The 53,941-nt window shown below is 67.9% G+C and carries 37 protein-coding genes and 4 pseudogenes; 20 read left to right on the plus strand and 21 right to left on the minus strand.

The annotated features are described in order from the left end of the window. Window positions 1-723 precede the first annotated feature (723 nt). The 4 genes from ABEA77_RS24825 to ABEA77_RS24840 all read right to left on the minus strand — a co-directional run bounded on the left by ABEA77_RS24825 (window position 724) and on the right by ABEA77_RS24840 (window position 6,570). Window positions 724-1,308, minus strand: coding sequence for a hypothetical protein (locus ABEA77_RS24825; protein ID WP_345651751.1), 585 nt, complete (start codon window positions 1,306-1,308; stop codon window positions 724-726). Further along, the gene (locus ABEA77_RS24830) at window positions 1,305-2,687 is read right to left on the minus strand and encodes an acyltransferase (RefSeq protein ID WP_345651754.1); all 1,383 of its coding nucleotides are present in this window, start codon (window positions 2,685-2,687) and stop codon (window positions 1,305-1,307) included. Before ABEA77_RS24830 ends, ABEA77_RS24825 begins: the two co-directional genes overlap by 4 nt. Window positions 2,688-2,883: 196 nt before the next feature. Further along, window positions 2,884-3,453 (minus strand): ATP/GTP-binding protein, encoded by a 570-nt coding sequence (locus ABEA77_RS24835; RefSeq protein ID WP_345651757.1) that lies wholly within the window; start codon window positions 3,451-3,453, stop codon window positions 2,884-2,886. A 2,097-nt stretch (window positions 3,454-5,550) separates the two neighbouring features. Continuing rightward, a complete protein-coding gene (locus ABEA77_RS24840; protein WP_345651760.1) occupies window positions 5,551-6,570 on the minus strand; it encodes a peptidoglycan DD-metalloendopeptidase family protein in 1,020 nt (339 codons plus the stop codon). 455 nt (window positions 6,571-7,025) lie between these two features. Here ABEA77_RS24840 and ABEA77_RS24845 point away from each other — a divergent pair. After that, window positions 7,026-7,202: pseudogene (locus ABEA77_RS24845) on the plus strand (HNH endonuclease); the annotation flags it as partial. A gap of 194 nt (window positions 7,203-7,396) precedes the next feature. On the opposite strand, the gene ABEA77_RS24850 reads toward ABEA77_RS24845, so the two are convergent. Both ABEA77_RS24850 and ABEA77_RS24855 read right to left on the minus strand, forming a co-directional pair. Further along, window positions 7,397-9,451, minus strand: a complete 2,055-nt coding sequence (locus ABEA77_RS24850) for an outer membrane protein assembly factor BamB family protein (RefSeq protein WP_345651762.1) — start codon at window positions 9,449-9,451, stop codon at window positions 7,397-7,399. Between the two features lie 119 nt (window positions 9,452-9,570). Next, entirely contained in the window at window positions 9,571-10,953 is a 1,383-nt protein-coding gene (locus tag ABEA77_RS24855) for a hypothetical protein (RefSeq protein WP_345651764.1), read from the minus strand. A gap of 886 nt (window positions 10,954-11,839) precedes the next feature. Between ABEA77_RS24855 and ABEA77_RS24860 the strand changes: the two genes are divergently transcribed. Continuing rightward, complete coding sequence (locus ABEA77_RS24860; RefSeq protein WP_345651767.1) at window positions 11,840-12,760, plus strand: hypothetical protein; 921 nt, start codon at window positions 11,840-11,842, stop codon at window positions 12,758-12,760. A gap of 261 nt (window positions 12,761-13,021) precedes the next feature. Beyond that, entirely contained in the window at window positions 13,022-13,591 is a 570-nt protein-coding gene (locus ABEA77_RS24865; RefSeq protein ID WP_345651770.1) for a hypothetical protein, read from the plus strand. 437 nt (window positions 13,592-14,028) lie between these two features. On the opposite strand, the gene ABEA77_RS24870 is transcribed toward ABEA77_RS24865, so the two are convergent. Next, window positions 14,029-15,303: a protein kinase domain-containing protein gene (locus tag ABEA77_RS24870; RefSeq protein ID WP_345651773.1), complete on the minus strand. Its 1,275-nt coding sequence runs from the start codon at window positions 15,301-15,303 to the stop codon at window positions 14,029-14,031. Window positions 15,304-16,900: 1,597 nt separating this feature from the next. Between ABEA77_RS24870 and ABEA77_RS24875 the strand changes: the two genes are divergently transcribed. The 4 genes from ABEA77_RS24875 (at window position 16,901) to ABEA77_RS24890 (ending at window position 19,675) form a co-directional block, all read left to right on the plus strand. Continuing rightward, the gene (locus ABEA77_RS24875; protein WP_345651776.1) at window positions 16,901-17,755 is read left to right on the plus strand and encodes an IS5 family transposase; all 855 of its coding nucleotides are present in this window, start codon (window positions 16,901-16,903) and stop codon (window positions 17,753-17,755) included. Next, complete coding sequence (locus tag ABEA77_RS24880) at window positions 17,752-18,153, plus strand: hypothetical protein (RefSeq protein ID WP_185393903.1); 402 nt, start codon at window positions 17,752-17,754, stop codon at window positions 18,151-18,153. Before ABEA77_RS24875 ends, ABEA77_RS24880 begins: the two co-directional genes overlap by 4 nt. 131 nt (window positions 18,154-18,284) lie before the next feature. After that, window positions 18,285-18,428, plus strand: a complete 144-nt coding sequence (locus ABEA77_RS24885; protein ID WP_164991926.1) for a hypothetical protein — start codon at window positions 18,285-18,287, stop codon at window positions 18,426-18,428. 464 nt (window positions 18,429-18,892) lie between these two features. After that, window positions 18,893-19,675, plus strand: coding sequence for an SAM-dependent methyltransferase (locus ABEA77_RS24890; protein WP_345651785.1), 783 nt, complete (start codon window positions 18,893-18,895; stop codon window positions 19,673-19,675). Between the two features lie 2 nt (window positions 19,676-19,677). Here the strand turns inward: ABEA77_RS24890 and ABEA77_RS24895 are convergent, their stop codons facing one another. Together ABEA77_RS24895 and ABEA77_RS24900 are read right to left on the minus strand one after the other, a co-directional pair. Continuing rightward, a complete protein-coding gene (locus ABEA77_RS24895; protein ID WP_345651788.1) occupies window positions 19,678-20,586 on the minus strand; it encodes a helix-turn-helix domain-containing protein in 909 nt (302 codons plus the stop codon). A gap of 88 nt (window positions 20,587-20,674) precedes the next feature. Next, entirely contained in the window at window positions 20,675-20,917 is a 243-nt protein-coding gene (locus ABEA77_RS24900; RefSeq protein WP_345651840.1) for a DUF397 domain-containing protein, read from the minus strand. 472 nt (window positions 20,918-21,389) lie between these two features. Between ABEA77_RS24900 and ABEA77_RS24905 the strand changes: the two genes are divergently transcribed. Next, window positions 21,390-22,490: a DUF3800 domain-containing protein gene (locus tag ABEA77_RS24905; protein WP_345651791.1), complete on the plus strand. Its 1,101-nt coding sequence runs from the start codon at window positions 21,390-21,392 to the stop codon at window positions 22,488-22,490. A gap of 235 nt (window positions 22,491-22,725) precedes the next feature. On the opposite strand, the pseudogene ABEA77_RS24910 reads toward ABEA77_RS24905, so the two are convergent. Further along, window positions 22,726-23,068 (minus strand): annotated as a pseudogene (locus tag ABEA77_RS24910) (molybdopterin cofactor-binding domain-containing protein); the annotation flags it as partial. 498 nt (window positions 23,069-23,566) lie between these two features. Here ABEA77_RS24910 and ABEA77_RS24915 point away from each other — a divergent pair. Then, window positions 23,567-23,983, plus strand: coding sequence for a YxiG-like protein (locus ABEA77_RS24915; RefSeq protein WP_425588383.1), 417 nt, complete (start codon window positions 23,567-23,569; stop codon window positions 23,981-23,983). A gap of 176 nt (window positions 23,984-24,159) precedes the next feature. Here the strand turns inward: ABEA77_RS24915 and ABEA77_RS24920 are convergent, their stop codons facing one another. Continuing rightward, window positions 24,160-24,597 carry a DUF488 domain-containing protein gene (locus ABEA77_RS24920; protein WP_345651795.1) on the minus strand — a complete coding sequence of 146 codons (438 nt, stop codon included), beginning with the start codon at window positions 24,595-24,597 and terminating at the stop codon, window positions 24,160-24,162. A 960-nt stretch (window positions 24,598-25,557) separates the two neighbouring features. On the opposite strand from ABEA77_RS24920, the gene ABEA77_RS24925 reads away from it, so the two are divergent. Continuing rightward, window positions 25,558-27,462, plus strand: a complete 1,905-nt coding sequence (locus tag ABEA77_RS24925; RefSeq protein WP_345651798.1) for a Na+/H+ antiporter NhaA — start codon at window positions 25,558-25,560, stop codon at window positions 27,460-27,462. A 1,010-nt stretch (window positions 27,463-28,472) separates the two neighbouring features. On the opposite strand, the gene ABEA77_RS24930 is transcribed toward ABEA77_RS24925, so the two are convergent. Both ABEA77_RS24930 and ABEA77_RS24935 read right to left on the minus strand, forming a co-directional pair. Next, window positions 28,473-28,625, minus strand: a complete 153-nt coding sequence (locus ABEA77_RS24930; protein WP_345651799.1) for a hypothetical protein — start codon at window positions 28,623-28,625, stop codon at window positions 28,473-28,475. 28 nt (window positions 28,626-28,653) lie between these two features. Next, window positions 28,654-28,839, minus strand: a pseudogene (locus ABEA77_RS24935) (hypothetical protein); the annotation flags it as partial. Between the two features lie 236 nt (window positions 28,840-29,075). Here ABEA77_RS24935 and uvrB point away from each other — a divergent pair. Further along, complete coding sequence (uvrB, locus tag ABEA77_RS24940; protein WP_345651801.1) at window positions 29,076-31,205, plus strand: excinuclease ABC subunit UvrB; 2,130 nt, start codon at window positions 29,076-29,078, stop codon at window positions 31,203-31,205. Between the two features lie 143 nt (window positions 31,206-31,348). Then, complete coding sequence (uvrA, locus tag ABEA77_RS24945; RefSeq protein ID WP_345651803.1) at window positions 31,349-34,279, plus strand: excinuclease ABC subunit UvrA; 2,931 nt, start codon at window positions 31,349-31,351, stop codon at window positions 34,277-34,279. 55 nt (window positions 34,280-34,334) lie between these two features. Here uvrA and ABEA77_RS24950 read toward each other — a convergent pair whose 3' ends face one another. After that, window positions 34,335-35,078 (minus strand): aquaporin, encoded by a 744-nt coding sequence (locus ABEA77_RS24950; protein WP_345651805.1) that lies wholly within the window; start codon window positions 35,076-35,078, stop codon window positions 34,335-34,337. A gap of 683 nt (window positions 35,079-35,761) precedes the next feature. Between ABEA77_RS24950 and ABEA77_RS24955 the strand changes: the two genes are divergently transcribed. The 6 genes from ABEA77_RS24955 to ABEA77_RS24980 all read left to right on the plus strand — a co-directional run bounded on the left by ABEA77_RS24955 (window position 35,762) and on the right by ABEA77_RS24980 (window position 42,477). Further along, window positions 35,762-37,234, plus strand: coding sequence for a Y4yA family PLP-dependent enzyme (locus ABEA77_RS24955; RefSeq protein WP_425588382.1), 1,473 nt, complete (start codon window positions 35,762-35,764; stop codon window positions 37,232-37,234). After that, a complete protein-coding gene (locus ABEA77_RS24960) occupies window positions 37,224-38,543 on the plus strand; it encodes a pyridoxal-phosphate dependent enzyme (protein ID WP_345651810.1) in 1,320 nt (439 codons plus the stop codon). Before ABEA77_RS24955 ends, ABEA77_RS24960 begins: the two co-directional genes overlap by 11 nt. A 5-nt stretch (window positions 38,544-38,548) precedes the next feature. Beyond that, complete coding sequence (locus tag ABEA77_RS24965; RefSeq protein ID WP_345651812.1) at window positions 38,549-39,754, plus strand: aminotransferase class V-fold PLP-dependent enzyme; 1,206 nt, start codon at window positions 38,549-38,551, stop codon at window positions 39,752-39,754. Window positions 39,755-39,822: 68 nt separating this feature from the next. Then, window positions 39,823-40,578, plus strand: a complete 756-nt coding sequence (locus ABEA77_RS24970; protein WP_345651814.1) for a class I SAM-dependent methyltransferase — start codon at window positions 39,823-39,825, stop codon at window positions 40,576-40,578. A 723-nt stretch (window positions 40,579-41,301) separates the two neighbouring features. Next, window positions 41,302-41,550 carry a hypothetical protein gene (locus ABEA77_RS24975; RefSeq protein WP_345651816.1) on the plus strand — a complete coding sequence of 83 codons (249 nt, stop codon included), beginning with the start codon at window positions 41,302-41,304 and terminating at the stop codon, window positions 41,548-41,550. A gap of 81 nt (window positions 41,551-41,631) precedes the next feature. Continuing rightward, window positions 41,632-42,477 carry a helix-turn-helix domain-containing protein gene (locus ABEA77_RS24980; protein ID WP_345651818.1) on the plus strand — a complete coding sequence of 282 codons (846 nt, stop codon included), beginning with the start codon at window positions 41,632-41,634 and terminating at the stop codon, window positions 42,475-42,477. A gap of 833 nt (window positions 42,478-43,310) precedes the next feature. Here the strand turns inward: ABEA77_RS24980 and ABEA77_RS24985 are convergent. Both ABEA77_RS24985 and ABEA77_RS24990 read right to left on the minus strand, forming a co-directional pair. Then, window positions 43,311-46,118, minus strand: coding sequence for an LPXTG cell wall anchor domain-containing protein (locus ABEA77_RS24985; protein WP_345651820.1), 2,808 nt, complete (start codon window positions 46,116-46,118; stop codon window positions 43,311-43,313). A 485-nt stretch (window positions 46,119-46,603) separates the two neighbouring features. Next, on the minus strand, window positions 46,604-47,902 hold the full coding sequence (locus tag ABEA77_RS24990; protein ID WP_345651822.1) for a LuxR C-terminal-related transcriptional regulator: 1,299 nt from the start codon (window positions 47,900-47,902) through the stop codon (window positions 46,604-46,606). Between the two features lie 264 nt (window positions 47,903-48,166). Here ABEA77_RS24990 and ABEA77_RS24995 point away from each other — a divergent pair, with 264 nt between their 5' ends. Continuing rightward, the gene (locus tag ABEA77_RS24995; protein WP_345651824.1) at window positions 48,167-49,249 is read left to right on the plus strand and encodes an S-(hydroxymethyl)mycothiol dehydrogenase; all 1,083 of its coding nucleotides are present in this window, start codon (window positions 48,167-48,169) and stop codon (window positions 49,247-49,249) included. Then, on the plus strand, window positions 49,250-49,876 hold the full coding sequence (locus ABEA77_RS25000) for an MBL fold metallo-hydrolase (protein WP_345651827.1): 627 nt from the start codon (window positions 49,250-49,252) through the stop codon (window positions 49,874-49,876). Between the two features lie 125 nt (window positions 49,877-50,001). Here ABEA77_RS25000 and ABEA77_RS25005 read toward each other — a convergent pair whose 3' ends face one another. The 5 genes and pseudogenes from ABEA77_RS25005 to ABEA77_RS25025 form a co-directional block, all read right to left on the minus strand. Next, window positions 50,002-50,457: a GNAT family N-acetyltransferase gene (locus tag ABEA77_RS25005; RefSeq protein WP_345651829.1), complete on the minus strand. Its 456-nt coding sequence runs from the start codon at window positions 50,455-50,457 to the stop codon at window positions 50,002-50,004. Window positions 50,458-50,645: 188 nt separating this feature from the next. Further along, entirely contained in the window at window positions 50,646-51,425 is a 780-nt protein-coding gene (locus ABEA77_RS25010) for an AAA family ATPase (protein ID WP_164837480.1), read from the minus strand. After that, window positions 51,422-53,059, minus strand: a complete 1,638-nt coding sequence (locus ABEA77_RS25015; protein WP_345651835.1) for a Mu transposase C-terminal domain-containing protein — start codon at window positions 53,057-53,059, stop codon at window positions 51,422-51,424. Before ABEA77_RS25015 ends, ABEA77_RS25010 begins: the two co-directional genes overlap by 4 nt. Before the next feature lie 23 nt (window positions 53,060-53,082). Further along, on the minus strand, window positions 53,083-53,739 hold the full coding sequence (gene cas6e, locus ABEA77_RS25020; protein ID WP_345651837.1) for a type I-E CRISPR-associated protein Cas6/Cse3/CasE: 657 nt from the start codon (window positions 53,737-53,739) through the stop codon (window positions 53,083-53,085). After that, a pseudogene (locus ABEA77_RS25025) lies at window positions 53,718-53,941 on the minus strand (hypothetical protein); the annotation flags it as partial. The gene cas6e and the pseudogene ABEA77_RS25025, both read right to left, overlap by 22 nt.

The following is a 53,941-nucleotide window of genomic DNA, read 5'->3' on the forward strand; positions in this document are numbered from 1 at the left end:
CTCCTCCGGAGACACGACGCGCGTTCCTACGGAACGCCAACCGATGCCGTCCGCCTTCGGCGGACCGGGCCTACGGCCCTCGGCGAGTGGTCACCTTCGGTGACCACTCCGGGCCTTCGGCCCGGGGCCGGCCTCCGGCCGTCCCTGGGCTGGCTACGAGGTGGGGAGGTGCGGTTTCTGGTGAAATCGCTGGTCGTAGGGGGTTTCTGAGGGGTGGTGTGATGGTCTTGGTGCTCGATGAGCTTTAGGCCGGCCACCCCGGGCCCTCCCGGTGCCTGGGGGTTCCTTACAGTATGCATCCATCCGGACCCCGGTGACAAGAAGGCGGTGACTGATGCTTCGTCAGTACAACAGCCTCAGAGGCCCGCCAGATTGGTCTACACCACAGGTATGAGAGTTAGGGCTTGAAGCCCTCTATCTGCTTCTCGATCAGCAAGCGCGTTACATTTGCGGCCTCCTTCGGAATATCCGCCAGAACGATGACCGGGTATGAGGCTATGGTTCCCCACATCCACCCCATAAACGCAGCTGTTAGCAGACTCCCCACCGCTGCGCAGAAAGACAGGCGAACCAGCGGTCCACGTCTTCCCTCAGCCCCGCGAGGAGAGCAATTCTGCTGTTCAGTTGGGTTCATTCCTCGAATTTCTCCACTCCTGAAGTGCATCGCCGTCACGAAATGGGAGTGGCCCGGCAGAAATGCCGGTCCACTCCCATTTCGTCGCGCTATGCGTTGATGCCGATGGACCCGACGTATGCGTAAGCCGCATATTCGGAGTCGAGGTCTGAGATCACGTCATCCCAGATCTCATCAAGAGTAGCCAGGTCTCCTGATGCCCATGCGTTAACCGCATCATCCCAGATGTAGCGGGCGGTGACCGTCCTCTGAGAGATGACGCGCTTCCGCTTTTCCGGCACCGCTGACTGGTCGACCGGGTGGATTTCGATACGCCGGCCCCGGCCCTCGTTGTCGAGGAGCCGCTTGAGTGCTCCCGACCGGATCAGGTTCGCCCGACGCCGCTCCCAGTACGCGGCGTCGACCGCCGCCAGCTTGGCCCGGCTGGGAGCGCGTCCGGTAGCCCAGGCACGGCGCAGGCGGTCGGAGACGCCCTGCTCGGCGAGGGCGCGGTGGCCGGCTGGGCTGTCGAGGTAGCGCAGGCGTGCGCACAGGCCGCGCGAGCTGGTCACGGGTGAGGCGATGCCGCCCTCGCGGGCGATGCGTTCGATCTCCTCCCCGAGTGCCTGTGCGCCTTTCCGGCCCTGTGCGTGGTACTTGCCGAAGTCTGTCCACAGGTCGCTTGCGCCGCTCACTCATTCCCTCCCAGCGTGTAAATGTTCTTCGCCTTTACCTGACTGAGTCCGCGGCCCTCGGGAAAGACCTCCCGCCAGTTGCCGGACACGTGCAGTTCGTCGGTACCACTCATCTGCACGACGGTGAGACCAGCCTTATGCGCCTTGTGTGCTTTCAGCCACAGGTTCACAAATGCCTGACTGCGGATGATGTGCATCCAGTCCGGCCGCCGGATTTCCCGGTTCGCTGCGCTCTCACCAATGGTGGAGACGAACTTAGAATACATCGACTTGACGTATTCCGTGGTCACTTCGTCGTTATTAGCGATTGCCTCATCCCTGACCGTGACAAGGGCGCGACGCATCTTCTCCAGAAGCCCTTCGGAGGCTCCGGAAGTCCATGACTCCATGATCTTCGGCGGGGTGCAGAGGCCCATTTCGGCGCACCGAATCAGGGCCCTAAGGGTGGGTTCGGTGATCCAGAGGGGACCTGGCTCCTGTCGCGACCCCAGCGGGGAGGGCAGGTCCGGGGTGGTCCACTCGCCCGGGTCGACCAGGTGCACGCCGGACCGCTTCGGGTCGTGGTGGTCGCCCTCGGAGTGCGCGGAGTGCGTCAGCTTCCCGATCGGCAGCCAGGTCTTCAACGCCGCCAGGTACGCCGCGTTCATGTCCAGGGCGGTCACGTCCACGGTGATGTGGCCTGCGCGGGCGGCGCGGTGCAGGTCGGCCGAGCGCCACTTCGGCCGGCCCTCCCAGACCGCATCGGACCCTTTCTGACGGCGCTTCTGAAGGATGTCGGCGGTGGGAGGGAACTCGCTGTGCTCGTACCGGCCGCCGACGCGGGAGGCGGCGAACAGTTCCATCACGTCGGGGACGGCGCGCTTGATCAGCGCGGCCTGTGCGGCGTCGGCGTCGCCCCTCGCCTCGGTGAGGGCGGCGGCGACGCGGTCGCGGATGAGGTCGGGCAGCGGCCCGGCCGGGGCAGCACGGCGGGGGGTGCGTGGCGCCGAGCTGGGCGCGGCGGCGGCCGGGGCGGGCGCGGGGGCGGTCTCGGCCGGTGCGGGGGTGGCAGTGGGGGCCGCACGGCGGGGCGCCGGTGGCGCGGGGGGCGGTGGTGCCAGGGGCATGACGGTCTGGGTGTCGACGGTGGGGCGGCGGGTGGCGGGCAAGCAGCCTGCGGCGTGGGTGGGGCCGGCCAGGAGGTCGAGGGTGGGCATGCCCCAGTGGGCGGCGAGCCGGTCACAGTCGGTCAGGGTCCAGGCGGATTTGCCGGACTGACGGCGGCTGAGCTGAGGCTGTGTAAGGCCGATGGCGGCGGCTACGTCGGGCTGTCGCTGGCGGGTGAGCTGCATGAGGGCGGCGACAGTGAGGCGCAAGGTCTCCTCGGTACTCATGGTCATGGGTACACTCTAGCCTGCGCATGCATTATTCGCATGAAGAATGCATGCATGTCGCTTTCTTGTCTCCATCACCCCCGCCCCCGCACGTCAGCTCGGCGGTGGGAGCGGCACAGTCGCCGCGTACGGGCCTAACGGAGCGCACCCTCTCGATCCGGGCGCTCGCCAGAGGGGCCGTCAGGCGCTGTGCCGTGCCTCGTCATTGGCACGGGCGGCGGCCTAAGCGGCACGACGGTGTTGGGTCAGGGGTGTCGAGGACCTGCGCCTCTCGCAGCTCCTCACCAGCTCGGTCGTGCGGGTCTCCGCGAGGGTGCCGCCGTCGCCGCCCGTCGCCATCCACTCCACGGTCCCAGTGGACGGTCACGGTCACCTGGTGCTCGCCGGGCCGCTCGTACCGGTGCCCGCAGTCCGGGTACATCGCCTTGCCATGATCGGCGGCGTACCGGGGGCCGGGGCCGTGGCAAGTGACCGTGATGCCGTCGCTCATGTCCCAGACGAGGCGCTCCACGCGGGCCGTTGCGGTCACCGTCACCGACCCGGCCGACGCGGACGCCGACACCGGACCCATCCGGGATTGGCCCCGCTCCACCCACAACCACATCGGCATCCCGACCACGTACGTCCCCTCAGACCGGGGCGAGGCCACCTTGGGCGGGCGCAGCGTCATCGAGTCGACCGCCTGGCGGGCCAGGATCTCCGGGTCGATGGTGACGACGTCGTCAGCGCCGTCAGCGCGCCATACGACGCTGACACGCGAGGACTCGAACATCCGCGCCCCCTCTGATCACGACCACGCCACCCTATCCACCCCTGCACGCCAGGTGACCAGGCCTCTCCCCCGCTTACGCGGAGAGAGATGCCGCCGCCGGGGACCGACTTGCCCATGAGGACTCACCTGAACCGACAGGCGATGCCTGGGTCGAGGCCGTCCCACCTCCGGCCCCCCGCCGGGCCCCCGACCTGCTAATGGCTCCAGACCCAGCAACGCGGCTGGCCGCTCCTACACCCTCACCAACAAAGCCTCACCACCAGCGGACCTCGTCAGCATGTCTCCAAGCCTGTGCCGGCCCCACAGTCGCTCGTCCAACCAGCCTCGGTCGAAACTTCGGCACCGATCGGGCCGAACAGCCCCTGCTCGGCGCTGCGATGAGTGATACTGATGGGAAGGTCCGACGTGCCCGCACTAGGTTGCACGGAGGCCAACGAGCAAAGAAAGGCGGAACGGAAAAGGTTAATGAACCGGCTTAAGGGTTTCATTTGCAGCCTTTTTGTTAGCTGCGCTACATAGCTGGAGCCTGCCCAAAAAGCCGGAAGAACCTTTTCCGCAGAATCCGCCACACGAAACATCGAAAGCACCCCACGAGACCAAAGAACTGGTCTTCCCGGGGTCTGACAGGCCTGCCGTAAAACACCACCGGCCCGCCCTACGGCGACGCCGGCCCTCGGCATGCCCTCACGCCACGGCACACCTGTGCCGCCTCTCCTCGTCCCAGCCGTCCCCGCACGGCTCGTTCAGGCATGAGGCGGCCCAGCCGTCACGTGCTGGAAGGGCATCCACGCGATGAACTCGTCCTCCGTCACCGGCCTTCTGGCCGGACTCCCCGCCGTCCTCGCCGGCGCCCTGGGTGGTGCACCCTGGTGGGCCATCGGAGTGATCGTCATGGCGGCATACCTCGCCGTCCCCCTCACCAGCCTGATCCTCGAACATTCACGACAACGGAAAGGGACACTCGTCGACGAAAAATTCGCAGCCACTCTCGACCAGATAAACGATCCAGAAATAAAATCCAAGCCATCAACAACTACCTGCACGCCAAAGCCCTCGCCACTACCCCCCAACCACCACCCGCCCCGCCACCAGGAGCACTACCACCCACCAACCCTGACAGCAGCAGCCAATCACCAGAACCTGCATAGACGATAAGGAACAACCTTTTACGCTGGCTTCATGACCGAGGCCGATCTGTCTACCAGCCGATGAGACTGCCGCGGTGGCCGTCCGACTCGGCGGGCCACCGTAGCGGTGGTGGCCCTCCAATGTTGCGTCTGAACGGCCAAACGGGAGCTGCCGTGCAGGCCACACTGCGTCACCTGGACGAACAAGGGGAAGCTCGCCGGGTACCAGCACTGCTCGCGCGTATTCGGCGAGGCGAGCAGGCGGCGTACATCCGGCGGCCGCTGGCGAGCCGACCGACGCCTCCCGGGCCTGGTCGGCGACGTGGACAGTTACTTCTCGGCGGCCGCCCGCGCGACCCGGGTAGCGCGGGCGGCTCTCGGAGCCTTCGAGGAGTTGCACGGGGCCACGTACGAACGGCTGCACTGTTGTCCCGCGTCCTCCAAAGCACGATGGCGTTGAGGGAGCAGGCCGAGCGTGCTGAGCTGGTCCCCAATCCCGTCGCGGTGCGCCTGGGGGATGGTGGCGCATTCGCCGTGGCACACGCCCCGGGCCTGCTGCGGCGACCCGGTAGGTGTCGTCCTACCCCGCACCTGCTCCGCCAGCTGCTCCTCGACGCGCGGGTCGGACCAGCGATGCGGAGGCGTGGGAGGAGCGCGCTGAGCAGCCGACGCGTTGGTCAGACACTGACCGTGCGCAGTAAGTGATCAGCGTCTTCCGGGTCGCCCAGCTGCCCAGCTCCAGCCAGGAGCCGTCTGCAAAGGCGAGCCTGACGGTGGCGAACCCGCGCGGCTGGCCAGTGCCACCCTCGATCCGGGCGTGGTCGAGAGTGAACTCCGTGACCACCTGAAAGCGGGAAATGCTTGCAGCCGCCGGTTCGGCCCCGTGGGGACGACCCGGCGGCTGGAGGGGGACACGGTTGCCCACAGCAGCCGGGGGCGGCTCGCCGGGCGCCCTGGCCGATGCGCCGACCTATTTGCCAGATTTGAGCGCCGACCAGGTGGTCGGGCCGACCACGCCGTCCGCGGCGAGACCGCGCGACTTCTGGTAAGCGATGACTGCGGCCTTGCTGGCGGCGCCCAGCTTGCCGTCGACATCGAGCGACCTGCCCAGGGTGGCGTTGAGGCCGCGCTGCAGGTACTCGACCTCCGTGCCGATCGACCCCTCGCGTAGCTTGGTGCCCTTGGCCGGTGCGGTGAGCAGGGCGCCCCACGTCTTCGGGCCCACCACCCCGTCGACCCCCGTGCCGATCTTCTTCTGGAACGCCTTCACCGCCGCGAGCGTCTTCGCGCCGAAGACTCCGTCCTTCTCCACACTGTGCCCGGCCGTGACCAGGTGTGTCTGCAAGCTCTTCACCGCATCGCCGCGGTCGCCCTCACGCAGCTTCGGGTACGCGTCCACCACACCGCCCCCGCCCGGCAGGCCGGGGAACGAGTAGGAGATGGTCTTGCCCTGCGACACGGCCGATCCGCAGCGGAAGTTGTTCAGGAGCGAAGAGTCGCGTATCACCACGTCATTGCGCTCGACCTGGAAGTGCAGGTGTGGCCCGGTGGAATGTCCGGTGCTGCCGATGGTGCCGATCACCTGGCCCTTCTTGACTTTCTGGCCGGTGGAGACAGCGCGCGAGTTCAGGTGCAGGTACCTGGTCTCCCAGCCGCCCGCGTGGTCGATGACCACCCGGTTGCCCGGGCTGGCCGCCCTGTCCGACTGCCGGACGGTCCCGTCTGCGGATGCCTTCACCGAGGCGCCGGTCGGGCCGGCGATGTCGAAACCGTCGTGCGAGTTTCCGGAGCGGCAGTAGCCGTTGGGCGACCCGGTGATGGTGCCGCTGGCGGGAACGATCATGGCGCCCTGCTCGGCCGCCGCCGTCCCCCCAGCCAGCGCCACGCCGCCCGTGGCCAGCACGGCCACGGTGACGAGCCCGGACGCGGCTCGGACCGCGGCGAATCTTGCCGGCCGGAAGCCCCTTCGCATGACCTGACGTCTCATCATGTACCTTTCCTTATTTGGTAGTTCGCATGGTCGACGCGCGTAGAGGAGCGTAGCTCCCGACGGCCCGGCTGGGGACTCCTCTGCACCGCCGGGTTATCGGGCCGGCACCGGTCCCGGCCGGGGGATCGGCCGCTGGGTACTGCCGCCCCACGGGTGGCCAGTACCGCCGTGCCCTGGGCCCGGCGGCGTCCTGGATCTGTTGGGTGCGGGCCTGCTTCGTCTGCTGAATCTCGGCGCCGACCCGGCGCAAACACGAACGACATCGCTCCCCAACAGCCGTCGGCATCGACGGGCGCACCGGGCGTGACGAGCTGGCTGCGGGGTCGTTGGTATCCCCGTGAAGATCACCTTGATGCGTACAGCCGCCCCGTCATCCTGGCCGACGCCCTCCCCCTGACCGTTCGCACCGCAGAGGCCGTCGAGGCGCAGGAGAGTGCCCCGAGGTGTTGCCGCAGGAAGTCGTGCCCGCCGAGGCCGTCACCGCGCCCGAGGTCGGGCCCCGGTGCGCCATCACCGGCGGCACCTGGTTCTCGTACTACGACGAGGCCACCGTCGACGGGGCTCGCAGCCTGGACATCGACCACACGGTGCCCCTGGCCGAAGCTCGGGACTCCGACGCCCCCTGGTCGCCGTCACCCGCCCACACCCGGGTGGGCCCTGTTCGAACTACCGGCCCGTATCACTGGCCATCACGACATCGAAGCCTTCAAGGCCGTCCTCGGCATCGCCGAACGGCTGCTGGCCCGTCAGGCCATGACCATCTGCGAGGAAACCTCAAGCGCTTCTGATCCCACACTACCTGCCGGCCTGGGACGTCCGGGCAGCGTCAGGTGAGGCAGAGAGCTCGAAGGTCACCGCCCCGCGTGACGAAGTACAAGACCCCGTCGGTGACCGTTGGGGTCCCTTGGAGATCGGCGTCCCATAGCGCGTCTTGGTACCGTACCGACAGCGGTTTGCCGGTATCGATGTTCCAAGCGTGCAGTTGGCCGGTCCGGTCGGCAGCCCAGACCATGTCGCCCACCGGGTAGGGCGTGCTGACGAATGCCCCTTTGCCGGAGCCGGCCTTCGGCCAGGCTGGTTCGCCGGTCCGCGTGTGAAGAGCGGTGATGCGTCCAGGGGTGTGGCTGGCGACGAAAACCCGGTCCTGGGCGATGACGGGCGGCGCCGTGACGCGCGTGCCGACACGCACGGTCCAGTTCCTAGTGCCCGTGGCGGCGTCGATCGCCTGGACGGTGCCGTCTTGGGCGGTGATGTAGACCGTGTCGCCCGCCGCGACGGGCGCGGTGACCAGTGCGTCGGACAGAGAGTGATCCCAGCGTGGGATGCCGCTGCCGGTGTCGAGTGCAGTGAGGCGGTATCCGGCGGCTGCGTGATGTACGAGGTAGATGGCCTGCTCCGTGGCCGTCCACTGCTCGATGCTGGGCATGGTGACTGGTCGCGGCCAGCGTGGCGTGCCGGTGTCGGTGTCCAGGGCTAGCACCTGGCCGGGCCCGGTGACGGGCGGCTGCGCAGCTGCTTCGAGGACGGCGACGAGCGTGCTGCCGGCTATCTGGACGGGCGCGGTGACCAGGTTGTCGGTCGATGTTGTCCACAGGCGGGTTCTGGAGGCGGTGTCGGTTGCGTGGAGGCGGCCGCGGGTGTCGGGGGCGTACAGGGTGCCGCGGTCGTAGACGGCGAGCCCGTCGACGATCTGTCCGGGCAGCAGTGACTTCTTGTTGCCGGTCCGCAGGTCGCGCGGGAGCGGGTACCGGTCCTTGTCCGCGATGTAGACCGCTCCCCCACCAATGACGGGGCGTCCGCGGTACGCGGTGTGCTTGGTCCACAGGGTGGTGCCGGTCAGTGCGTCGAAGGCGGACATCTGGTAGCCGTGGCGGACGACAACGGTGCCCTCGCAGACCTGGGGCTGTTCGGCTTGGGGTAGCAGGCGCTGTTTCGGCAGCCATAGTTCACGTGGCGGCCGGGGGTGTGCCGCAGGACGGCGTCGCGAGGCGCCGGCCTTAGAAGGCTTGCTCGAGGCCGTCGCGACGGTGTCGGCGGGCTCGTGGACGGGGGTGATGTCGTCGCGGAGGCTGGGGAGGCCCTGGAGGTCGGCGAGGAGCGTCTGCCGGGTCACTGTGGCGCCGGCGGGCGCGTATGTGCCTGCTTTTTCGACCAGCCTGGAGAAGAGGGCGTCGCCTTCGGCGGCGGTCCCGGACGGTGTCAGGTGCTGCAGGCGGCCGACCGCGTGGGAGCGGTCTTCCTTCTGCGTTCCTTCCAGGCGCAGTTCCACCAGGGACAGTCGGGAAAGCAGGCGCCACGTCGCCTCCGCATGGCTGGCGCCGCCGTCGGGCACACCCTGCTGGAGGGCTGCGGCGACCAGGGCGTCGAGCTGGTCCAGGCGTCCCAGGACGGCTCGGCTGGGGCGTCCGGGTTCGCTCATGCGGGCGCGGAAGTGCGGGTTGCTGCCCGCGGCGGCCGCGGCGAGGGCCAGTTCGGCGAGCTGGTGTGCGGGGACGCTGGCGGAGGCGACGGCGAGTGCGAGGCTCCAACGGCGGCTTTGGAGCAGGGGCCAGCGGGCCGCGACCGTGGTCAGGTAGGAGCTGACGAGGCGGACAGAGTCGCTGTCGGCGGCGGTGAGCTTGGGGCGGCGGCGTACGCCGATCGAAAGGCTGTGCCGCGCCCCGCTGGGGGCGAGTCCGGTGACATGAATGTCGTCTACGTCGTCGACGGCCTTCGCCTGGAAGCGGATGTCGGTCGGCGTGATGTGGTCGCCCAGGACCGGTACCGGGGTCTCGGTGAGCAGGTGAGACAGCAGCACGGCCCCGTGCAGGTGCTCCAGCACGGTCCCCCCGCCACCGGTCGAGTAAGGGGTGGCTCCCCGGATCGTTGTCCTGCCGCTCATTGCCTCACCTGTGCGTTGCGAAGTTCAGGCAGCATACCGAGCCACGTGGGCACCGAGTCCGGCATCGCGCGGGGCCCTGGGAGAGGTAGGCCGGGCCCGTGGCAGGAATCAGCCGGATGTCAACGCCGATGCTCTGCTGTGACGCCGAGGTAATGGGCGTGCTGGGCGTGGGTGAGGCGCTGTCCGGACCACCCCCCGCAGAAGGAGCAGGCCGTACCGTTCCACTCCCAGAAGCTGCCAAGGCTCACCAGCTCGCCCAGCGTCATCCGCTCGGTGTACTTGCCAAGCGGCCTCGCGTGCTGGCAGACATCGCCGACACCGTGGGAACGCCCCCGGCCGCGGCCGGTGAGGTTAGAGCCATAGACCCAGACGTCGGCCAGTGGCCCCAGTGCCGCGGGGTCGTCCAGGAAGGGACGGGCGGTGAAGCGGCGGGCCGGGAAGGTGACCGCGTCGGTCCACGCCGTGTGCAGTCCGAAGTGAACGCCCTTGATCTGGGCGGCGAGTTCGCGCAGATCGGTGTCGCTCGTGGCCCGCTCTGCTGCTGCCATGGCGATCGTGCGGTCGTTGCTGCTCCAGCCGGTGCCGGTGCAGCTTACGCGTAGGTCGGTGAGCGTGGCAGCGCCAGACAGTCCGTCCGCGGGCGCAGGCGTGTCCTGGCGGGTGGCCGGGTCGGGTGCAGGATGCGGAGCAGCTGCAGGTGGGGTCGCCTGCGCGGCGGTGGCCGGCACGGGATCTGGTGAGGTATCAGCGGATGCGAGGCGGTGGGTCTGGTAGGCCGCCGACAGTGCTTCCAGGTCGGCACGGCGTTCCTCGAGCCGCTCGCCAGGCTCCATGAGTGCGGTGTCCAGCAGCCAGACCCCGTGCTGGAAACGGTGGAACCCGATGGTCTCCCACAGGGCGGTGATCTTCCTCGTGGCTTCGTCGCGGTATGCCTCGGTCGCCTCGTCCCGGTTGTCGGGGTACTCGGACATGCCCGGGTAGGCGGCGACGGCGCAGCATCCGCCGGACAGGCGGCGGATGGCCTCGGCGGCGCAGTACGGGCCTAGCCCGAAGCCGCGCCACGTCTTGTCGAGGCGGACGCGGTCCAAGATGAGGAGGTCGCCGAACGACTCGATAGTCTCGTCGAAGGCGTCGTTGTAGTCGTGGCCGTTGTCGGCGAGAACGGCGCTGGCGATGGTCTCCAGGTCGCCGGAGTGGGCGTCGGCTACTGCCCATCGGTTATTCCCGGTGTAGGTGCGCAGCCGGTACAGGATGATCTCGCCGATCTCGCTACCCGGCTCCGGTGCCGAGGCTGCGGGCGCGCCGTCACCGTCTGCGTCTTCGGCCAGCTCGTCGTCCCACTCGTCGTCGGTGGACAGTCCGTAGGTGACCTGGACGCGCCAGCACTCCAAGGTGTCCTCGTAGTCCCACGGCTGGGCCGGGTGTCCGTGGCTGTAGAAGAAGTGGAGTCGGGACGGATCGCCGGGCAGTTCTGCCGCGGGCCGGATCGAGGCAAGACTCATACCCGGCAGGCTACGCGCCAGGTATGACAGAGCATCGGCGCAGACCAGGCGCAGGGGCCGCTGTGGGCAGGCTGGGACAGGTCCAGGCTTGTCCTGGTCCGCTGGAGGGTGAGGTGACGCGTCGACCGACATGGGGCCCCTTGTCGCGGGGACACCCGGCCCGAGCGCGGGAGAACAAGGGCAGCCGTGGAGCACCTGGACTGCTGTCGCGGTACCTCCTCCACGTTGGGGCCGCCTGAACTCGCGAGCCAGCCTCAAAGTCGCTTCCCCGCAACGCCCTGACCTGTACTAATTCCCGACCGCGGCATACCGGTCTGCGCGAGTATGTCCGGGCGGTTCGTCACCAGTATCACAAGAATTCTGCACAGGGCATCAGCCCCTACCGCCTGGTCAGCCCCCGTATTCCACTGACACTGCGATGACGAAGCTCATCGTCCGTCAACGCGGCCGCGTCGCATACCGCCAACACCGCACCACCGGTGTCAAGTACCACTCCCGCGAATGCACCCGCGCCCAGGCCTAACGCGAACTGCGCCGATGCCGCAAGCAAGAGGCCAGCAACGCCGAAGGCGCCTTCTGCCCGGACAGGGGCGTATGGGCCAGGTCAGCTGCTGGACGACCGCTCGCCACGGAGGACCCCGCGCCCACTTCGTAGCGGCCGCAGATGCCCGCTGGCAGTAGCTGCGGCGTGGTGGTTTGACCAACCCCCTGCCCGAGGCGTTTCATCGGTCCTGGGCCCGCGGGTGCCCGGCCGCGCGAGGGAGCAGCCCCGTTGATCCCTCGCCCAGGACCGGCCAGAAGCCCGCTCTCATCCGTTTCATCATCGTCTTGAGCCGTCGCCCTGACCGCCGGCCGTACGGGGCCGGTTCGGCGTGGAGAGACCGCGATGCGTACACCGAAGTCCCTGGACCGTACCGCCGACCGGCGCCGCAGCACTGGTGAGTTGCACCAGGCCCTCGCCCCGCTCCTCCCGGACGACGACAGCGTGCTCCTCATCCCGGCCGCCCGCCGTGAGGAGCAGGCGCGGCTGGAGGCGGAGATCTTCCTGGGGCTCCGCGCGGTTGGCGGCCTGTCCGCGCACCCGCTCGGTATCGTCCGCCTGCGCCCAGAGATTGACCGGCTCACCATCAGGGTGACCGACACGCCATATGTGGTCATGTGCTGGGCGGACCTTCTCCTCCCCCGCTCCTCCGGCGAACCCTCCGGCGATCCCCGCGACCTCATCTCGGGCGTCCCCGGCCTCCGGTACCACCGCGGCCACGGCGGCATCCATCTTTACCGGCCGGGCATGCCCACCCGGATCACCCTCACCGGGTTCCCCGCACGCTGGTGGGACCGCATCACCGACCGGATGCACCGCGACTACGACGGCTACCTTCTCCAGTCGCACCCCGAATGGACCCGGGACGAACGGGCCGCTTACAACGCTGACTCCGGCTGGCCCTTCCCGCCCGGCCCGGTCTTCTCGCCTCTGTTGCGCCGGATCCGGGCAACGGCCGGCCCCGGGGCGGTGAACTCCACCGACGCCTGGAGTTCGGACGGTGGCTACCGGATGGAGGCCACCGACGGGCCGCCCTGCCCTGAGCTGATCCGGCTCCTCGGTGACGGCCCCACGGGGGCGGGCTGGCAGGTCACCCACAAGCGTTGCACCTGCCGGTGCGACCACGAGCACGACAGCTGCACCGTGGACTTCCTCGACCCGGCCACGGGGATCGCCGTCCGCTACGGCAACGGCCGCTGGGGCCGCACCGCCGACAAGGCCTACGAGCTGCGCATGGCTGAACTGAACGCCAAGGCCTTCGAGTGAGTAAGGCTAAGGAGATCAGCCCGACGGGAGCGCGGCGTCGGGTCACAGCATGCCGTCCTCGCAGGCCGCGGCGTAGCCCACTGGGTAACTCTCCCCCGGCCGGGTTCTGGGAGGATCCGGGGATGTTCGTCAACGAGGCCCCAGAGGCTGACATCACCGACGCCCCTTGGTGGCACGAGGTGTACCGGCGGGGCCTGCGCAAACCCAACGACCTGGTCGAGGAGGTCTGTCCACCGGGTCGAGCACGGAATGCACGACCCGGTGAACTCGCCGGAGATGGTCGGCGCGGCAGAGGAAGCCACCCGGCCGGTGGTGACGGCACTGTCGAGCCCGTGGTCGCTCTACACTCCGCAGGACGCCGCGACCGCCGCAGTGGGCCTCTTCGTCCAGCTGGACACCAAGCAGAGGCCCTGCAGGAGCTCGGGCGCGCGGCCGGACGGATCGCCGAGCGCGGTGAGACGCCCCTGGCGGCACTCCAGTCGGTGTCCCAGCAGGTTCGGGCCCTGGTCGTCCATCACGCGCCCGGCACCGTGCGCGCTGGACGCCGCACCGCCCTCTCCCCCCATTCCAGCTGACGTCCACGCGACGGCGGTGGCCGTCGCCGAGCAGCACACCGACTTTGTGACGCCGAACCGGTGCCACAAGGTCGGTGCGTTCGAGGACCCCGAGGACGGCTTCGGGTACGGCATCACGCTCCACACCGCCGAGGAGGAGTACACCTTCTACCGGGGCAACTGGGCGTGGTCGCTCGCCAAGGACTCGGACGGCCGCGACCTTGGTGACGGCTCTACGGTCTGCGACGCACACGAGACCCTGAGCGTCTGCCTCTAGACCGCCCACCCGCAGCTAGCCGACAGCGTCCTGCAGATCATCACGAACGATCAGCCGGAGCTGGCCGATTTCGCCGGCGGGCCGCGCAGCGTCCCCACCGGTGGATTGGGAACCGGACTCATCGACCGGGGCGGCGTATACGGCCGTCCAGTCGACTGCTGCCCGTTAAACAGCGCAGCCTGGCCGCTGTGCGGGGGAAAACAGGGGCGGGCGAGGCGGAAAGTCCTCCAGCAACAGCGGCCGGGGCGGTGTTCTCAGCCGTCGCGTCGCCGTCGAAACGCGGGGCACCCAGGCGTGCGTGTACTTCGGGCGCCGAGGTGCAGTAGTTCGTGCGATGCTCCCTTCTGCAAGGCACCGTTGCACGGCCTCGTCGGCCGCGGGACGGGCCCGGTGACGTCCGGGCCGGTCCGGGGGGGGCGGCTGCCCCGCGCTGTCGGTCAGGCAGGAGCAGCGGTGGGTTCGGGATCCGTAGCGGCCCGGGCGCCCGGCACGGACTGGGTGAGCCAGGTGACGGCCTCATCGGTCAGGTGCTTTAGCTGGTCGAAGGCCCGTGGCATCCGTGGCCGATGCCAGGGAGTGTGTCCCCACTGCTGTTCCAGGGTCCAGGGGGGACCGCTGCGCTGGGCTTCTACGAGGAAGCAGACGTCCTGGTCCAGGACGGCCTCCAGGACAATGCGCCGTCCTTGGTGGAGCCCGGTGGCCATCCAAAGGGCTCCTCCGTCGGGGACGAAGCCGTCCTCGCTGTTGGGGGTCCAGTTGTAGTCTCCGAGGGTGGAATCGCCGCTCTCGTGATCGATACCTTCGCTCCAGGCGCTCGCGTCGCCGGTCAGTGCCTCGGCGATGCGGCGGATGCAGGGCAGCATCATGGCCCGGGTGGCTTCGACATCGCGGCGGTGACGGTCCGGAAGGTCCGGGCCCCATCCTCTGCCGATGCGCCGGGGGCCCTTTAGGGGTGTGAAGCGGGCTGCATCGGAGGCGTGGCGGTCGAGCCAGGCGCGCAGTTCGGCGTGGAAGTCGGCCATGGCCAGCCGGTCACGGGCCTGGAACTGGGTCGCAGCCTCCAGAATGTGCCCCAGGGCGAGTGTGGCGTTGCCGCCGCCGAGGGCCCACAGGCTGAATTCCTCAGAGTCGACGCGGTGCGTCCCGTCCGGCGGGTAGGGGCCCCGGCTCTGATGGGCAAGGACGAAGAAGGTCTTGGCGAGGGCGTAGACGTCGGCCCGCTCACCTCGGTCGCGGCTGTCGGCGCTGCGCATCTCAGGGGCCATGAAGTTGGCGGGCCCGATCCTCTCCCCCGCCCGGGTCAGGCCGGCGGGGCTCTTGGCGAAGGCCGCAATCCCGAAGTCGGCCAGCACCGGCGCGTGGTGGTACCAAAAGAGGTTGGCAGGCTTGATGTCCCGGTGGTACGTGCCGTCCTTGGCCAGCGCGGCAAGCGTCTGGGCCACAGTGGCGACGGAGGCGACGACGTCCAGCACGGTCGAGGTGTTGTCGAACGCCTTCTCCAGCAGCTGGGCACGGGGCATGGCATACCAGCAAGGCTTGTTGCCATGGGCATCGTCGATGTCCCAGACAGGGAGGATGCCAGGGGTGCCGTTCATCTGGTGCATGTAGAGCGCTTCCTGGTGGAAGCGCTGGCGCCGTGCCCCACTGACGTTGGAGGGGAGGTGCTTGACGATGCCGGCACGGCCGCTGCTCACCTCGGCCGCCTTGCGCACGAAGAACTTCGGGCCCGGAACGAGTGCTCCATGGTCCCGCCACCGCGGGAGATTGAAGTCGTGCGGTCCAGGGCCCTGTTGGCGGCGCGGGCGAGACTGGGGGGCTCTTCCTGACATGGTGGAAACGCTAGACCCTGACCGCTTCATGAGAAGGGGAAAGGCCCAGATTCGATCTCCCTTGACCGGGTTCTGGTCTCGCGACCGCAGTGCTGGGAACCGGACAGCCCGAAGATTCGGGCCTACGCCACGACGGCCGCGACGGCGCCCTCGGTCGTCCGGTCGCCGTCGAAAGCGTGGCGCCCAGGCGGGCCTGAGCCTCGGGGGTTGGCCGTCGCGGTGTCTGGTGCGGGCTTTGGCGAGCCAGGCGCCCGAGCCGGACGGTGTCGCCGTCGATCTCCTCCCGTGAAACGGGGACGCGGCCTTCATGGTGGAGGAAGAGTTCCAGGAGCTGGACGGCCTCCTCGAAAGAGCGGCGCGTACAGCGCGCGGGCTGAGCGAGGTGGTATCGGGGTGAGGGCAAGTGCGGCCGTCAGGTGCTGCTGGCCGGGGCCTGGGGCGGCCTGGAGGTGAGGTAGTGGACCAGCCAGGAGCCAATCTTCACGCCGGCCAGGAGGATGTCGCTGGTGAGGACTGCCGCAACGGTGCCGGGGCTGAGATGGGCGTGGAACAGGTGGTATTTGCGGTGCCAGTCCGGGCCGTCGGGAGGCGCCAGTCCGCGGCGAGGGCGGTGAGGCAACGGCGTCGGCGGGGTCGACGGTGTTCTTGGTGGCGTTGTTCGGCGAGCCAGGGGCCAACGGAGTGATGAAGGTGCCGAGTTTGCGGCCGGTGAGGTCGATGTGGTCAGCGGGGACGTCGAGGTGAGTGGCCATACTGGTCGGGGTGGGACTGGGCGGCGGCAAGTCCGAGGCGGCGGGAGCGGGAGAGAACGGGGCCGCGGGGTCAAGTGAGGTCAGGTCCGCCGCGCGGGCGGCGAAGCCGGCGAGGATCGAGGACAACGTCGACCTGCAGTTTGAGCTGTACGCGGTCAGTTCGCCTGGTTGGGAAGCAGGAAAGAGCGTCAGGGAGAGCTGCGATAACGGGATCCTACGAAGCATGCCGCCGGCCAGGGAGCTGACTCGTCACTGATCAGCCGGGTCACGGGCCGCTACAGCCTGCCGTCTCCCGGTGTGCTGCGGCTGTGGAGTGCCGCAAGCGACGGCGGGCGGCCCGTCCGCCAGGGCACCTTCCTCACCGGCCGGGCTCCGACTGCGCTCCGGCTCCCATCCCTCCCACCGCCCACGGCTCGGTAGGAGGGTCAGGGACCAGGTGCACGGAGACCTCACCGGGGTCGGCAGGCACGGCTACCTCGTGGTGGGTGTCACGGTCGTAGGTGACCCTCGGGTCTCCGGTGACGCACGGCCCACGGGTCAGGGTCGGCCAGATCGCTGATGACGGCCGCCTACAGCCAGATCAAGCTGCGTGTCATGACCCGGCGTGAGTGAAATTGGGGGCACTCAGAGGGCGTTAAGTCCGATCTTCCTCGGTTCGTGATCGCTCGATCGTGGGACTGATCGTCGCACGCCACATCTAGTCGGCATGTCCATGCTGAGATGCGGGCGTGAAGAGAGATCCGTACCCGAGCGACTTAACGGACGAGCAGTGGGCGTTAATCGAGCCGATGATCACAGCCTGGAAGCAGGGCCGGGTGAAGCGGTCGGCGACCGGAGATCCGGGCTCCTGTGACCTGCGGGAGGTCGTGAACGCGATCTTCTATCAGAACCGGACGGGCTGCCAATGGCGTTACCTCCCGCATGATCTGCCGTCCTGGTCGGCGGTGTTCTACTACTTCGGCCTGTGGCGCCAGGACGGGCTTGACCAGCGCATCCAGGAACTCTTGCGCTGCCAGGTACGGGAAGGGGCGAAGCGATTAGAGGACCCGTCCCTCGTGATCGTCGACACCCAGTCGGTCCGCGCGGCCGCGGGTGTCCCGAAGGCCACGACGGGGCTGGACGCCAACAAGAAGGTGTCGGGCCGCAAGCGAGGGCTGGCCGTTGACGTTCTCGGCCTGATCATCGGCGTCGTGGTGCTGGCTGCCTCCGTTCACGACAACGCCGCCGGCACCGCCCTCCTCGACCAGGTGGCCGAGCGGTGCGGCAACCGTCTGGAGAAGGTCCTGGTGGATCAGGGCTTCAAGGACGAAGTCCTCATTCACGGTGCCCTGTTGGACATCGACGTCGAGGTCGTCCGCCGTAACCCGGCCGATCAGGGCAAAGGCTTCGTCCCACAGCCGAAGCGGTGGATCGTGGAGCAGGTCAACGGCACGTTGATGCTGCACCGCCGGCTGGCCCGTGAGTACGACCACCGGCCCGACACGTCGGCCTCGCGGGTCTACTGGGCATCGATCGCGAACATGACCCGCCGCCTCACCGAACCAGCCCCCACCTGGCGCGACGCCCTCGAGCTGGCCACATGAACACCACCGAGCTCCTCGCCGACCTGCAGGCCCAGCACGATGAAACCGCAGCCAGGTCCGATGAACTACGCGCTCACATCGCGCAGTTGACCGCCGCTCTGGCCGAGACCGAAGCGCGGCTCGCGGACTTGACCACTGCCCGGAAGGTCATCACCGAGCTCGCGCCGGCCGCAGGAAGCGAAAGCGAACCGCCGGAGACGAACACCGCCTACCAGGCCATCGTGAACGCCTTCAACCAACACCCCGACCAGCCTTTCCGTGCTCGTGAGCTGCACGAACTCCTCGACCTGCCCACCGACGAGGCATCCGTCAACGTCACCCGCGCCCGCCTCGGACGTCTCCTCCGCCAAGGCTTCCTCACCCAGCCCGGACGAGGCCGCTACCAGAAACGGACTTAACGCCCTCTCAAGGAGTTCTCTTGACACAACACAGTCACCGACACATTCCGCAGATTGTGTCGGTATTCGCAGACGATAACACCCGGCGCCCGGCGGCCACGAGCGGAACGAGGAGCTCACTGCGTCTCGTCGTGCAGGCGCGGAGCGCGCTCTCCATCGCCGTCATCGGCGGCGTCACCTCGGGCCTCATCCCGGCCGGCACCATCGCACTCGTCCTGGCGGGAGCCGTACTGACGGACGGTTCCTACCTCGCCTACGAGCGGGTGCGCACCTAGACAGGTCGGTTCGCACTGACAGCGTCCCCTTGTGCGGTCCCCGGCGCCCGCACCGGATCTGAGGAGAACAACTGCCGGACCAGTGCCCCGCGCCCGAACGGCGCGGGGCACTGCCGCGTCCCCTGCGGCCTCATCACTCTTACCTCTGCGCTTCGCGCCGGACCCGCCCCCCTTCAAAGACACCTCTCCAGCCGCCGCGCTGCGGACCGGACGTAGGTTCCCGTGCCGCTTCGGCCGGAAACTTGGCGGAGCGCCCTCGCATCCGCCGGCAGCCGATGGGGCGAAGACTCTCGGGCGCTCTCCCTTCCGGAAGGGACAACAGTTCGCCGGCTCGCCCAGCACCCCCCGAAAGGGGTGGACCGCCACCGGGCGGGGTAGTCCGGCCGGTGGGTGGGCCCTAACATGAGGTCACTTCACAAGCGGGTTCTGGGGTTCGACGTGCGCGTCGACGGGGAGAGAAAGAGATGACAATTGATGTCAGTAAGCCCAGCATCGCCCGCATGTACAACTTTTTCCTAGGCGGAAACGATAATTTCTCAGTCGACCGCGAAGCCTGTCGCAATCTTCTCGCCGCGGCACCGAGCACCCGGGAAATCTGTCAGATAAACCGCCACTTCCTCAAGCGGGCCGTACACCACCTGGCGGCAGACCTCGGGATCCGGCAGTTCATCGACCACGGAGCCGGGCTCCCGGCCCAGGACAACGTGCATCAGGTGGCTCAGGCGGCGAACAGAGACGCCCGGGTCCTCTACATCGACAACGACCCCATGGTCGTCGCGCAGGGCCGGCTGCTGCTGGACGAGAACGACCAGACGGCGTTCTTAGACCAGGACATCCGCAGGACCGCCGACATCTGGGGCAGCGCGGAGGTAGCTCGTCTCATCTTCCGTGATGAGCCGGTGGCCGCACTGTTCGTCTCAGTCCTGCACTGTCTCACCCGCGAAGACAACCCGTGGGCGCTGGTCCACGACGTCGTCAGCCGGCTGCCGTCCGGCAGCTACGTCGTCATCTGCCAGATGGCGAGCGAGAACGAGCAGGTGCGCGGCAGGCTCAACGACTACCTGTGCGGCCTGGAGGACCGGTGGGGCGAGGTGCGCAGCTTCGACGAGGTGGAGCGGTTCTTCGACGGACTGGAACCGGTGGGTGAAATCGGTGAAGTCTCTCGGTGGTGGCCTGACGGTTATGCCACGCCCCGGCAGACTTCCTGGGAATGGGTCGCTTATGGGGGCGTGGCTCGAGTTCCGTGATACTACGGGTCAGCGAGTTTGTCGATATAGTCTTGGAGGATCTTTAGGCTTTCGATGCGGCTCTCAGCCGCGTCCGCGAGATTGAGCAGCGTCTGCCGGTACGCCTCCACTTTGTCTCCGGTGACGTACTGTCCTCCGTGCAGTTGCTCCAAATATACGATCTCGTCCTCGCCGGCCCTGCTGCACCGTATGTACGTGATGGACGCGTTGGGCGCTCCGCCCTTCATCGCAGCCGTGAAGGGGATGACGCGTACGTTGATCCTGTTGTGCTTGTCGGCGGACAGGTCGTAAAGGTGCTGGAGTTGCTCCCGAAAGATTGCGTTGCTGCCGATAGCGCGATTGAGGAGCGCTTCGTCGATGAGGGCGGCATAGGCGGGCGATGAACTCTTCTGAAGAATCCTCTGCCGCTCCAGCCTCAGACTCACACGCTGTTCCACTTCGAGAGTGGAGCGTTTAGGGAAGGCGCTCGAGACGACAGCCCGCGCGTATGCGGGGGTCTGCAGCAGGCCAGGGACGTAGTGCATCTCGTAGGTGCGGATCTCGGTGGCGGCGCTCTCCATGCTGATGAGTCGCTCCAGCCACCCGGACACCACGTCACTGAACTGGTACCACCAGTCGTAGGACTGGGACTGCCGGACGAGTTCCTTGATGGAGGCTCTCTCCGTCTCCGGGACGTCGTAGAACTTGAGAAGAGCTGCCACGTCCTGTTCGCGCGGGGGGTGCATGCCCCTCTCAAGTCGGCTCATTTTGGCCAGTGAGGCGTTGATGATTGGGGCGACGTCCTTGAGAAGGTAGCCGTTCTCGACGCGCAGACGGCGCAGGTGGGCGCCGACGACCCGCCCCGCGGCAACAGCGGATGGCGGCGGGGCGGTGGCGTCGTCGTCGGCCCGCCTGTTGATCGGTTCTAGCACCCTGGCTCCTCGGCTGCCGCCTTTACAAGGGTCGGCGCCTCAGAGTGCACGGGCCATGACCCGTTCGGCAATCCTTGGGCAACGGTTTTCAGACGGTCAAGGAGTCGAACTCTCCCGCCTTGGCCCCCTTGAGGAACGCCTCGATCTCGGCACGGGTGTAGACCAGGGCAGGCCCTTCGGGAAAGCGGGAGTTCCTCATGGCGACCTCACCGGTGCTGAGCGCTGCGACTTCGACGCAACTGTTGTCCGGGTCGCTTGCCGAACTTTTGAACCAACCGGCATCCTCGATGGAGCTCGCCGACACACCGTTGACGTACACGGAAAAAGACATGAACACGACCACCTCATCCGATCAGGGAACTGGACTCCCCACCCTTGTCGCGCACGGGAACGACGCGAAATAGCGTCACTGCACAACAGGCTCCATGCAATTGCATGGCGGGGATTCGATGATGCTAGCGCCCCCATCACATCGCCCGCGTCCCCTGAAAGGATGTTCCCCCAACTTGAAATGACAGAAGAAACGAAAAAACATTAATCATCACGCATCGGCCGGTGGTTGCGTGTGCCGCCGTCAGGGGCTCGGCGTCCGGCCGGAATCCCCCGGCCCCTGTCATATGACGTGTGGCCTTCAACCAGCTCTCGGCCATGCGTCCTCCTGGAAGGTCCTCGCCGCGCCCGGCGCAGCCGCTCCGCACGACGAGGACCTGCGGTGTTGTCGCAGCCGTCGTCGAACAAGTGCTCACCGACTGGCGCTGGCGCTGAAACTGGCCGGGATGCGGGGCCGGGTCGAAACTAGGTGGATGCCTCTGACCGGTGATGACTTCACCCTCTACAGCCGGACCACCGCCACCAGCAACAGCGAGGGCAGCGGCCGGTGGATTGCCTGCGACGAGTCCGGGAACGACGGTGAGCAGTTGCTGAACGGCCGCTACCTCGTCTATGCGTCCGTGGCCGTTGATGACGCCGAAGCCGCCGACATTGTGGGTGAGCTGCGCCGAGAGGCTCAGATCCAGCAGTCGGCGGAGCTGAAGTTCAAGGCCTTCAGCGGCCGCTGGGCGAACCGCCGGCACGTTCTGCGCCGGCTGTGGGAGCCGGGTGGCGCCCTGGAGGGACGGTGCGCGGCCTACGTGGTCGACAAGGAGTACGCCGCGGTCGCGAAGGTGGTGGACCTGCTCCTGGAGGAACATGCGTGGGCGCATGGCCGTGACCTTTACCAGGCTGGTGAGGCGCGCCGGATCGCGCGGGTCCTGGCGCTTCAGGGGCGCCGGGCCCTCAAGCAGGAGGGGTTCCGCTACCTCCTGGAGAACTTCGTCGCCTTCGCTTCCCAGCGTGCGGTGAAGAACGGCGAAGCGGCTGCTGCCGAGACGTTCTACAACCGGCTGGACGCCGCCTGGGCCGCGTCCACCCGCCGCGAGGTCACCGAACTTCTCTTCAGACTGCGTGCGACCAGGCCCGCGGGCAACGCCCTTCGTGTCGACGCCGGTCCTTTCCCCCTGCTGGAGATGCTCGTGCCCTGCATCGCCGAAACCGCGCGGTACTGGGCCAAGCATCTGGGAGAACCCGTCAGTGTGCTCACTGACGAGCAGAAGACTCTCACCGACGAGCGGCTCGGTGCCCTGGCTCAGGTCCTGGGGCGCACCTCGGGGGCCACACCGTCCTCCCGGATCAGAGGCATCGCCCTGCAGCATCTGGTGCGGGGCACTTCCCTCGACCATCCCTCTGTGCAGCTCGCCGACCTCCTCGCCGGCGCCACCGCAGCCGTTGCCGCTCGCCATGCGGGTGTCTACTCCGCCGTGTCCGAGGACTTGTACGCCAGCGTGATCCCTCTCATCAGCGACGAATCGCTCCTGCCTTACGATCATGCCTCCGTCCTCGCCGCGCCCGGCGCGGCAACTCATTGACCCTCGGCGCTGCTCCGGGGAATCTGCGCCGCCTTGCGCTCGGGCCTGCGGACGGCGGGCCAGCACACCGACGGCCCGGTCAGTGCAGTGGTTCTGTCCCGCATGCAAAGCAGCCTGGTCTTCAAGCCACGGGGGCTTCGGCCGTGTTCTGCTGCACCCGGCGGGCAGAGAGCTGTCACCATCCGGTGTACGTGCGGGGTGTTTCACCGATCCGGCACCTGGTGGTCGTCGGGGTCGGGGCGTGATGGGCGCCGGTGTGATGGTCGCGGACCGCCTCCTCGCGCAGGGCCGTTGAGATGCCGCAGATCATGCCGCCGACGAGCTGGTTGCGGGCGGTGAGGGGTTGACGATGCGGCCGGCGGCGAAGATGCCCAGCATGCGGCGTACCCGGACCTTGCCGGTGGTGGTGTCGACGGCGAACTGGGCGCCGGAGGAGTGCCGTTCCTTCCGGTTCGGTGCGCTCAGGGCCGCGGTGGTGTGGAACGTACCGTGATGCCGCCCGTCGGCGGTGGGGCCCACGCCCCGGCGCGGGAGCGGGTGCCCACGGAGCCACCCGTGATCATCGCCGGGCCGAAGTCAATTCGGTGGTCGGCAGGGTTGGCAGTGGCATTCGCCGGCCTCGCTCACGGTGCCCTGTTCCGTGATGTGCCGGCTCAGGAATCGGGCATAGCCCTGTTCAGCGCGGGCTAGCAAGGCCTGTGACGGCAGCCCGTAGTCGGCCATCTGGAGGCCACGTCCTTCAAGCGGCGGGTCGGTGTGGGGGATGGGTGTGCGCATGGGGCCCCGTTAGAGGTGTTGAGCGGACAAGGGCGACGACGCTACGGAACCTCTGGCGTGTCTTTCAATGAAGTTGCGGAAAGTTGCGGAGCGCTGCGTTCGGGTGCTGTGGGCTGGAATCGCGGCGTGGACTGGTGGCAGCGTCGAGGGCGGGCTCGCGCACGTCGCTGCCGTCGTCCGCCCGAGTCTGCGTGGCAGTTCCGGCGCCGTGACACCGGCAGTGCTGCTCTGCGGTGCGAGGCGTGACACTCGTGAATCTTGGTGGGGAGGGGCTCACCGAGTGCGGTAGAAGAGACGGCATGGAGACTGCCGAACTTGGACGAATGCTGGGCGGGACCTCCGATCACACCGTCGTGCACCACGGATACACCAACTACATGTGCGACTACGAGGTCATCGTTTACGCGGCTGCTGACCCTCGGGCCGGCTACGTCCCGTGCCACCTGCGGTACCTTTTCCGCCACTGTGTCGACGCCCGTGTGGAAACGTCGGAGTCGGCAGTGTCACCTCGCGGTGCCCACGGCCACCCCATTGGGGGGCTCGACAGGGACTGGGGGACGAAGTGGCGGTTCTCCGCCGCCGGCGCCAGGGTGCTACCGGAGTTCTGGTCCAGGGCCCTCGGTATCGACTTCCACGAGGTACGCCTTGAGGCCAACGGACACCACCTGGCCGTGGTGTTCTCCGATCTCGTGGTCAGTGTGGTGCCGTCGGGATAGAGACCCGCTGGAGCTGGGCAGAGGCACGGCCGCTGGGTCTTGTGGCCAGTCCGTCCGTCTCGGCTCTCTGTGTTGCCGACGGCCTCGATGAACCCCTCGGATGCTGCACCGGGTCGCTGTCGTGCTCACTGCGGCTGGGGTGGCGTGTGGGGCGGGGCTTGGCCACCGTGCAGCGATCACATCAGGTGCTCGATTGCTGTGCCGCCCCAGTGCTGTCCGAGGTATTCCGCGACAACCCGCCGGTGGCAATGCTGCGCGTCATTCTCGCTGCAGAGCAGAACCGCTCCGTCGAACTCTTCCCGTCTTGCAGTTTTCTCGACCTGCCGGGTCACCAACAGTTCGAGAAACTGCCTCTCATAGACAGCCCATTCGGTATCTCCTTTCTTGTAGGCATCGAGCATCTCCTTGGTCGGGGCGAGTTCAGTGCGATGAACGTACTGGGCGTCACAGATCTCGCTCAGGAAGTACCTCAGGTCATCACGTTTGGCGAAGCCGGACAGCTGCGAAACGTTGTTGAGTCGGACGTCGATCAGTTTGCTCACTCGAGCTTCACGCAGCAGCCCGAAGAACTTCTCGGCGGACTTCTTCGTGAACCCGATGGTGTAGAGCTTCATTTTCCGCCTCTGCCGATACCGAAGTTTTATTGGAGTCTGGCCGTGCGGCTGCCCCCAGTGCCGTCTCACCTCTGGCGGCCGAGTCCGCCAGCTGCCCGGGGCGAAGCCCATTCCCATCTATTCGCCCTCCGGCTTTGAACATATCGGCCTGCCGGTGAACGCAACCTGACCGCCGTTCATGCAGGCAGCCGACTGCATGACAGTCGTCTGGGAAAACCGCAGCTCAGTCTCGTGCTCCTCAATTTCGTTCAGGTTGCGGCAGAGGGGACGGCGCCGAACCTGCTTGGGCACCGAATCACCCCGGCCGGGCCCTCATGGGTTCCCCTCTACCGAGGGGCACTCCCCCGCCGCACGAGGCATCAGCGCGGAGCACCGGCCAGCAGGGCGTGGGGACGGGAACACTCCAGGCAGGCCGTGCTCCTGCGACCTCGGGTTACCTGCCACGATGTCAGGGACCGGGCGGGCGGACTTCGCTCTGCCCCGGAAGGCCGGCGGGCAGGACGCGGCCGCCTGGGGCATTCCTGCCCTGCGGCGAACTCGAGAGCCGGCAGGCGTAGCCGTCCGGGCCCGCCACGCCTGCCGACGGTCGCACAGCGGTGCCTTTTCGTGAAGAAAACCCGCTGCTTAGGTGAAGCAGGACTACGCCCCGCACAATAGATCTGGCGCGAGCCTCTCCGGCCGGATGCGGGGCTCATAACCTGCTAGGCTCCGGCGTCGGCGAGTGGGCGCAACGCATTCTGCAGACCCCATTCAGCGGTGCTTGTACGTCTGCCTTGCGGCAGCCGTACATCGCCAGCGCCACAGCCCGGCCTGGACGGTGTCGAGGCCGGGCGCTTCGGTGGTTGCCTCGAACGGACGCGGTACAAGTGCGGGCACTGAAACGTTCAGATGGGCTGAACGTTGCGCAAAGAAACGTCCCTGCGTGCAGTGTGCCCTCGCGCGGGATTTTCAAGGAGGAGCATGACGTCGGCGGCTCCCGCCAGCCCAGAGGGTGTCGGGCAAACAATACGATCTGACGTACTGCGCTCCCCTCTGCGGGACTTTTTGCGCACCGAAACCGGAAGTGCGCTCGCCCTCGTGGCTGCGTCCGTTGCGGCGCTGGTGTGGGCCAATGTGGGGCCACACAGTTACGAGTCTTTCTGGGAGACCTCGCTATCCATCGAGGCACACCCGCTCGGCGTCGAGTTGACGCTGCGCGAGTGGGTCAACAGCGGACTGATGGCGCTGTTCTTCTTCGTTGTCGGTCTCGAGGCACGTCGCGAGTTCGACCTGGGTGAGTTGCGGCAGCGCAGCCGTATGACCCTTCCGCTGCTCGCGGGACTCACGGGCATGGCGATCCCGATTCTGATCTACCTTGCGTTCGCTGCCAGTGACGGTGCGGGCGGTGGGTGGGGTGCAGCCATGTCGACCGACACGGCCTTCGCTCTGGGCACCCTCGCGCTTCTTGGCAGGCGTCTGCCGGAGGCCCTGCGTACGTTCCTGCTGACCGTAGCCATCGTCGACGACGTCGTCGCCCTGGCCGTGATCGCCTTCGCCTACAGCGGCAGCCTGTCGTGGCTGGCCCTTGTCATCGCCCTCGCCATCTTCGTAGCTGTGCTGGTGATGCGTCGAGTCGGCGTGGGCAGCGGGGTGCTCTATGTCGTTCTCGCGGTGGCTATGTGGGTGGCCTTGCTCGAAGCAGGTATCGATCCTGTTGTGACCGGCCTCGCGTTCGCCCTGATCACCTACGCCTATCCTGCCTCGCGCGCCGATCTGGAACGCACCAGTGGACTGTTCCGTCTCTTCCGCGAGCAGCCCACCCCGGAGCTGGAACGCTCCTTGCGGCAAAAGCTGTCGTCGGTGATTTCGCCGAACGAGCGGCTGGAGCAGACTTTCCACCCGTGGACCAGCTACGGCGTGGTGCCACTCTTCGCTCTTGCCAACGCCGGCATCCACATCACCTGGAGCGGCTTCACCGATGCTCTGACTTCGCCGATCACTCTGGGCATCTTGGTGGCCTTCGTGGTGGGCAAGCCGGTGGGTATCGCCGTGGCCGCGGCGCTGACCACCTGGGCCAGCCGGGGGCGTATTCGTCCTCAGGTCGGCTGGGGGGCCGTGCTGGCCGGGGGCAGCGCGTCCGGCGCCGCTTTCACGGTCTCACTGCTGATCGCCACCCTCGCTTTCGAGGGTGAGCTCCTCGATCAGGCCAAGTACGGGATCTTGGCCACCATCCCCTTCTCCTTCGCGCTTACCTGGCTCATCACTACGGTGATCCGGGCACTGCCCGAGACTGGGCGTGCCCGTGCCCTGCTCGGCACGGGAGAGAGGCTCGTCGACCTCTCGGCGCCGGTGGATCCCGAACGCGACCACATCCGAGGACCTGACAACGCGCCTGTGACAGTGGTGAAGTACGGCGATTTCGAGTGCCCGTACTGCGCCCGGGCGGAGCCCATCATGCGCGAGGTGCAGGCTGAGGTGGGAGGGGACATCCGCTTCGTGTGGCGCCACCTGCCACTCGGCGACGTGCATCCTGGTGCTCACCTGGCTGCGGAGGCGTCCGAGGCCGCGGCCCAGCAGGATGCCTTCTGGCCCATGCACGACATCCTCCTCTCTCACCAGGGAGAGCTCAGCGCGCCTGACCTGCTGCGCTACGCCGAAGAACTCGGCCTGAACACGGAGAAGTTCCAGCGCGATCTGAGCAATCATGCTGGTGCCTCACGAGTGGCCGAGGACATGGACACGGCGGACCGCAGCGGCGCCGCCGGAAGTCCGACGTTCTTCATCAACGGGCGTTTGCATCGCGGAGCGTACGATGTCGGCACCCTCACAGACGCAGTCCGGGCCGCCTACGACCGGACGACCGTCACCAAGTCGAAGAAGAGTTGAGGCATCTCGCCTTTCCTCACATGACGGGCCCTGCTGCACCACCCGATGGTGCAGCAGGGCCCGGACGACTTTGCGTGTCGTCCTTGGCCGGCGCCACGCAGGAGGCGACGGCATACCGGTGACGCCAGTCGGGCATTGACGGTGGTGGAGATCCCATGAGGGGCCACTCGCGTGGGCACCAGACGCTCGGTCAGGACTGCGTTCGAACGCATCTGCTTTCCCCGGTGAGGAACGTGGTGCAGCAGAGTTCTTTCCTCCTGGGCCGTGCCTCGCCGAGGGCAATGCGTGGCGGAGACCGCCGAGGCGTTCGTGATGCGCATCGATGCGCCGCCGACCGCTGCCGGAGGCCGCTGATGGCGTCGTCGGGCCGCGGCAGTCCACCTCAAAGCTGGGTGCGGGTGCAAGCACGCAAGGGTGCCCTGAGCTGCGGTGTGGCTGACGAGTGTGTCTATGGGGCTGGCGGCAGGTTCCCGGACCAGGGCCTGCTGTCGCCGCCGGCGACACTCCGGAGAGCACCAGCCTGTCTTCGCGTCAGTGGGCGATTACTGTGAGGCGCGAGGGGCCCCTCTGAAAGTCGGTACAGATGCCGCAGTCCACACCGCTCCTAAGGGGGGCCCTCGCCTTCCATGTCCGGCGCGTCGCATTCGGTGTGTTGCTTGGGCACGCGCTGCTGGGCTTTCTGTCCTGAACCGCAACGAGCCTGTGGGGACGTGGAGGCCGGCGGACGTTCCCGTCGCAGGTCTGGGGCGGCAGGCGCCACGTGGTCCCACGTCGGCATTCGAGGCCATCAGCGTCGAGGCGGCCCGCGCATCCCGTGCCGCGTTCAGCGAAGGCCTCCCCCAAGGAGTTCGTGAGCGACCCGCTGTCAGGTTCCCCGGCATGGCCGCTCCCCGCCGCTAGCATGGCCGTGCCAGCGAGGTCCACGGCTCCCTCCTCACCTCGCCGGAGCAGTTCGGGGATACGTCACCCCTCACCCAGCCGCTCAGGCTGGGTGAGGGGTGACGGTCGTTTCACCGGGCCCGGGCCGGCTCGTCGAGCAGGCGCTGGCTGTGTCCGCGCGGCGGACGGGGGAGCTTGCTCACCAGCTTGATGCGCTGGACCTCGCCGTCGGAAAGGGGCGTGGCGCGCTGGCTGTCTGGTGTCAGGCAGTCCTGGCTGGTCATGGGCAGCTGTCTACTCCCGGAGGCCGGCAATCAGGCGCCGGGCGGGGCCGACCGATTCGAGGTGGCGCTGCTGGGCCTCGGCGTAGAGGGTCACGAAGGCGAGCGAGGGCTTGCCCGGTCCGTCGACCCCGGTGCAGGCCACGACGCGGTCGCGGGGCACGTCCATGTCGACGTGGCGCAGGTTGTGCTCCGCCGCGTCCCGCACACTGACCAGGCGGTCGTCACCGGCGTCCGCGGCGCCGGCGCAGGGGCTGTCCTCGGTTGTTCACGCAGTGCCCCTGGGTGGACGGTAGCGTCCTGGCCCGGCGAGGGCGAGGGCTGACCGGGTGATGGCTTCTGCCCGTTGGCTGCTTGAAGGGGTGTAGTGCACCCGGGCGAAATATCGGTCTGCTCCAGGAGTTGCGGAATGCTCGCCGAGCCCGCTACCACGATCAGTCGTACGGTGTGTAAATGCGGCCCAATTCCCAGATCGAACGCACAGGCGCTCCCTTCGAGGTCATCAGTCCGTATGAGCCCAGCGGCGACCAGCCCGCTGCCATTGCCGAACTCGAGCGGCGTATCCGAGCTGGGGAGAAGGAAGTCGTCCTGCTCGGCGCGACCGGCACCGGAAAGTCCGCGACCACGGCCTGGCTGATCGAAAGACTTCAGCGCCCTACTCTGGTGATGGCTCCCAATAAGACCCTGGCCGCGCAGCTGGCGAACGAGTTTCGTGAGCTTCTGCCGAACAATGCCGTCGAGTACTTCGTCTCGTACTACGACTACTACCGTCCCGAGGCGTACGTCCCTCAGTCGGACACGTACATCGAGAAGGACTCCGCGGTCAACGACGAGGTCGAGCGGTTGCGTCATTCCGCGACCAATTCGCTGCTCACCAGGCGGGACGTGGTGGTGGTCTCGTCGGTGTCCACCATCTACGGGCTCGGGACTCCCCAGGAGTACGTGGACCGGATGATTCCGCTCCGTGTGGGCGAGGAGATCGACCGTGACGAGTTGCTTCGTCGCTTCGTGGACAACCAGTACACCCGTAACGACACGGCGTTCGCCCGAGGCACCTTCCGGGTGCACGGGGACACGATCGAGATCTTCCCGGTCTACGAGGAACTCGCCATCCGCATCGAGATGTTCGGTGACGAGGTCGAGGCTCTGACCACGCTCAATCCTGTGACGGGCGAGGTCGTCGCGGACGAGTCCCAGGTGCACATCTTTCCTGCCTCGCACTACATTTCGGGGCCCGAGCGCTCGGAGCGGGCGGTCCACGCCATCGAGGCCGAGTTGGCGCAGCGGCTGGCGCAGCTGGAGGGGCAGGGGAAGCATCTTGAGGCCCAGCGGCTGCGGATGCGGACTTCCTACGACATCGAGATGCTGCGCGAGACCGGTACGTGCATCGGCGTGGAGAACTACGCGATGCACTTCGACGACCGTTCGCCGGGTTCTCCCGGCAACACGCTGCTGGACTACTTCCCGGAGGACTTCCTCCTCGTCATTGACGAGTCACACGTCACGGTCCCTCAGATCGGTGCGATGCGGGAGGGGGACACGGCCCGCAAGCGCACCCTGGTCGATCACGGTTTCCGGCTGCCCTCCGCGCTGGACAACCGCCCTCTGACCTGGGAGGAGTTCCGGGAACGTGTCGGGCAGACCGTCTATCTGTCCGCGACCCCGGGGTCCTACGAGCTCTCCCGGAGCAACGGCGTGGTGGAGCAGATCATCCGGCCGACCGGCCTGCTCGACCCCCTGGTGGTGGTCAAGCCGGCCACGGGGCAGGTGGACGACCTCGTCCACGAGATCCAGGAGCGGACGGCGAAGAACGAGCGCGTTCTGGTGACCACCCTCACCAAGAACATGGCTGAGGGGCTCACCGAGCACTTCGCGGGCCTTGGCATTCAGGTGCGCTACCTGCACAGCGACATCGACACGTTGCGGCGGGTGGAACTTCTGCGGGAGCTGCGAGCCGGCGAGTACGACGTCCTTATCGGCATCAACCTGCTGCGCGAGGGGCTCGATCTGCCGGAGGTCTCTCTCGTCGCCATCCTCGACGCCGACAAGGAAGGGTTCCTGCGGTCCGGCACTTCGCTGATCCAGACCATCGGCCGCGCGGCACGGAATGTCTCGGGGCAGGTGAACATGTATGCCGACACGGTCACCCCGGCCATGACCAAGGCCATCGAGGAGACCAACCGGCGCCGCGAGAAGCAGATCCAGTACAACAAGGACCACGGCATCAACCCTGAGCCCTTGCGGAAGAAGATCGACGACATCGTCGCGCAGATCGACCGCGAGGAGATCGACACCGATCACCTGCTCGCCACCGGGTACCGGAGCGAGGGAGAAGGCGTCGCTGTCCCGCTCATGCCAACGCTCGGCGGCCAGCTGACCAAGACCGTGTCGGCGAGCGGGGAAGCGGCGGCCGGGCCGACGGAGCGTCCGGCGGCGCAGCTTACCGCCCAGGTCGAGGAGCTGATGGAACGCACGCGCGCCGCGGCGTCGGAGATGCAGTTCGAAGTGGCTGCCAGGCTGCGGGATGAACTCCACGAGATGAAGAAGGAACTCCGCGACATGCAGGCCTCGGACCTGCAGTGACCGGATGAGGCCGGAGAGCCGGACGCGACTGCGGGTCTGGGTGGGCCGCTAAGTCATCTGCCGTCTCCCTTTGCGAGAAAGCGCCAGGTTTCCTCTCTCCCCAGAGAGCAAGCGGGACCGAGCATTGAAAGGTGTGGACCGGCGTGGCCGATCGTCTCATCGTCCGGGGGGCGCGCGAGAACAACCTGAATAATGTCTCCATCGACCTGCCCCGTGACTCGCTGATCGTTTTCACCGGCCTGTCCGGGTCGGGGAAGTCGTCCCTGGCTTTCGACACCATCTTCGCCGAGGGTCAGCGCCGGTACGTTGAGTCGCTCTCGTCGTATGCCCGCCAGTTCCTCGGTCAGATGGACAAGCCCGAGGTGGACTTCATCGAGGGCCTCTCCCCCGCGGTCTCCATCGACCAGAAGTCCACCTCGCGTAACCCGCGCTCCACGGTCGGCACCATCACCGAGGTCTACGACTACCTCCGCCTGCTCTTCGCCCGCGTCGGCAAGCCGCACTGTCCGGAGTGCGGCAGGCCCATCTCTCGCCAGTCACCGCAGGGCATCGTCGACCAGATCCTTGAGCTTCCCAGCGGCACCCGTTTCCAGGTCCTGTCGCCGCTTGTCCGGGACCGGCAGGGCGAGTTCTCCGAGCTGTTCGCCGAGCTGCACGCCAAGGGCTACGCGCGGGCCCGGGTGGACGGCGAGATCGTTCAGCTCTCCTCCCCGCCGAAGCTGCGGAAGCGGCAGAAGCACACCATTGACGTGGTGGTGGACCGCCTCGCCGTCAAAGCGTCCGCCCAGCGGCGTCTTACCGACTCCGTGGAATCGGCGCTCACTTTGTCGGGCGGAATGGTGGTGCTCGACTTCGTCGACCTTGCGGAGGACGCGCCGCAGCGGGAGCGCATGTTCTCGGAGCACCTGTACTGCCCGCACGACGATCTGTACTTCGAGGATCTCGAACCCCACTCCTTCTCCTTCAACTCCCCTTACGGCGCCTGCCCCGAGTGCGCCGGCATCGGTACCCGCATGGAGGTCGACGAAGAGCTGGTCGTCCCGGACGAGGAGAAGTCCCTGGACGAGGGTGCCATTCACCCCTGGTCCCATGGGCGCACCAAGGCGCACTTCGCCCGTCTGACCGACGCTCTGGCCGACACTCTCGGCTTCCGGACGGATGTCCCCTTCGCCCGCCTTCCGCAGCGCGCGAAGCGGGCGCTTCTCCATGGGCACGCCACTCCCATCGAGGTTCGTTACCGCAACCGGTTCGGTCGTGAGCGCCACTACGTCACTCCCTTCGAGGGTGCGGTGCCCTACGTCCGACGCCGGCACCAGGCGGCGGAGAGCGATGCGGGGCGCGAGCACTACGAGGGCTACATGCGTGAGGTGCCCTGCCCTCTGTGTCACGGAGCCCGCCTCAAGCAGATCAGCCTGGCGGTGAAGGTGGCCGGCAGGTCGATCGCGGAGATCTCCTCCATGCAGATCGGTGACTGTGCGGACTTTCTGGCGGAACTGGGGCTGGACGCACGTGACAAGAAGATCGCCGAACGCATCCTCAAAGAGGTCAACGAGCGGCAGCGGTTCCTGGTCGATGTCGGCCTCGACTACCTCTCGCTCAACCGGCCTGCTAACACCCTCTCCGGGGGTGAGGCCCAGCGCATCCGGCTCGCCACCCAGATCGGCTCCGGCCTGGTCGGCGTGCTCTACGTCCTGGACGAGCCCTCCATCGGCCTGCACCAGCGCGACAACCACCGGCTGATCGAGACCCTGGTCCGCCTGCGCGACCTGGGTAACACGCTCATCGTTGTCGAGCACGATCTGGACACCATCGAGGTAGCCGACTGGATCGTGGACATCGGCCCCGGGGCAGGTGACCACGGCGGCAACATCGTCTACAGCGGTCACCTCAAGGGTCTCCTCGAGGACACCGGTTCGGTGACCGGGCAGTATCTCTCCGGCCGCAAGTCGATCCCGGTCCCCAGCAGGCGCCGCACCCCTGACCCCTCACGCCAGCTCACCGTCCGCGGGGCCCGTGCGAACAATCTCCAGGACATCGACGTGTCCTTCCCCCTGGGGGTGTTCACCGCCGTCACCGGAGTGTCCGGGTCGGGCAAGTCGACGCTGGTCAACGACATCCTCTACACCCACCTGGCCCGCGAGCTGAACGCCGCCAGGAAAGTGCCCGGCCGGCACACCCGGGTCGAGGGTGACGACCTGGTCGACAAGGTCGTGCACGTCGACCAGTCGCCGATCGGCCGCACCCCCCGTTCCAACCCGGCGACCTACACCGGCGTCTTCGAGCACATCCGGAACCTGTTCGCCGAGACCATCGAGGCCAAGGTCCGCGGCTACCAGCCCGGCCGCTTCTCCTTCAATGTCAAGGGCGGCCGCTGCGAGAACTGCCACGGCGACGGCACGATCAAGATCGAGATGAACTTCCTGCCCGCCGTCTACGTGTCCTGCGAGGTCTGCCACGGAGCGCGCTACAACCGGGAGACCCTGGAGGTCCGCTACAAGGCGAAAACCATCGCCGACGTACTGAGCATGACGATCGAGGAAGCCACCGACTTCTTCGAAGCCATCCCTGCCATCTCCCGGCACCTGGGCACTCTCAAGGAGGTCGGTCTCGGCTACATCCGTCTGGGACAGTCGGCCACGACCCTCTCCGGCGGCGAGGCCCAGCGCCTCAAACTCGCCAGTGAGCTGCAGAAGCGTTCCACCGGGCACACCGTCTACGTTCTGGACGAACCGACCACCGGGCTGCACTTCGAGGACATCGGCAAGCTGCTGCGCGTCCTGTCCGGACTGGTCGACAAGGGCAACACGGTCATCGTCATCGAGCACAACCTCGAAGTGATCAAGACGGCCGACTGGATCATCGATCTGGGTCCCGAAGGGGGGTCGGCCGGCGGGCTCGTCATCGCCGAGGGGACGCCCGAGGAGGTGGCGGCGAACCCGGACAGCGAGACCGGCCACTTCCTGCGCGAGGTCCTCGGAACCCGGCGCGGTAGGCGCAGCTCGACGCGACGGTCTGGTGCGCGGGCGGCTGGGACCCGGGCGGCGAAGAAGGCGTCGGGGAAGAAGCAGGGGTAGGCGTTTCGCTGGAGGGCGGACCTTCCCAGCCCCGCCCTCCAGCAAGATTCTCGTCTCAGCCGGTGCCGTGGTCGCCGGACCTGAAGATCAGGCTGCCCACGGCCAGGGCGGCGACGATGCCGATGATCTGCATGCCGATGAAGGCGGGGACCGAGCTGGGCTCGATACCGTCGAACATGTCACTGAACATGCGCCCGATGGTCAGCGCCGGGTTGGCGAATCCTGTCGAGGACGTGAACCAGATGGCGGCACCGACGTACGAGGCGACCCCGACCGCGGCGAAGCGCTCGGTGCGTCCGGTGCGGCTCAGGCCGAACAGCAGGAGGATCAGGCCGCCCGTGGCCACGACCTCGCTCAGCAGCTGGTGCCCTTCCGAACGGTCCTGGGTGGCCCAGTCGACCAACGGGAATGCGAACATCGCATTCGTCAGGATGGCACCCGCGATGGCGCCGACAAACTGAGCGATGATGTATGCGACGGCTGCCTGGCTGCTGATCCCGTGCCCGCTCTTCCGGGAGGTCCACCAGACCGCGAGGGTGATGGCCGGGTTGAGGTGTGCGCCAGAGATCGGTCCGAGGAGCAGGATCATGGCGCCCAGGCCCAGCGCCGTGGTAAGCGAGTTGGCCATCAGATGGATACCGGCATCATCGGTTAGTTGGATGGCCTGAATTCCGGAGCCGAAAATGAAGGCCAGGAAGAAGGCTGTACCGACCAGTTCCGCCGTGCACCGGACTGCAAGCGGAATGTGAGAGGGAGCGGGGTGCGGCGCCGGCTCGTGGTGGTGTCTCGGGGACGCCATAGTGGACTCCAGACGAAGTTTTCCTCAACGTGGGCCAACCTACTGCGCCAGCATGTCGAGGCAGTGCGCGAGACACGGAACCCTCCAATTCCTAGGATTATCGCGCCACTTCCCCGCGAGTGAGGGCTTTTAGGCGCACGGCTGCGAACCATGAGGCCCTGCCTCTGCACCCGGATCGACACTGACGGCCCGCCACCTCCCGGAGGATGAATTGGCTTTCCGGATCGAATCACCGGGGGAAGGACGTCTCTACGTGACTGGTGGGGGCACGCCAATTCGGGCGCAGTTTCCGGAACTGGGGCCCAAGGGCTCCGCCCGATGGGCACTCGGGTGGCCCCTGAGGCGTAAAGCAGGCTGCCGGCAATCGTGGCGGCCCGGCCCGTAGGGGGGGGGTGGCTTGTTCCGGGCGTTGTGGGCTTCAAGCGCGTGGCTTATCGAGGCCGGTACTGCCCACGCGTCAGCCCCCGTCATATGCGGGTGGCGCGGGAGGCGCGGCCAAGGGGGGTTGCTCACTCGGGTACCGGTGTGGGCAGCCTCTCTGTGCGCTGCGGAGCAGGCATAGAGGGCAGTCGGCCTGGACATCATGGATACGACAATCACACCCAGTCAGTCCGCCGTAGTCCGCCGGCAGGGCCCGACAGGCCAACGTTGAAGCTGCCGGCCATCCCCTCCGTGAAAGGGAAGTGCCGCTGTTGGCCACCGCCTTGCCACTGGACCCGAAGCTAGCTCCGCCCCTTGCTTCTCTTCTGGCATCTCCCTTGCTGCACAGCCTCGTGGACGGGCTCGGTTCGCCGCTGAACGTGGTGCTTCCCGACCAGATTGCTGAGAACGTGGCGCGCTTCCGGTCGGTGTACCGCCGCCATCGCCTGGACGGGACGATCTACTTCGCGCACAAGGCCAACAGGGCCAGTTCGCTGGTGCGTCGTCTGGTCACCACGGAGGCGGCTGTCGACGTGGCGTCTCTCAACGAGCTGCAGCATGCCTTGGCCTGTGGGTTCACCGCGGACCGTATCGGTGCGACGGGGCCGAAGTCCCCGGAGTTCCTCTGGCTGGCAGCGCGCACCGGGGCGACGGTGAACGTCGACGGGCCCGCCGAGCTGGACGCGCTGGCGGGCCTGGTGGCCGGTCATGGTCTGCCACCGGTTCAGGTGCTGCTCAGGCTCTCGGACTTCTCCGGTCCTGCGGTGAAGGTCTTGAGTCGCCGCAGCCGGTTCGGTTCGCCGGCGTCGGACATGGCCGGCCTGCTGGACCTGGCCGAGCGGTACCGGGACGTGCTCGAGGTCGTCGGTGTCTCGTACCACCTGGACACCACCAGCATCGAGGAGAAGGCTCTCGCCCTAGAAGGCTGCATACACGCCATGGATGAGTGCCGCGCTCGCGGGATGCGGCCCCGGATGATCGATATCGGTGGTGGCTTCGGCGTCAGCTACCTTGCGGACGGCACGCAGTGGGAGCGCTACACCACACAGCTCACCCTGGCCGCCATGGGGAGAGGCCAGGCCATGGCGTGGCGCAACCACTCCTACGGTCTGCGCCGTGAAGGCGGGGTTCTGCGGGGGAACCTCGACCTGTACCCTTCCTACCGCTCTGTCGCCGGCGCCGACTACCTCGATGAGCTCCTCCGCTGCCCCGCTCCCACGCTGGGTCGCCCGCTGGCGACTCTTCTCCTGGAGAATCTTTACGACCTGTGCGTCGAGCCCGGCCGGGCCCTGCTGGACCAGTGTGGACTGACCGTGGCCCGGGTCCTGGAGACGCGTACCGAGCCTGACGGCTCCCACTCCGTACGTCTGGCCATGAACGCCGACGACTGCGCTCTAGAGGAACACGGGATACTCCTCGATCCGGTTCTCCTTCGCCGCGGCAGGAGAGGGCCGGAGCCGGACCAGGGTGAGGGCTTCTATCTCCACGGCAACTTGTGCCTCGAATCCGATCTGATCACGCGCAGAATCGTCTACCTACCTGACCGGCCTGAACCAGGCGACCTGCTGGCGTTTCCCAATACCGCGGGATACTGCATGGACTTCAATGCGCATCACGCCCAGCGGCAGCCCGCTGCCCGCAAGGTGGCGGCATACCAGGACGCGGACGGCTGGCACTGGCAACTCGACGACCAGTACTGGCCGATACACCTGACGGGAGATGCGCATGAGGTTTGACAGCATCATCGAGACGATTGGCGACACCCCGCTGGTCCGCATCGCTCCGCATGTGCACGGGATCGCGAACGTCGACCTCTACGCGAAACTGGAGTCCAGCAACCCCTTCGGCTCTCTGAAGGATCGGGCCGCTTGGAACATGGTGCGCCCGGGCTTGCAGGATGCGGTGGAGCAGGGCGGCCAGATTGTAGAACTTTCCAGCGGGAACACAGCAAAGGCTCTGGCGGCGATTGCCGGTATTCACGGCATCGGGTTCAAGAGCGTGACCAATCGCATGAAGATTCCGGAGATCAAAGAAATTCTTCTCCTGCTCGGGGCCGAGATTCAGGAGCTTCCGGGACAGACTGAGTGCCTGGACCCCACGGACTCGGAAGACCCGCTGACGCTGTTCTATCGCAGCCTGAATGAGCCAGGTAGCACCCACCTTCACACGGATCAGTACTTCAACGTTCTCAACCCGGACGCACACGAGCACGGAACCGGCCCGGAGATCATCAGGGATCTTGACGGCAGGGCGCCCGACTGGTTCATCTCCGGTGTGGGTACAGCGGGTTCTTCCACAGGGGTGGCGCGGGCGTTAAGAGAGAGCAACCCGAAAGTCTCCGTCGTGGGGCTCGTCGCAGAGAAGTCGGACTTCATTCCCGGCATCAGAAATATCGACGAAGTCCAGGAGGTAGGAATATTCGACCCGGAAACGTACGAAACCATCGAGAAGGTGAGCTCCTGCGAGGCCATCGATGGAATGCTGGATCTCATCCGGAAGTGCGGAATACTGGCCGGCCCCACGGGAGGAGCAGCCTATTTCGGAGCGGTTCGGCACCTACGGGAAATCGGGCCGCAGCTGACTGAGCCCGCAACTGCCGTTTTTATCGTGTGTGATCGCGTCGAGAGCTATCTGAGTTACATCCGGAAACGGCGCCCAGAGCTTCTCGGCCAGAAGGCCCATGGCGGTACCGCGTCGGGCGTCTCCCCTGTGGACGCAGATGAGGCGGTGACGGTCACCGTCGCCGATGCGCAGCATTGGATAGCCGAGAGCCGGCCCCTCATCGTGGACATGCGGAGCCCTTACGCCTACGCGGCTCTTCACATCGAAGGTTCGATCAACATCGTCGACGAACTGTTCGAGGAGCTGGTCCGCGGAGGGCTGCCGTTCAGTAAGGCGCAGCCCGTCCTGCTGGCCTGTCCTGTCGGGGAGAAGTCCTTGCAGTACGCCGCCCAGTTGTCCCGTATGGGCCACCCGGATGTACGGAGCCTGGCCGGGGGCATCATCGCCTGGCGCGACGCCGGCGGACCGCTGGTGAGGGAGTGACTGCCGTGGAAGGCGGCCGCAGCCGTGGGGGCGCGGGCGAGCTGGCCGGTTGGCACCGTGCCCTGCGCGCGGAGTTCCCGATCGTCACTGCCCATGCGGAGCTGGCCTACCTGGACAGCGCAGCGACGACGCAGAAGCCGCAGGCGGTGCTGGACGCGGTCCAGGAGTACCTCACGACCTTCAACGCGAACGCAGGGCGCGGAACGTACCCCTGGGCCAACAGAACGACGGCCCTGCTCGATGAGACCAGGGCCCGGGTCAAGGAGCTGTTCGACGACCCGTTACCCGAGGTCTCCGGCGTGCACTTCACGAGTGGTACGACCGAGGGCCTGCGTCTGGTGGCCTTGGACTGGCTTGCCCATCAGCTCGTGGACGGGGACGAGATCATCGTTCCGTTCGCCGACCACCAGGCGAACATCACTCCCTGGCTGGAAGCTGCCGAGTCCTTGGTGCGACAGGGCATTCATGTCACGGTCCGGGAAATGCCCTACCAGGCGTCCTCGGGTGATTACGACACGGAAGCGCTCGCCCAGCTCGTCTCTCCGCGGACCCGATTCGTGGCGGCCACGCATGTGCATCACGTGTACGGCGGCGACATGAACGTGGACAGGATCCGCCGTGTCGTGGGCCCTGAGGTGGCCATCTGCCTGGACGCCGCCCAGAGTGTCGGGCATCTGCCGGTCTCGGTGAGGTCTCTGGACGTCGACTTCGTCGCCTTCTCGGGGCACAAGGCGCTGGCCCTGCCCGGTTCGGGGGCAGTCTGGGCCCGCAATGCGCGAGGTGCGCCGTTCGCCCCCCGCGGGTGGAGCGGGACGCCCAACACGGTGGGGGTCGCCAGTCTGAACGCAGCCCTGAAGTGGCTGGAGCGGGCAGACCTGAGGCGCGTCGAGGAATGGACCGTGCACCTGGCCGCGCGCCTGACCGACGGCCTGCGGACGCTGGCGCCCTTCGAGGTGGTGGGGTGCCAGCTGAGCCTGGCGGCAGGTTCGCCTGTGCAGCAGCGGCACGGCATCGTGACCTTCAGGCACAGGGACATCGGATCGGTCGACCTGGGATTCATCCTGTTCAGTCATGGCTTCATGGTGCGGACGGACGGGCTGTGCCAGGGCAAGGGGGGCGAGAAGCTTAGCTCCGTCCGGGTCAGCCTGCACGTCTACAACAGCCAGGAGGAGGTAGACCGGCTGCTGGGTGTACTCGCCAGCCTCGCCTAGAACAATGACATTCATTTTCACCTGTAGTTTCGGGCTACGCAGACCCGGGACTCGAGGTGGAGAGAGCAATGTGTGTGAGCACGACGACCGCGCGGCTGTGGGTGGACCGCTGGGAGTTGCAGCAGCAGCGTTACGCCATCGACCGCGAGGAGCGCTTCACCGTGGTGGCGGACGTCGTAGAGCACGTGACGGCCGAGAACGGCGTTCCCCGGGTGCTCGATCTGGGTTGCGGGCCGGGCTCACTGCCCGCGCGGCTGGCCGAGCGTCTGCCCCATGCCGAGATCGTCGGTGTCGACAAGGATCCTCTGCTGCTGGCTCTGGCACGGGCCTGCCACCCCGAGGCTGCACGGTATGTCGAGGCTGTGATCGGCGAGAGGGGCTGGATCCACGCTCTCGGCCTCGCGGGGCCTGTCGACGCCGTCGTCTCCACCACCGCGCTTCACTACCTTCCGGAGGACGTCCTGCGGCATGTGTACACGGAGCTGGCCACCCTGCTTCGGCCAGGCGGTGTGCTGGTGAACGCGGATCACCTGTCACACGAGGGGGCGTGCGTCGCCGAGATCGCCACGTTCGTAGGAACCCGCCGGGCGCAACGACAGCGCGCCTTCGACCACGAGGACTGGGAAGCGTGGTGGTCCGCGGTCGAGAACGAGCCTGAGCTGCGGGGGCTGTGCGCAGAACGCCGCGCGGGGACGGCCGCCGGCTCCAACTGTCCGCTCACGCTCGGGCGTCATGTCGAGTTGCTGTCGGAGGCCGGCTTCGGTCCCGTCAGCCCCGTCTGGCAGGTGGGGAGCAGCTACGTCCTTGTCGCCGTCCGCCCGTAAGCCCACGGATGCGCTGCGGCCCAGCACGGCCCAGCACCCCTTTGCCCGGCACTGCACCAGGGGCAAGGGCCGCCGCTCGGCCGGCCGCGTTGCGCCACCCCGCCGGGGCTCTGCCCCCTCCCTGCGGCGGCGTGGCGCACGCGGGGCCTGGCGGGCGCCGCCCGGGCCGGAGTGAGCACCGCACCCCAGACCCTGGGCCTGCCCCGACGGCCGCGGGGCCCGCATCCCCCGGCGCCGGGCCTCGGCCTCGCCCCCCTGTGCCACTCCGGCGTCCCGGGCGGGGACCTGCTGCCGTTCACCTGGGCGGGGTTCCCGCTCCAGGGGCCCCCGCTCCCCCACTAGTCCTGCGGCCCGTGGAGCGCCGCCCTCGAGGCGGTGGTCGACGGCGTGGCGCCGGGGAACGAGCAGGGCTGCCGAGGGACTCCGGGCGGCCGGGCATTGTCAGGTCATCGCACTTGCGGGTCGTTGCGCAGCAGATGACACCGCCGGCCACCCGAAGCGCCGGGCACACCGAGGGGTCCTGTCAGGTGGCGTCATCAGCCTCTCGGCCGCCGGAGTCGCGGCAGGAGGCGCGTGTGCGGCGAAGATCACACTCTGCAACTTTCGCACATTTGACCCGCCCCGAAATTGATCAAGCGCAACTTCGCGCAACTTGCTTCCGCTCACGCTCCGTCATCGATCACGCTCGACGCGTCAACTCGCCCCTCGGCTACGGAGGACTTTGTGGCCCTGCACCTGCTGTGCAAGGACCCGGAGAGCCCGAACAACGGCTCACCCACCTTGTACTACGACGACGTCTCACGGAACTACCTGCTCCAGGGGTGGCGGGTGACCGATCCGGGCATCCGCCTGCCGGAGCTCGTCATCCCGCGGCACGAAACGATCGTCGAGTTCCCCTCCCGTCTGCTGAGGCTGTTTCCGCCCCTCGACGGGGTCCGCAAGCCTGAGCATCTGCACGGGCGGACGAAGTGAAGAATACGTACTGATAGACCGTCAAATAGCTTGATCTGGGCGGTTGGTTAGGTGCGGAGTCTGCACGGCACACTGTCGCGCATGTCTCACTCCGAAAGTGTCCAGCGCGCCCGTCGCGACCTCGGCGCGAAGCTCCGCGCGATGCGCAAGGACCAGAGTCTCACCGGCCGGGCCTTGGCCGAAATCTGCGGTGGCTGGCACCCGTCCAAGGTCAGTCGCATCGAGAACGGCCGCGCTGCCGCCAGCGCGGCCGACATCCGCGCCTGGGCCTCCGCGTGCCGGCAACCGGAGGCTGCCTCCGAGCTGATCGCCGCCGCCAACAACATCGCTTCCATGTACGTGGAGTGGCGTGACATGGAGCGCAAGGGGCTCGCCAAGGCGCAGGAGCACGTGATCCCGCTGTGGGAGGAGACCAAGCGTTTCAAGGCCTACGCGATCAGCTACGTTCCCGGCCCCCTGCAGACCGAGGACTACACGCGCGCCGTTCTGGCCGGCATCCGCGTGCGCCGCGGCTTGAGCGATGCCGATTTCGGCAACGCTGTCGCCACGCGTGCCTCGAAGCAGAAGTACCTGAAGAACCGGCAGTTCCGGATCGTCCTGGAGGAGGATGTCCTTTACACCCGCTATGCAGAGCCGTCTGTCATGCTCAACCAGCTCACCCGGCTGATCCAGGTCGCTGACTACTCCAGTGTGAGCCTCGGCATCATTCCCCGGGGGGCCGACCGGGGGCCGGCCCACAAGGCGCAGGACTTCTGGGTCTTCGACGACAGCACGGTCCAGGTGGAGATCGTCTCCGCGTTCCTCACGCTCAAGCAGCGCAACGAGGTCGGCCGTTACCTGGACGACTTCCAGCGTCTGAGCGAACTCGCCGCCGCGAGCGGCGCCGCGATCCCCCTCATCGCGAAAGCCATCAGCGCCTACAGCTGACCTCCTCCGCAGCGGCGATGGAGGGCGGCCAGCGGCACCTCTCTTTCCCGGAACGGAGCCAGTGCACCATGAATGCGGTACCTCGTCGCCGACGCCTGGGGAGGCCCCCTCCCCCGACCTGGCACCGCCCAGCCGGCCTCGACGGCCGGCGCTCCTTCTGGCGGGCGCTGCTCGCCGCGTTCGTCCTCGCAGCCGGCGCGGCATCGGCCTGCTCCCTCAAGAGCGGGGACTCCCAGAGTCACGCCACGGCGGGCCCCGGCACAGTTGCCGACGCAGTCCACCAGGAGCTGCACCTGATGTTTCTGGCCGATCTCGCCTTCACGGACGTCACGCGAGACTCCGGCCGCCTCGGCCCGAGAAACCGGGCGCACCGCATCGCCTATCCGAAGGATGCAGACACCTTGGCCATACGCTGCTACGGCACCGGTCGGGTGCACGTCGAGACGGCTCTCAAGGACGGCGGCAGCAGGCGGCCCCCGGACATCCGCTGTGGCCCATCGGTCACGGCACACCTCGTCAAGGACGAGGGCGTCGACTCGGTCCTTGTGGTCCTGAAGGGGGACCACGCACGCGCGTCTTGGGCGCTGACACGGTCCCGCCGCTCCGAAGCTGCCGGGCCGGGCAACGTCCGGTCAACCGGCCCCGACTGTCACGCCGGCCCCGGCCACAGGGACGGCCCCACCGTGCCGGTGGCCACGATGCCGGCAGGCCCCATAGTCCTGCCGCACGCTTCAGCTGACCTGTCGGCATAGTCCCGGCCCAGCAGCTGTGGAGACCACGCACAAGGCACCCACCGCGTTCGGTGGGTGCCCCGTGCGTGCCGGCCAGGGAAGTCAGTCTGCCGTCGCACCGTCCCGATCACGGAACCGGCGGCGCGAGGTGGCGACCAGGGCGGCCAGTGCGCCCGCAGCCGTCAGAGCGACGGCAAGCGCAAGCAGACCTGTGGTGCCGGACCCGCCGGTGTCGGGCAGCTCACCACCGGGGTCGTGCGTGTGAGTGGGACTGGGCGTGGGTGTCGGGCCGGGGTGCTTGCGGTCCTTGTTGACGATCGTGCAGGTGGCCCGCTCCCCGGCAGCCAAGGTCACTTCATCGTCGATGACGGGCAGCGTCCCGCCCGTGCCGACGCAGCTCCACTGCGAGGCGTCGTAGCCCTCGGGCCCGCTGCTCTCCGCGAGCCGGTACGTCCCGGCCGCCACCTCGCCCGCGGCACCGCCGGAGCCGCGGATCTGGTCGGGCCCGGTGGCGCTGAGTTCCCAATCGGTCGGGAGCGCAGTCCCTCCGTGCTTGTTGACGACCTTCTTCTTCAGCTCCAGGTGGGCCGACTCGTCCTCCTCGCAGGTCACGGTGTTGGTGACGGTGAGGCGGGTGTGGTCACGGTCCAGCACGGCCTGGAAGGGCAGATCGGCAGAGACCGGGTCACCATTGACCTCGGTGACCTGCCGGGCGGTGAGCTCACACCTGTCAGGGACAGTGGTCTCCTCATCGACAGTGGACGAATCTCCCCGGGTGTAGCCGGCACGGGGCACACCCCAGGACTGCGGAGTAGCCTCCGCGCCCTCCGGGCCGGTGAGAGTGAGGGTCGCGTCGTAACCATCAGGCTGCTCACCCTCGTCGTAGCCCGTACCGTCGATCACCCAACGCTTGTCCACGGTCAGATCGGCCGGCTCCTCCTCGCAGTGGACAGTGTTGGTGACGGTGAGGCGAGTGTGGTCACGGTCCAGCACGGCCTGGAAGGGCAGATCGGCAGAGACCGGGTCACCATTGACCTCGGTGACCTGCCGGGCGGTGAGCTCACACCTGTCAGGGACAGTGGTCTCCTCATCGACAGTGGACGAATCTCCCCGGGTGTAGCCGGCACGGGGCACACCCCAGGACTGCGGAGTAGCCTCCGCGCCCTCCGGGCCGGTGAGAGTGAGGGTCGCGTCGTAACCATCAGGCTGCTCACCCTCGTCGTAGCCCGTACCGTCGATCACCCAACGCTTGTCCACGGTCAGATCGGCCGGCTCGTCCGGAGCCGGGTCGGGGCGGTTGTAGACGGTGCAGGAGACGCCGCCCTGGCGCTCCAGGCCGACGGTGAAGCCGGTGGCTCCGGAGTTGGTGACGGAGACTGGGGTGCCGTCGTCGAGGTTGACGCAGACGGCGTTGGCGCCGCCCTGGGTGACCAGGGTGTGGTTGGGCTGCTGGGTCTCCTCGACGGTGACCGGGGCCTCGCCGGTGGTGGGTGGGAACTCGGGCTCGAAGGTGACGCCGCCGGTGCCGTCGTCGTCGGTGGTGCGGGTGTCGGGGAGCCCGCCGAGCGGCTCGGTCGAGGAGGCGGTGAACTCCCAGCCGGGGCCGGCGTTGCGTGAGCCGGACACGTCCTCACCGGTGTTGGACTCCGGCACGATCTGCTTGATGACGGACAGGGTCCCCTCGCACTGGCTGAGGGCCAGTTGGTTGAGGGCGGCGCCGGCGGCGGCGAAATCGGTGGTCTGGTAGTAGTCGGCGGTCTCCGGGTTGTCGCCCGTGAAGGCTTCCGGGCCGGAGATGGCGCGCAGGTTGAGCCCGGAGACGCCTTCGACGCCCCGGCCGACGCCGACTGCGATCACTCTGGTGTCCTGCGCTTTGACCGCGTTGGCGGCGAAGATGCCGCCCTCGGTGTCGGCGAAGTGGGTCCGCGAGCCGTCGCCTTCGATGGGGTTGCTGAACCGGGTCGGGTTGCCGTCGGTCAGGACCACGGTCAGGTCGTAGCGGGGTTGGGCCTTGGCGACTGCGTACAGGGCCTGGTCCCAGTTGGTGCCCGATCCCAGGTCCCAGTCCGCGTACAGGTTCTTGAAGGCGTCCGCGCCGGCCTGGGTGGAGACGGAGGTCAGTTCGGGGTGGTTCTCGGTGCCGGTGCTGGGGGAGTTCCGGTCGAAGGAGAAGAGCGAGAGCCGCGAGGGGGTCCCGGCCAGCGCGTCCGTGAACTGGTCAGCAGCTGCCTTGAGTTGAGGCAGCGCGCTGCCGACGGAGGCGGAGAGGTCAAGCACGAGCGCCACGTCGAGCCCGCAGGCCGCCCTCAGCTGGGGGTTGACGCGGGACTGCTGCCAGATGCCCGTGGAGGCGGTGAAGGGCGGGGTCCGGTACTCCGTGCTGTACATGAAGTCGCTGGTGGAGGAGTACGTCTGGCCGCCCTCCAGCTCCGGCGTGGGGAAGGCGTACGCGGGCGAGAGCGAGCCGGCGCCGCTGCCCGGGCCGGTGCGCAGCTCGGGGTTGGTGTACCAACCGGACGGGGCCGCGATCTGGCGGACGGTGTAGACGGCGCCCTCGTTCGGGCCGCCCGACCCGGTGCCGGGGACGGTGAACGAGCAGTCGCCGTCGGCGTCGGAGACGCAGACACCCCAGTCGGGGTCGACGGGCTCGGTGGCTGCCTCGTCGGCGAAGAGGCCAAGGGTGACGCCGGCGAGCGGCCCGACCTCGGCGTCGGCGGTCCGGTCCCCGCCGGTGCGCACGGTCACCACGGAGGTGGTGGCGGTGGGCGGGGGAACCTCGGCGACGGCCGCTGGAGAGGTGGGGCTGGAGGGGGTCGCTGCGGGCGCGATGCCGGTGGTGCACAGCAGCGCCGTCAGCGCGACCAGGGTGGGTAGGACGGCGGCGGTGCGTCGCCGGTGGAGTGGTGCCATCTGCGTTCGCCTGTTCCGGTCAGGCCCTTGTCCGCAGGGCGGCCGGGCCGGTCGTCTCTCGGTGGCCCGCCGATCGGGCGGTCCCCAGAAGAACAGGTCATATGACTGGGAGGCGGCCATTCCCCCGTCCGGGGGCGCGGCGGCCGGGCGCAGGGTGCTTGGCTTTCCGCCGCTCGTCGAGCGAGCGGTGTGGTCGGGCTTGGCATGCGGTGCCGTTGCCGGTGAGCTGGCAGGTACCGATGCGCTTGCGGGATCAGGGATCGTGGATCGCGGCAGCCTGGCGGGGTGGATCGCCGCGGTGTGGAGTCGTGCGGAAAGGTCTGGGGGCGGATGCTTCCGTCACGATCGGGTGCGTGACGGCAGGGCGCTTCGGTTGATCCGCGCTCTATGCCGTGGCGGTCGTCTTCGTACTGGGAGCGTCCCGGCGGGCCGGCGGACATGATCTCCCTGCGGCAGGGTGTGGCCTTGTTGTTGCTCTGGGTCTGTCACCGAGGGGTGTGGGGTGGCGTGTCGCTGGAGAGGGCGAGACCGGCGTCGGCGGCGAGGGCGGCGGCGGCCGCGCGGGAGGTGACTCCTAGCTTGCGGTAGACCTGGCTGGTGTGGAACTTGACGGTGTTCTCGCTGATGCCGAGTTCCACGGCGATCTGGCGGTTGCGGCGTCCGGCGACGAGGAGGCGCAGCACCTCGACCTCGCGGGGCCCGAGGTCCCACATGTGCACGGCTGTGTCCGAGGTGTCGGGTGGGTCGAGCGGGATGCGCACGTCGATCTCCGAGCCCCAGGTCTCGACGGCCTCGACGGCGAGGCTGCCGCCGAGTGCGGTTGCGCGTGCCGTCAGCTGTCGCAGTGGTGATCGGCTCTGGTTGAGGAGACCGGGGCCGTCGTCGCGGACGGAGATGAGCAGGCTGGTGCCGTCGCAGTTCCACTGCACCCGGATGCGGGCCACGTCCTCTTGTTCGCGCATGAGGAGGACTGCGCTGCGGACGATGGCGCGGGCGGCGTGTGCGACTTCTCCGGGCAGGGCGCGGCCGTCCGAGGGAGGCTCGATGAACTGGATCTGGGTGCCGCCATGGCGGCTGAGGGGGCGGAGGTCGGTTCGCAGTCGTTCGAATGCCTGTGAAACCGGTTCCTCGGCGAGGGCGGCCACGAGGTCGCTGCCGGCTCTGACCCGGACCAGGGCCACGGCCGCCATCTCGGTCGCCAGCAGTCGGGCGCGTGCGTCGTCCAGGTCTCGTCCCCGCAGGGTGGCCAGCACGGTCTCCAGGTCGGATTCGTGGCGGGCGGTGAGTTCTGCTGTCACCTGGAGGCGCTCGGTGGAGGCCGCGCGGGACTCGCGGAGGTAGTCGGGGCGGGCCTCGGCGACCTGCTGCCGGATGCGGGTGGCGGCCGTCGTCCATACGGCGCGTACGTAGCTTTCCGCGCCGGGGTATGTGCCGTCGCCGGGCTCGCAGAGGACGAGGATGGCTCCGGTCGTCGCGTCGTAGACGCGGACCTTCCTTTGCTCTCCGGCGATGAGGGCGGATCCGGGCTGTTGTCCTTCGGAGACCAGTCGGCGTACTGCGTCGAGTTCGGCGATGGTGACGCGTTCGGTGATCGCGGGGTCGCCGGCCTTCTTCTGTGGCCGTCCGGTGCAGTCCTCGGTGAATACGGCCAGGGCTTGGTGCGGCAGCACCTCATTGATCACTTCATGGAGCCGGGCGGCGACGGTGTGCAGTGGGGCGGTGGCCACGGTTCCCACGCGCTCGGCGACGAGTGCGGGGGGCAGATGGGGGGTGGACGCTTCCATACAGCAACCCTACCCCGTCGACCTACCCGAATGGGTGGGTCGAAGGGTACGAACGTTGGGTGCGGCCTACCCAATAGGGCAGGAAGATGGACAAGTGAGTGAGCGAGCCACCGCTCCCGCTCCCGCGGCGCAGCGGTCCAACCTGTACGCGCCGCGCGGCGGGCGGTGCCCTGCACTGTGCACGGGCCACCTGCCCACCGGCAGGGGCGCTGACCTCGGCCCACGCGTCCTATCCGCTTCCATCGATCAGCACGAGGAACACACATGACCCAGGAAGTCCGGGGCGTCGTCGCACGCCGTACAGGTGAGCCCGTCTCTGTGGAGACCATTCTGGTGCCCGACCCGGGACCGGGAGAGGCCCTGGTGAAGGTGCTGGCCTGCGGCGTGTGCCACACGGACCTGCACTACCGCGAAGGCGCCATCGGCGACGACTTCCCCTTCCTGCTCGGCCACGAGGCCGCGGGCATCGTCGAAGCCGTCGGATACGACGTGGAGGACGTCGCACCGGGTGACTTCGTCATCCTGAACTGGCGCGCCGTGTGCGGCCAGTGTCGGGCCTGCCGACGGGGTGAGCCCTGGTACTGCTTCGACACCCACAACGCCACGCAGAAGATGCGCCTGCCCGACGGCACCCCCCTCACTCCTGCACTGGGCATCGGTGCCTTCGCCGAGAAGACTCTGGTCGCGGCCGGGCAGTGCACCAAGGTGCCGAAGGTGCGTCCCGAGGCGGCCGGCCTTCTGGGCTGCGGTCTCATGGCGGGCCTGGGCGCCGCCATCAATACGGCTCCGGTCACCCGCGGACAGAGCGTGGCAGTCATCGGCTGTGGAGGCGTCGGCGACGCCGCGATCGCCGGTGCCCGCCTGGCCGGCGCCTCGCGCATCATCGCCGTGGACATCGACGACCGGAAGCTCGAGCTGGCCAGGTCGTTCGGCGCCACGCACACCCTCAACTCCCGCACGGAGGACCCGGTGGCCGGGATCCGCGCCCTCACGAACGGGTTCGGGGCCGACGTGGTGCTCGACGCGGTCGGACGTCCCGAGACGTACCGGCAGGCGTTCGAGGCCCGCGACCTGGCCGGCGTCGTGGTCCTGGTGGGCGTCCCCGCTCCGGGCGTCACCGTGGAGCTCCCGCTCCAGGACGTCTTCGGCCGCGGCGGAGCTCTGAAGTCCTCGTGGTACGGCGACTGCCTGCCCTCCCGCGACTTCCCCATGCTGATCGACCTCTACCAGCAGGGCCGTCTCGACCTGGACTCCTTCGTCACGGAGACCATCGCGCTGGACGAGGTGGAGAAGGCGTTCACCAAGATGCACACGGGCGAGGTCCTGCGTTCTGTGGTGGTGTTCTGAATGACTCTTCGCATCGAACTGGTCGTCACCCAGGGCACCTTTGCCCTCGACGGCGGGGCCTGGGACGTCGAGAACAACGTCTGGGTCATCGGGAACGACGACGAAGCTCTCGTCGTCGACGCGGCTCACGACGCCGACGCGATCCTGGAGGCAGTGGGCGACCGGCGGCTGACCGCCGTGGTCTGCACCCACGCGCACAACGACCACATCAACGCCGCCGTCGAGGTGGCGGAGAAGACCGGTGCTCCCGTCTTCCTCCACCTCGACGACCGCCTCCTGTGGTCTCACACCCACCCCGACTACTCCCCCTCCTACGTGTGCGACCAGCGGCGGATCCCCATCGCCGGCACCGAGGTGGAGGTACTGCACACACCTGGCCACACGCCTGGTGCCATCAGTCTGTACCTGCCGGAACTCCACACCGTTCTCACCGGCGACACCCTCTTCGCCGGCGGACCCGGCGCGACCGGGCGGTCCTTCTCGGACTTCCCCACCATCATCCGCTCCGTCAGGGACCGCCTCCTCACACTCCCCCCGCACACCGCCGTGCTCACCGGCCACGGCCCCTCCACCACCATCGCCGACGAGGCACCGCATCTGCACGAATGGATCGCCCGCGGCCACTGACCCCCGAGGTCACGCGGACGGCGCGGCAACACAGGCCCCCGTCGGGATGCTCCCGACGGGGGCTGCGCCGTCTCTCCCCCCGCCCCCGCGCCCCGAGAACTGAGAAAGGGTGCGGCGCCAAGCGCTCAGGACCAGGGTTTCACCTGCGGGCGCACCATATCGCCGTGATGACCACGCTGCCCCGGCCTCTCGCCAGGCGCAGGGACGTAGGTGAACCCAAGGCTGAGCCACATCTCGTACAGCGCCCGGTCCCATGCCGACAGCACGATCTCCTGGTCGGGAACCCTGGCGAACAACTCCTCGACCAGGGCCCGTGCCACCCCGACCCCCCGGAAGTCGGGGGCGACGTAAAGCTCGTAGAGGCTGACGTAGCCGGCGCCATCGCCCGGTGCGCCCCGCGCGCTGGAGTACAGCCACCCCACCCGCGCACCTTGCCGGGGAGCGTAGGCGATCAATGCGTGCAGTGCCCCGTCCAGAGACGCTGCGCCCTGCTGCTCCTGCGCCGTGACAGTCCAGCCTTCGGTGTTGTCACTCATCCATTCGGCATCCGCCGGGTAGGCATCACGGACCCTGATCATCATGGGCCCCAGCGTAGAACGGGCCGTACGTGACCGGCTGTCCCCCTGCCCGGGGCGAGGCGGCTCCGTCCGGCGGTATCCCGGGGGCCGACCTGCGCGGTGCCGACACCACCGGGTATCTGCCGGAGGAGCCTGGGCAGCGCCGCACCGCCGACGGACAGCTGCAGCGGGGAGGCTGTCTGGGGGTGGGGTCAGAATTCCGGTTCGGCCCACACGTCGGAGGCTGAGAACTCCTGGATTGCCTCGCGGGCCAGCGCGCGGGTGAAGGTGTGGGGCGGGTTTTCTCGTTGCTGGTTCTTGAGGACGAGTTTGCGGGTGAGGCGTGCCCAGTCGCGGAAGTTTCCTCGGCAGACGGCGTCATCGCACCAGATGAGGTCGTCGGGACTCACGCTGGCCCACTGGGGGTGGAACCGGGGCATGAGTTCGCGTACCTGGTTGTGGGTGAGGGGTTTGTAGCGCTGCCAGTACTCGATGCGGGAGGCGAGCCGGGTGACGTTGCGCAGGCGTCGGCGGCTGTGGTCGTTGCCGACGAGGACGAGGGCAAGGTGGGGCTGGCACAGGTCCCACAGGGTGGCGAGGGAGGCGAGGACGACGTTGCTGAGGTGGTGCACCTCGTCGACGAACAGGACGAGGGGTTGTGTGCGGGTGGTGTCCTGGATGTGGTTCTCCAGGGAGAGGCCGGCCACGTTGTCGGGGGTGGGCTCGACGGTGAAAGTGCTGGCGAGGGTGAGGCGGTAGTCGCGCAGGCTCATACCGGGACGGGTGGGCAGGGTGCGGTGGGTGTCGGGGGCGAGGTCGTTGAGGTTGACGGTGGTGGCGACGGTTTTGCCCAGGCCGGCGCTGCCGGAGATGGACAGGATGCCGCCGACGGTGAGGATGTCTGTGAGGTAGCCCCCGGTGAGGCTGGTGGCAGGGGTCGGCTGGAGCTTGGCGTCGGGCAGGCCCAGGTAGTGCGTGATGGGCTGGTTCACGAGGCGGTCTCCTGCCCGTCGGGGTGCGTGGCTTGGGGCGGCGGGGCTGAGGGGTCGGAGCCCCACGATCTGGTAGGCGCAGGGAGGTTGTGTGCCGGGCGGGCAGGGTGCTCGGTCTGGCGGGGGGCGGAGCTGGTGGTGCCCCAGGAGGAGGTGGGGTCGGGGAGATGTTCGGGAGTCTCGTCGGGCAGGGTGATACCGAGGCGCGCGAGTTCCTTCTCGGCTTCCTGGTAGGTGAGGTTGTCGAGCGGTTGGGCGGGGGTGACCTCGGTGGTGGCCGCGTAGCGCTTGGTGAGCATGCGCTCGCCTCGCTCGCGGTCGCGTTTGGCACGGTCGGCGACGCGCCGGTTGCCGCGCACAACTGCCCGTTTCTGTTCGGGAGTGGCGGTGTCCTTGAGGTAGACCTCGCCGAGGTAGTGGTCGTCGGCGGCGCGGTAGACCTGGAGGGTGCGGCGGTGGTGGGGGGTGTAGCGCAGGCGGACGTGGCTGCCGATGCAGTCACGCAGCCATCGTTCGTCGGTGTAGTAGTCGGCGTTCTTCCAGCGGATACCGCCGGGATGGACGACGTGGAAGGGCCGGTCGGTCTGCAGGGTGTAGCGGTGCAGGGCGGTGCGGGAGATGTCACGCAGGGGGGTGAGGTCGTCTTGCCAGGCTTGCAGGGGGGTGCGGCCGCCGAGGGCAGGCATGGTGTGCTCGGTGTTCCATTCGGTGCGCCACCGAAGCACTTTGGCGACGAATTGTTCCCAGGTCAGCAGGTCTTCGACGGGGCCGTCGTAGCGGGCGGGCCTGCCTTTGGATGTGGGTTTGCCACTCCAGCCGCGCATGCCGGACAGGAGTGTGCTGGTGCAGGCGCCGTTGATGGCCTCGACAGTGCCTTTCTGCCAGGGCTTGCGCACGATGACCCGTTGGATGCCCAGGCTGTTCATGGCCTGTCCGGCGGCCTTTCCGATGAACTCTGAGCCTCGGTCGACGCGAATGAGCGCGGGGATGCCGCCGAAGGGGCCGTGGTCCGCGTCGCGCAGAACGGCGTCACGCAGGGTGGCGAGGACGGCATCGCTGCTGGGGCGGTGGGGGGTGATGGCGAGCCCGCAGATGGCGTTGGTGGATGCGTCGTCCACATGAGTGATCTGCGGTTGCACGATTTCGTTGCCGAGGCGGACGCTGACCTTGCTGTCGAGGTGGTCGGCCTCCCACGCCTGGTTGCGTAGGCCTCGCCCGCGGCTGTTGCGCAGTTCGTACGCGTACAGGCCGTCGGTACCTTCCTTGAAGGAGGCCAGGTGCCCCGGGGCGAGGTCCCGGGCGACCAAGCGGGTGAACTGGGAGTAGGTGACGTCGATCTCTCCGCGCTCGCGCAGGGCCTCGTAGGCGCTGTGACGGTTCGCGCACCAGATGGCGAGTTCGCCGCGCATCTCGGCTGTGAGCTGGGTGCGGCGGCGCGGCCGCGGGGTGTAGACGCCGTCGTGCTGGTCGGCGTTGGCGATCCAGTTCTCGACGGTGCGCACGGTGCAGCCCTGGGAGGCGGCGACGGTGCGTTTCACCCCGGTGGTGAGCAGGCCCTGGTCGCGCAGGTTGAGGAGGTTGGTGACGATGCCGCGGCGTTCTTCGAGGTCGCTGCGGTGAGAGGTCGAGGACATGAAGGTCTTTCGTGTGGTGCCGGTCAGGCGGGCAGGAGGCTGAGCAGGCCCGCTCCGTAGGACCTCCCGCGGCCGATGCCGGTGGTCAGTGCCTGGGTGAGGGCGTTCGGGTCGGTGATGGTGGCGGTGCCTTCGAAGCGGGTGAAGCGGTGTTCCAGTCCCGGTGCGTGACGGCGGGTGCGGAAGTGCGCGGGTGTGGCGGTGGGCGGGGTGTCGAGGATGAGGCCGGCCTGTGCGGCCCGGCGCTGCCACCAGGCGTGGGCGTCGGCACCGGTGAGGGGGGTGCGGCTCCGGGGGCGGGGGGTGGGTTGTCCGGGGATGGGGACACCGTGGTTGCGTTTGGAGGGGCTGGCGGTGATGCGGTAGCGGACACGGCGGTCGCGGGTGAGGTGGCCGGTCAGGCCGTGGAGGGGGTGGAGGGTGGCGGTGGCGTAGTGGTCGGGCAGGCGCCCCGGGTCGGGGCGGATGGCGGTCTGGACGAGGATGAGGGGCTGGTGGCGGAGGTTCTCGGGCTCGAGGCGGAAGAGGAGGTTGGCCGCTTGCCGCGGGTGGTCGCCGAGATGGTCGGGAACCAGGCGCATGAGGGTCTGGTGCAGGGCGTTGTTGTCGGCGAGGTCACCTCGTGCGCGAGGGTGGGCGAGGTTGAGGTGCAGGCGGGTCAGGGTGAGTTCGTAGGGCACAAGGTGTCCTGGTGGAGGTAGGTGTGGAGGGCGGGCAGAGGGTCGGGGCCGGCGTAGAGGGTGGTGGGCAGGGGTTCGGTGGTGCGCCACTGGGGTCGGACGCTCCAGGTGCGCTGGTGAGGGGTGAAGTCGATGGGGTGGTCGTGGGGTTCCTGATGGGCTTCGGCCGGGCGGGTGGGCGGCGGGGTGTCCCACCAGAAAA

This window comes from Streptomyces tremellae, assembly GCF_039540215.1.
GTDB classification, from domain to species: domain Bacteria; phylum Actinomycetota; class Actinomycetes; order Streptomycetales; family Streptomycetaceae; genus Streptomyces; species Streptomyces tremellae.

Coding starts and splice junctions, on each gene's coding strand:
- ABEA77_RS24900 (WP_345651840.1), bottom strand. CDS start 20,917: ATGTCTTTTTCCGTGTACGTCAACGGTGTGTCGGCGAGCTCCATCGAG.
- ABEA77_RS24930 (WP_345651799.1), bottom strand. CDS start 28,625: ATGACCAGCCAGGACTGCCTGACACCAGACAGCCAGCGCGCCACGCCC.
- ABEA77_RS24915 (WP_425588383.1), top strand. CDS start 23,567: ATGGAGACTGCCGAACTTGGACGAATGCTGGGCGGGACCTCCGATCAC.
- ABEA77_RS24830 (WP_345651754.1), bottom strand. CDS start 2,687: ATGACCATGAGTACCGAGGAGACCTTGCGCCTCACTGTCGCCGCCCTC.
- ABEA77_RS24920 (WP_345651795.1), bottom strand. CDS start 24,597: ATGAAGCTCTACACCATCGGGTTCACGAAGAAGTCCGCCGAGAAGTTC.
- ABEA77_RS24985 (WP_345651820.1), bottom strand. CDS start 46,118: ATGGCACCACTCCACCGGCGACGCACCGCCGCCGTCCTACCCACCCTG.
- ABEA77_RS24840 (WP_345651760.1), bottom strand. CDS start 6,570: ATGATGAGACGTCAGGTCATGCGAAGGGGCTTCCGGCCGGCAAGATTC.
- ABEA77_RS25015 (WP_345651835.1), bottom strand. CDS start 53,059: ATGTCCTCGACCTCTCACCGCAGCGACCTCGAAGAACGCCGCGGCATC.
- ABEA77_RS24880 (WP_185393903.1), top strand. CDS start 17,752: ATGAACACCACCGAGCTCCTCGCCGACCTGCAGGCCCAGCACGATGAA.
- ABEA77_RS24980 (WP_345651818.1), top strand. CDS start 41,632: ATGTCTCACTCCGAAAGTGTCCAGCGCGCCCGTCGCGACCTCGGCGCG.
- ABEA77_RS24950 (WP_345651805.1), bottom strand. CDS start 35,078: ATGGCGTCCCCGAGACACCACCACGAGCCGGCGCCGCACCCCGCTCCC.
- ABEA77_RS24995 (WP_345651824.1), top strand. CDS start 48,167: ATGACCCAGGAAGTCCGGGGCGTCGTCGCACGCCGTACAGGTGAGCCC.
- ABEA77_RS25000 (WP_345651827.1), top strand. CDS start 49,250: ATGACTCTTCGCATCGAACTGGTCGTCACCCAGGGCACCTTTGCCCTC.
- ABEA77_RS24990 (WP_345651822.1), bottom strand. CDS start 47,902: ATGGAAGCGTCCACCCCCCATCTGCCCCCCGCACTCGTCGCCGAGCGC.
- ABEA77_RS24850 (WP_345651762.1), bottom strand. CDS start 9,451: ATGAGCGGCAGGACAACGATCCGGGGAGCCACCCCTTACTCGACCGGT.
- ABEA77_RS24860 (WP_345651767.1), top strand. CDS start 11,840: ATGCGTACACCGAAGTCCCTGGACCGTACCGCCGACCGGCGCCGCAGC.
- ABEA77_RS25005 (WP_345651829.1), bottom strand. CDS start 50,457: ATGATGATCAGGGTCCGTGATGCCTACCCGGCGGATGCCGAATGGATG.
- uvrB (WP_345651801.1), top strand. CDS start 29,076: ATGCGGCCCAATTCCCAGATCGAACGCACAGGCGCTCCCTTCGAGGTC.
- ABEA77_RS24960 (WP_345651810.1), top strand. CDS start 37,224: ATGAGGTTTGACAGCATCATCGAGACGATTGGCGACACCCCGCTGGTC.
- ABEA77_RS24905 (WP_345651791.1), top strand. CDS start 21,390: ATGCCTCTGACCGGTGATGACTTCACCCTCTACAGCCGGACCACCGCC.
- ABEA77_RS24890 (WP_345651785.1), top strand. CDS start 18,893: ATGACAATTGATGTCAGTAAGCCCAGCATCGCCCGCATGTACAACTTT.
- ABEA77_RS24925 (WP_345651798.1), top strand. CDS start 25,558: ATGACGTCGGCGGCTCCCGCCAGCCCAGAGGGTGTCGGGCAAACAATA.
- ABEA77_RS24855 (WP_345651764.1), bottom strand. CDS start 10,953: ATGAGTCTTGCCTCGATCCGGCCCGCGGCAGAACTGCCCGGCGATCCG.
- ABEA77_RS24835 (WP_345651757.1), bottom strand. CDS start 3,453: ATGTTCGAGTCCTCGCGTGTCAGCGTCGTATGGCGCGCTGACGGCGCT.
- ABEA77_RS24970 (WP_345651814.1), top strand. CDS start 39,823: ATGTGTGTGAGCACGACGACCGCGCGGCTGTGGGTGGACCGCTGGGAG.